The 45,733-nt window shown below is 58.1% G+C and carries 49 protein-coding genes; 35 read left to right on the forward strand and 14 right to left on the reverse strand.

The annotated features are described in order from the left end of the window. On the forward strand, window positions 1-270 hold a 270-nt coding region (locus AC1RMF_RS24250), incomplete at its 5' end, for a hypothetical protein (protein WP_493144929.1). A gap of 39 nt (window positions 271-309) precedes the next feature. Here the strand turns inward: AC1RMF_RS24250 and AC1RMF_RS24255 are convergent. Then, complete coding sequence (locus AC1RMF_RS24255; protein ID WP_493144931.1) at window positions 310-2,184, reverse strand: sensor domain-containing diguanylate cyclase; 1,875 nt, start codon at window positions 2,182-2,184, stop codon at window positions 310-312. 290 nt (window positions 2,185-2,474) lie between these two features. Here AC1RMF_RS24255 and AC1RMF_RS24260 point away from each other — a divergent pair, with 290 nt between their 5' ends. From AC1RMF_RS24260 to AC1RMF_RS24295, 8 genes are all read left to right on the forward strand, one after another. Then, on the forward strand, window positions 2,475-2,627 hold the full coding sequence (locus AC1RMF_RS24260) for a hypothetical protein (protein WP_493144933.1): 153 nt from the start codon (window positions 2,475-2,477) through the stop codon (window positions 2,625-2,627). 203 nt (window positions 2,628-2,830) lie between these two features. Next, entirely contained in the window at window positions 2,831-3,844 is a 1,014-nt protein-coding gene (gene hpaA, locus AC1RMF_RS24265) for a 4-hydroxyphenylacetate catabolism regulatory protein HpaA (RefSeq protein WP_493144935.1), read from the forward strand. A gap of 130 nt (window positions 3,845-3,974) precedes the next feature. Beyond that, the gene (locus AC1RMF_RS24270; protein WP_493144937.1) at window positions 3,975-4,235 is read left to right on the forward strand and encodes a phenol hydroxylase subunit; all 261 of its coding nucleotides are present in this window, start codon (window positions 3,975-3,977) and stop codon (window positions 4,233-4,235) included. A gap of 28 nt (window positions 4,236-4,263) precedes the next feature. Beyond that, complete coding sequence (locus AC1RMF_RS24275; protein WP_493144939.1) at window positions 4,264-5,256, forward strand: ferritin family protein; 993 nt, start codon at window positions 4,264-4,266, stop codon at window positions 5,254-5,256. Window positions 5,257-5,266: 10 nt separating this feature from the next. Then, window positions 5,267-5,539, forward strand: coding sequence for an MmoB/DmpM family protein (locus tag AC1RMF_RS24280; RefSeq protein WP_493144940.1), 273 nt, complete (start codon window positions 5,267-5,269; stop codon window positions 5,537-5,539). 24 nt (window positions 5,540-5,563) lie between these two features. Then, a complete protein-coding gene (locus tag AC1RMF_RS24285; RefSeq protein ID WP_493144941.1) occupies window positions 5,564-7,108 on the forward strand; it encodes a YHS domain-containing protein in 1,545 nt (514 codons plus the stop codon). 9 nt (window positions 7,109-7,117) lie between these two features. Then, window positions 7,118-7,477 (forward strand): phenol hydroxylase subunit P4, encoded by a 360-nt coding sequence (locus AC1RMF_RS24290; protein WP_493144942.1) that lies wholly within the window; start codon window positions 7,118-7,120, stop codon window positions 7,475-7,477. Window positions 7,478-7,494: 17 nt separating this feature from the next. Next, window positions 7,495-8,556, forward strand: a complete 1,062-nt coding sequence (locus AC1RMF_RS24295; RefSeq protein ID WP_493144944.1) for an NADH:ubiquinone reductase (Na(+)-transporting) subunit F — start codon at window positions 7,495-7,497, stop codon at window positions 8,554-8,556. Window positions 8,557-8,586: 30 nt separating this feature from the next. On the opposite strand, the gene hpaR is transcribed toward AC1RMF_RS24295, so the two are convergent. Then, window positions 8,587-9,072: a homoprotocatechuate degradation operon regulator HpaR gene (gene hpaR, locus AC1RMF_RS24300; protein WP_493144945.1), complete on the reverse strand. Its 486-nt coding sequence runs from the start codon at window positions 9,070-9,072 to the stop codon at window positions 8,587-8,589. Between the two features lie 255 nt (window positions 9,073-9,327). On the opposite strand from hpaR, the gene AC1RMF_RS24305 reads away from it, so the two are divergent. The 23 genes from AC1RMF_RS24305 (at window position 9,328) to AC1RMF_RS24415 (ending at window position 31,981) form a co-directional block, all read left to right on the forward strand. Continuing rightward, complete coding sequence (locus AC1RMF_RS24305; RefSeq protein WP_493144947.1) at window positions 9,328-10,362, forward strand: TRAP transporter substrate-binding protein; 1,035 nt, start codon at window positions 9,328-9,330, stop codon at window positions 10,360-10,362. 38 nt (window positions 10,363-10,400) lie between these two features. Further along, window positions 10,401-10,928, forward strand: a complete 528-nt coding sequence (locus AC1RMF_RS24310) for a TRAP transporter small permease (RefSeq protein WP_493144949.1) — start codon at window positions 10,401-10,403, stop codon at window positions 10,926-10,928. Then, window positions 10,925-12,256, forward strand: a complete 1,332-nt coding sequence (locus tag AC1RMF_RS24315; protein WP_493144950.1) for a TRAP transporter large permease — start codon at window positions 10,925-10,927, stop codon at window positions 12,254-12,256. Before AC1RMF_RS24310 ends, AC1RMF_RS24315 begins: the two co-directional genes overlap by 4 nt. A 34-nt stretch (window positions 12,257-12,290) precedes the next feature. Further along, window positions 12,291-12,938: a fumarylacetoacetate hydrolase family protein gene (locus AC1RMF_RS24320; RefSeq protein ID WP_493144952.1), complete on the forward strand. Its 648-nt coding sequence runs from the start codon at window positions 12,291-12,293 to the stop codon at window positions 12,936-12,938. Continuing rightward, window positions 12,935-13,684, forward strand: a complete 750-nt coding sequence (locus AC1RMF_RS24325; protein ID WP_493144954.1) for a fumarylacetoacetate hydrolase family protein — start codon at window positions 12,935-12,937, stop codon at window positions 13,682-13,684. Before AC1RMF_RS24320 ends, AC1RMF_RS24325 begins: the two co-directional genes overlap by 4 nt. Window positions 13,685-13,709: 25 nt before the next feature. Then, the gene (gene hpaE / locus AC1RMF_RS24330) at window positions 13,710-15,164 is read left to right on the forward strand and encodes a 5-carboxymethyl-2-hydroxymuconate semialdehyde dehydrogenase (protein WP_493144956.1); all 1,455 of its coding nucleotides are present in this window, start codon (window positions 13,710-13,712) and stop codon (window positions 15,162-15,164) included. Between the two features lie 23 nt (window positions 15,165-15,187). Continuing rightward, the gene (hpaD, locus tag AC1RMF_RS24335) at window positions 15,188-16,036 is read left to right on the forward strand and encodes a 3,4-dihydroxyphenylacetate 2,3-dioxygenase (RefSeq protein WP_493144958.1); all 849 of its coding nucleotides are present in this window, start codon (window positions 15,188-15,190) and stop codon (window positions 16,034-16,036) included. Window positions 16,037-16,098: 62 nt separating this feature from the next. Then, on the forward strand, window positions 16,099-16,995 hold the full coding sequence (hpaD, locus tag AC1RMF_RS24340) for a 3,4-dihydroxyphenylacetate 2,3-dioxygenase (protein WP_493144960.1): 897 nt from the start codon (window positions 16,099-16,101) through the stop codon (window positions 16,993-16,995). Between the two features lie 27 nt (window positions 16,996-17,022). After that, window positions 17,023-17,415, forward strand: a complete 393-nt coding sequence (locus AC1RMF_RS24345) for a 5-carboxymethyl-2-hydroxymuconate Delta-isomerase (protein WP_493144962.1) — start codon at window positions 17,023-17,025, stop codon at window positions 17,413-17,415. Between the two features lie 28 nt (window positions 17,416-17,443). Beyond that, complete coding sequence (gene hpaH, locus AC1RMF_RS24350; protein ID WP_493144964.1) at window positions 17,444-18,247, forward strand: 2-oxo-hept-4-ene-1,7-dioate hydratase; 804 nt, start codon at window positions 17,444-17,446, stop codon at window positions 18,245-18,247. 18 nt (window positions 18,248-18,265) lie between these two features. Next, window positions 18,266-19,063: an aldolase/citrate lyase family protein gene (locus AC1RMF_RS24355; RefSeq protein ID WP_493144965.1), complete on the forward strand. Its 798-nt coding sequence runs from the start codon at window positions 18,266-18,268 to the stop codon at window positions 19,061-19,063. Window positions 19,064-19,084: 21 nt separating this feature from the next. Further along, on the forward strand, window positions 19,085-20,539 hold the full coding sequence (locus tag AC1RMF_RS24360) for an NAD-dependent succinate-semialdehyde dehydrogenase (protein WP_493144967.1): 1,455 nt from the start codon (window positions 19,085-19,087) through the stop codon (window positions 20,537-20,539). An 8-nt stretch (window positions 20,540-20,547) separates the two neighbouring features. Further along, a complete protein-coding gene (locus AC1RMF_RS24365) occupies window positions 20,548-21,804 on the forward strand; it encodes an MFS transporter (RefSeq protein ID WP_493144969.1) in 1,257 nt (418 codons plus the stop codon). 227 nt (window positions 21,805-22,031) lie between these two features. Then, the gene (locus AC1RMF_RS24370) at window positions 22,032-23,630 is read left to right on the forward strand and encodes a GMC family oxidoreductase (protein WP_493144971.1); all 1,599 of its coding nucleotides are present in this window, start codon (window positions 22,032-22,034) and stop codon (window positions 23,628-23,630) included. A 29-nt stretch (window positions 23,631-23,659) separates the two neighbouring features. Next, window positions 23,660-25,162, forward strand: coding sequence for an aldehyde dehydrogenase family protein (locus AC1RMF_RS24375; protein ID WP_493144972.1), 1,503 nt, complete (start codon window positions 23,660-23,662; stop codon window positions 25,160-25,162). Between the two features lie 59 nt (window positions 25,163-25,221). Further along, complete coding sequence (locus AC1RMF_RS24380) at window positions 25,222-26,493, forward strand: ABC transporter substrate-binding protein (protein ID WP_493144974.1); 1,272 nt, start codon at window positions 25,222-25,224, stop codon at window positions 26,491-26,493. Window positions 26,494-26,526: 33 nt separating this feature from the next. Next, window positions 26,527-27,384, forward strand: coding sequence for a branched-chain amino acid ABC transporter permease (locus AC1RMF_RS24385; protein ID WP_493144976.1), 858 nt, complete (start codon window positions 26,527-26,529; stop codon window positions 27,382-27,384). Between the two features lie 27 nt (window positions 27,385-27,411). Then, window positions 27,412-28,500 carry a branched-chain amino acid ABC transporter permease gene (locus tag AC1RMF_RS24390; protein WP_493144978.1) on the forward strand — a complete coding sequence of 363 codons (1,089 nt, stop codon included), beginning with the start codon at window positions 27,412-27,414 and terminating at the stop codon, window positions 28,498-28,500. Beyond that, the gene (locus tag AC1RMF_RS24395) at window positions 28,493-29,197 is read left to right on the forward strand and encodes an ABC transporter ATP-binding protein (RefSeq protein ID WP_493144980.1); all 705 of its coding nucleotides are present in this window, start codon (window positions 28,493-28,495) and stop codon (window positions 29,195-29,197) included. The genes AC1RMF_RS24390 and AC1RMF_RS24395 overlap by 8 nt, the downstream gene beginning before the upstream one ends. Window positions 29,198-29,202: 5 nt before the next feature. Continuing rightward, window positions 29,203-29,940 carry an ABC transporter ATP-binding protein gene (locus AC1RMF_RS24400; protein ID WP_493144982.1) on the forward strand — a complete coding sequence of 246 codons (738 nt, stop codon included), beginning with the start codon at window positions 29,203-29,205 and terminating at the stop codon, window positions 29,938-29,940. A 30-nt stretch (window positions 29,941-29,970) separates the two neighbouring features. Next, window positions 29,971-30,765 carry an SDR family NAD(P)-dependent oxidoreductase gene (locus tag AC1RMF_RS24405; RefSeq protein ID WP_493144983.1) on the forward strand — a complete coding sequence of 265 codons (795 nt, stop codon included), beginning with the start codon at window positions 29,971-29,973 and terminating at the stop codon, window positions 30,763-30,765. 30 nt (window positions 30,766-30,795) lie between these two features. After that, entirely contained in the window at window positions 30,796-31,584 is a 789-nt protein-coding gene (locus AC1RMF_RS24410; protein WP_493144985.1) for a MoaF C-terminal domain-containing protein, read from the forward strand. Between the two features lie 7 nt (window positions 31,585-31,591). Next, window positions 31,592-31,981: a nuclear transport factor 2 family protein gene (locus AC1RMF_RS24415; RefSeq protein WP_493144986.1), complete on the forward strand. Its 390-nt coding sequence runs from the start codon at window positions 31,592-31,594 to the stop codon at window positions 31,979-31,981. A 50-nt stretch (window positions 31,982-32,031) separates the two neighbouring features. Here AC1RMF_RS24415 and AC1RMF_RS24420 read toward each other — a convergent pair whose 3' ends face one another. Next, complete coding sequence (locus AC1RMF_RS24420) at window positions 32,032-33,003, reverse strand: AraC-like ligand-binding domain-containing protein (protein WP_493144988.1); 972 nt, start codon at window positions 33,001-33,003, stop codon at window positions 32,032-32,034. A gap of 364 nt (window positions 33,004-33,367) precedes the next feature. On the opposite strand from AC1RMF_RS24420, the gene AC1RMF_RS24425 reads away from it, so the two are divergent. After that, window positions 33,368-34,453 carry a porin gene (locus AC1RMF_RS24425; RefSeq protein WP_493144990.1) on the forward strand — a complete coding sequence of 362 codons (1,086 nt, stop codon included), beginning with the start codon at window positions 33,368-33,370 and terminating at the stop codon, window positions 34,451-34,453. A 160-nt stretch (window positions 34,454-34,613) separates the two neighbouring features. On the opposite strand, the gene AC1RMF_RS24430 is transcribed toward AC1RMF_RS24425, so the two are convergent. From AC1RMF_RS24430 to AC1RMF_RS24480, 11 genes are all read right to left on the reverse strand, one after another. Next, entirely contained in the window at window positions 34,614-35,027 is a 414-nt protein-coding gene (locus tag AC1RMF_RS24430; protein ID WP_493144992.1) for a (R)-mandelonitrile lyase, read from the reverse strand. A gap of 37 nt (window positions 35,028-35,064) precedes the next feature. Next, window positions 35,065-36,486, reverse strand: a complete 1,422-nt coding sequence (locus tag AC1RMF_RS24435) for an MFS transporter (RefSeq protein WP_493144993.1) — start codon at window positions 36,484-36,486, stop codon at window positions 35,065-35,067. A 37-nt stretch (window positions 36,487-36,523) separates the two neighbouring features. Further along, window positions 36,524-37,504, reverse strand: coding sequence for an aldo/keto reductase (locus AC1RMF_RS24440; RefSeq protein WP_493144995.1), 981 nt, complete (start codon window positions 37,502-37,504; stop codon window positions 36,524-36,526). A gap of 82 nt (window positions 37,505-37,586) precedes the next feature. Next, window positions 37,587-38,348, reverse strand: a complete 762-nt coding sequence (locus AC1RMF_RS24445; RefSeq protein ID WP_493144996.1) for a carboxymuconolactone decarboxylase family protein — start codon at window positions 38,346-38,348, stop codon at window positions 37,587-37,589. Then, window positions 38,326-38,835, reverse strand: a complete 510-nt coding sequence (locus AC1RMF_RS24450) for a (R)-mandelonitrile lyase (RefSeq protein ID WP_493144998.1) — start codon at window positions 38,833-38,835, stop codon at window positions 38,326-38,328. The genes AC1RMF_RS24445 and AC1RMF_RS24450 overlap by 23 nt, the downstream gene beginning before the upstream one ends. After that, window positions 38,832-39,524 carry a DUF4405 domain-containing protein gene (locus AC1RMF_RS24455; protein WP_493145000.1) on the reverse strand — a complete coding sequence of 231 codons (693 nt, stop codon included), beginning with the start codon at window positions 39,522-39,524 and terminating at the stop codon, window positions 38,832-38,834. The genes AC1RMF_RS24450 and AC1RMF_RS24455 overlap by 4 nt, the downstream gene beginning before the upstream one ends. After that, window positions 39,521-39,979, reverse strand: a complete 459-nt coding sequence (locus tag AC1RMF_RS24460; RefSeq protein ID WP_493145001.1) for a cytochrome P460 family protein — start codon at window positions 39,977-39,979, stop codon at window positions 39,521-39,523. The genes AC1RMF_RS24455 and AC1RMF_RS24460 overlap by 4 nt, the downstream gene beginning before the upstream one ends. Window positions 39,980-40,074: 95 nt before the next feature. Then, entirely contained in the window at window positions 40,075-40,212 is a 138-nt protein-coding gene (locus AC1RMF_RS24465; RefSeq protein WP_493145002.1) for a hypothetical protein, read from the reverse strand. Beyond that, window positions 40,209-41,240, reverse strand: a complete 1,032-nt coding sequence (locus AC1RMF_RS24470) for an alpha/beta hydrolase (protein WP_493145003.1) — start codon at window positions 41,238-41,240, stop codon at window positions 40,209-40,211. The genes AC1RMF_RS24465 and AC1RMF_RS24470 overlap by 4 nt, the downstream gene beginning before the upstream one ends. A 33-nt stretch (window positions 41,241-41,273) precedes the next feature. Beyond that, window positions 41,274-42,476: an aldo/keto reductase gene (locus tag AC1RMF_RS24475; protein ID WP_493145005.1), complete on the reverse strand. Its 1,203-nt coding sequence runs from the start codon at window positions 42,474-42,476 to the stop codon at window positions 41,274-41,276. Window positions 42,477-42,514: 38 nt separating this feature from the next. Further along, on the reverse strand, window positions 42,515-43,366 hold the full coding sequence (locus tag AC1RMF_RS24480; RefSeq protein ID WP_493145007.1) for an aldo/keto reductase: 852 nt from the start codon (window positions 43,364-43,366) through the stop codon (window positions 42,515-42,517). A 124-nt stretch (window positions 43,367-43,490) separates the two neighbouring features. On the opposite strand from AC1RMF_RS24480, the gene AC1RMF_RS24485 reads away from it, so the two are divergent. Beyond that, window positions 43,491-44,480, forward strand: a complete 990-nt coding sequence (locus AC1RMF_RS24485; protein WP_493145009.1) for a LysR family transcriptional regulator — start codon at window positions 43,491-43,493, stop codon at window positions 44,478-44,480. Between the two features lie 764 nt (window positions 44,481-45,244). Then, window positions 45,245-45,451, forward strand: a complete 207-nt coding sequence (locus AC1RMF_RS24490; protein WP_493145011.1) for a hypothetical protein — start codon at window positions 45,245-45,247, stop codon at window positions 45,449-45,451. Window positions 45,452-45,733: the final 282 nt, after the last annotated feature.

A 45,733-nucleotide genomic window follows, 5' to 3' on the forward strand; every position in this document is an offset into this window, starting at 1 on the left:
TCTCGGCGGAAGGGGGGGCCGTACTTTTTCAACGCTATCAACGCCAAGCTGCTCGGGCCCCGTCACATATCGCGCGAGAATGAGCCGTCCAACGTTACAGCAAGCCAGACCACGGTTCTGAACCGGGCCAGGAACCCATTTGAAATGGAGCGCGAGCGTGAGGTACAGAAAGTGCATGGCCGCAACCGAGTTTGCAGCTACGACGCATTAGTTTCAAGTGGAGCCCTGATCGAATCTGGTACCAATATCGGCGATGTGGCGTTATTCTAGAATTTCCAATATTTCTAGTAGCTGCACTGCGTTTGGGCCTTATTTTCGATCAGACAAAACATGCTCTGTCGATTGATCTGAATGATAGACGCAGAATCTATTCTTGCCGCTATGTTTTGCCTCGTACATGGCCTGATCTGCGCACTTGACAAGCGCATCTGCGTTGGCATCAAGCTCTGGGTAAAGTGCTACACCGATGCTGGCACTTACATTGGTGGATATGCCGTTCTTTAAGTCCACCGGTTGCGAGAGTGCATTTAATAGCCTGTCGATAGCAACTTCTAAATGCTCGGCGTCACGCGGATCATTCAGCAGAATCACAAACTCATCCCCGCCCATGCGGGCTACTAGGTCGTTACTGCGAACGCATTCAGTCATGCGTCGTGCGGCTTCCCGCAACATTGTGTCTCCAGCTTTGTGACCAAATTGGTCGTTGATATTCTTGAAACCATCCAGGTCGATGTAGCAAACTGCCAACCCGCGCCCTGTGCGCTGCGCATCGCGCAGCGCATACTGTAGTGAATGACTCAATTGCGAACGATTGGCCAAGCCTGTCAAAGTATCATGCTGCGCCATGTGCTTCGCCCGTGTTTCACTCTCTTTGACAGCACTAATGTCAACCATCATCCACAGCGACTCGTCCTTAGGTAAGGATGCGCCACTTAAGGCAACCCATAGAGTGTTTCCATCTTTTCGCACCATTTGCAGCTGCGCTCGGTATTGGCCACTACCCCTCAATTGCCTATAACCTTGACCTACTTGCTCATATGACGCTTCATTGAGATAGAGCAGGCGTGAAGGTTTGCCCAACAACTCTTCGGATGTGTAGCCAAATAGCTCGCACAATGCTTGGTTATGCCACAGAATTGTGCGATTTTTTACCTTGGCCATGCTCACAAGCCCGCTTTGAAGCAGTGCCTCACGTTCAGCCGCCAAATGGGCACTCTCTTCTTTTGAGCGCAACTGAATTACCTGACGTTTGTAGGAAAGCACTGAGAGTCCCCCGCCCATTAACACCAATAGGACGGTCAAGCACGACATCTCCAAGGCCTGGGTGCGCCATGCTGCGAAGAAGTCCTCGGTATCGAGCCCCACCAATACGATCAATGGATAGCCTGGTACGCGCTCGTAGGCTGAAGCACGTTCAATACCGTCCAAGGCAGTTCTTGATACAAAGTATCCGATATTGGGATTGGTTGCCAGCGCCGCCGTAAGTTCTGCTGACACATTGTTGGTACCAACCCCCGCGTAGGAAGTCGGGTCCGCAGCTGTGAATCGTGCAATCAGCTGGAGGGATTCAGAGCGCAGAGTGACTGCGCCCTTGGGCCCCAGTTTGTAGTCGTCAAACATGTTTAGGAAGTGGTCTGTCGACAAATTGGCATACACGACGCCATCAAATTGACCGTTTGCCTTCACCCGGGCGCGCGCGAGAGCGACGCCCCACTTCTTGATAATTCTTCCTTGAATAGGTTCAGAGATGACAAGTCGATTGGGCTTATCGCGGGCTTGGCCGAAGTAGTCCCTGTCGGAAATGGAAACGGCAGGGGAAGTGCCACCGTTGAGCACAGTTCCATTTGCATCAGTGAACCGCAAGGTATCGACTTGCGGAATTTCGGCCAGCAGTTCCTTAGCGATGCGTGTTCCCAATGGAACGTCGAACTTGCCCATTTCTTCTAGATGCGCAAATTGCTGAGATGTGAAGAGCAGGGTGTTGTCGATTTGGCGTATCTCGGCAGAGACTCCGATGCTCAAGGTGTGCGCCAAGTTCTCGGCCGACTCTTGTGCACGTGCACTGTAAGCCTGCCGACTGGCCTGCAACGCAAGGACCATTGTTAGCAGCAAAATGCCAATCATGACCAAGTTGCCCAGAACAAGGACTATTGCGTAACGTCGCAGGTTGTTAGGGTTCAGCATGACGCGTAAGTACGAATTCTTGGCTCCCCGGACATCTCACGCCGTTGGGCGACGCTTTTTAGTCGTATTTTATGACTAAATTAATTGGATATTTTGTGGCGAAATTGTCGTCCGTTGAAAAGCAATATGTGAGAGCTAGATTTAAGTCGTTGCACTTTCTGTCTAGGTGCCAGTCTGCTGTTATTTCCAATCGCAAACTCAGTGCTCAAGAGTCCCGTTTGATAGAGGCAGTCCATGCTGTCTCCAGCGCCCAGGAGGCTGTCCGTGGTGTCTGCTGAACGCAGCACTGAATGCATACAAAGACGAGTAACCTCATCATCATTGCGGCCTTCGTACAGATGCATGACGACAAGGTGGCCGACCGCACAGCGCAGCTGGTTCTTGTGGATGAGCGTAACAATTGGACCGAACTGGGCAACCAAGTGCCAACCCAGCATTTGTAATGTCCGACTGGAGCTGCGTCTTTCGGCCAGTGATGAGTGAACCGTCCGGGAATTGATCGTCGCTCAGCGGCTCCATCCACTCAACGCTATTGCAGTCGACTATCGCAGCGAAGGTGAGGTTGGAAACGGCAGCGGACCGGGAATCTTGCTTGTCAAACTTCAATTTTGCTTTGGAGCCGCCGAGGGGTAAACTGAGCCACCGAATGGTGAAGGAGCAGCATAGAAAATTCGACCCGCTAAGGAACGCTCGCACTTGTGCAGTTCTCCCAATAGTCAAGAAACAGTTCAGAGCAAATACAACAATGGTTGCAACAAGAGTTCAAGCAATTCCGGACATCCATATTGGCCGCGTGTATGACAGGCGTGATCCGGAATCCGACATTCACTACGAAACCTTCGAGCGCCTGGCCCAGTTCTTTGGTCGAAACACACCAGCACATCGTCACTACTGCTTCTTCCAAGTGCACTTCCTGATGAGTGGAAGTATCCGTCTGAATCTGGATGGTCGTGTGTATAGCGGTAATGCCCCGTTGCTGATCTTCACCCCACCTACGCTTGCGCATGCCTTCCACTCGGATGATGACACCAACGGCCATGTCATCACTGTGCGCCAGGAGGTAGTGCGCGCTTGGTTCAAGGCCATGCCGGGCCAGCGGCCCGATACATTGCTGCGTGAAGCCACTTTTCTGGAACTGCACAGTCTGCCCGAAGGGCTTTTGCCTGACTTCAACGGACTGCTACAGATTGTTGGATTGCTACAGCAGGAGTCTGGTCGCAACCAGACTGGGCGTGATGCTGCTCTGTTGGCTCTGGGTCAAAGCTTCTTTATCATGATGGGTCGCCTTTTGAAGGCTGGAGCACCTGAGGGCGCTATGCGGCACGAGCGATCCGAGGATTTGCGCCTGTTCCTGACCTTTTGCGACATGGTGGAGGCCCATTTTCGGGAGCATTCCACGCTTTCTGAATACGCCAAGCGCTTGTCGGTTACCGAGGCACGGCTCAATGATATTTGTCGCCGCATGACCCAGCGCCCATCGAAGGAAGTAGTGCATGACCGTGTGCTGCAAGAAGCGCGGAGGTTACTGCGCTTCTCTGGCGTGCCTGTCAACGAAATCAGCTACCAACTGGGTTTTGCAGATCCGGCCTACTTTTCTCGCTTTTTCACCAAGCGTACCGGCATGCCACCTGGACAGTACCGCCAAACCAGCAACCCTTGAAGTTCAGGGCACGCTGCGAAAAGTACAAGACATTTTTCCAAATGTCCATTTGCTAACATCTTAGCGAATGATCTAATCATCCTCACAAATGCACTGCGTTCACGCAGAGCCATACCAGGAGTGAGGCAAATTGAATCCTAAACATTTCGACGTGACGCGCAAGTATGTGCGCGTCAAGGGTCGCATGCCCAATGGCTTTATTGAGTTTGACTTCGCTGTCGGCGAGCCCGAGCTGTTTGCCGAACTGGTCATGGCTCCGGCGGACTTTGAAACCTTTTGCCGTGACAACCAGGTGGAGAACCTGGATGCACCACTGCCATCAACGTCGGGCTCACCCCTTGCCGACTTTCAGTGGAGCCTGCATCAGGCTACCCACCAACGCTTCCGTTGAAGCGCATTTCCATTTCGAGGAGATATCTGTGCAAATTGACTTAAGAACCATCACCATCACACCTCTGCGCCAGACCTTTGGCCATCTGGCGCGCCGCATGGGAGCCGACAAACCTGCGTCGCGCTACATGGAAGCCACCATGGACCTGCAACCTGTGGAGAACTTTCACTTTCGCCCGACCTGGGAGCCGCAGTACGAAATCTTTGATGCCAGCCGTACACAAATCGTGATGAAAGACTGGTATGCGTTGAAGGACCCCCGCCAGTACTACTACGGTGCCTGGACACTGGCACGTGGGCGCATGCAAGAGAAGGCTGAGGGCGACTTTGAACTGGTGGATGAATTGGGCTTGGCCGCTAGCTATTCCTCCGAGGGCAAAGACCTGGCGCTCTCGGTGTTCCTGCCACTTCGCCATGTGGCATGGGGCTCCAACATTAACAAGGGCTATGTTTCGGCCTATGGCTACGGCATCGCTATTTCGCAGGCCGCTTGCTATGCCAGCATGGACCAACTGGGAGTGGCCCAGTACGTGACCCGTCTGGCCATGGCTTTTAACGATATAGACGCCCTCAGCATCGCCAAAGAAGCTTGGCTCAAAGGTGCGGCGTGGCAGGAGTTGCGCCACTTTGTGGAAGACCTGATGGTGGAAAAGGACTGGTTCGCACTGTTGGTGGCGCAGGACTTTGTTATCGAAGGCTTGCTGTACCCGCTGGTCTACGAGAGCTTTAACGACGCATTGAACAGTGCCCACGGCCCGGTGTTTTCCATGCTCACGCGCTTTCAGCGCGAGTGGTTTACCGAGACCAGCAAATGGGTGGATTCGGTGCTCAAAGTGGCTGCCGCAGAGAACCCTGAAAACAAGGCACTGCTCGCCGGCTGGATCAGGAGTTACCACGAGCGTGCCCTCAAGGCGTTGGCACCGATAGCCCGCCTGGCCTTTGCAGACCAAGCCGAATCCATGCTCGACGACGCAACCCTACAACTCAATGCCCGTGCTGCCAAAGCCGGCATCACCATTTAAAGGCCACAACATGGCTTCCAATGCATTCATTGCCTTTCAGAAAAACGAGGAATCCCGTTGCATCGTGGAGGCCATTGTTGAAGACAACCCCGAGGCAGTGGTCACGGACCAACCGGCCATGGTGAAGGTCGATGTGCCAGGACGCTTGGTCATCAAACGCAGCACCGTCGAAGAAAAGATGGGCCGCGAATTTGATCTGCAGGAACTGCAGCTGCACCTCATCACCATTTCGGGTCACCTCGACGAGACCGACAACGAATTCAGCCTCAGCTGGAATTCCTGAAATTCAAGAACAAGGAGCACACACATGGACATGAAAGTTGCCAAGAAGCTCGGCCTGAAAGAGCGCTACACCCTGATGACGCGCGACCTCGCGTGGAACACGACTTATCAGCGTATGGACAAGGTCTTTCCGCAAGTGGGATATGAGGGATTGAAGATCCATGACTGGGACAAATGGGAAGACCCGTTTCGCCTGACCATGGACGCTTACTGGAAATACCAGGCCGAAAAGGAGCGCAAGCTTTACGCAATTCTGGACGCCTTCAACCAGAACAACGGGCATCTGTCAGTGACCGATGCGCGCTACATGAATGTGCTCAAACTGTTCCTGGGATCCACTCCGCCCCTGGAACTGATGGCGGCGCGTGGCTTCTCAATGGTTGGGCGCCAGATGGTGGGTGCAGGTCCGCGCGTGGCCTGCCAGATGCAGGCGGTGGACGAGTACCGCCACTTTCAGACGCAAATCCATTCCATTTCGAATTACAACAAGTTCTACAACGGCATGGATGAGTTCGCCCACCAGCAGTCACGCATGTGGTACCTGTCGGATGGCAAATCCTTCTTCGATGACGCCATCACAGCCGGGCCGTTTGAGTTCATGGTGGCCATTGGCTTTGCGTTTGAATACGTGCTCACGAATATTCTATTTGTGCCCTTCATATCGGGTGCAGCTTACAACGGTGACATGGCTGCCATGACCGTGGGATTCTCGGCACAGTCCGACGAAGCCCGCCATATGACGCTGGGCCTGGAATGCATCAAGTTCATGCTGGAGCAGGACCCAGATAACCTGCCCATCGTGCAGCGCTGGATTGACAAGTGGACATGGCGCGGTACCCGAAAACTGGCCAGCATTGGAATGATGATGGACTACATGCTGCCCAAGCGCATCATGAGCTTCAAGGAAGCTTGGGAAATCTATTTCGAACAAAACGGTGCGGCGCTGTTTGGCGATCTAGAGCGCTATGGCATACAGATTCCCAAGTGCTTTGGTCAGACTATTGAAGAGAAAGAGCACGTTTCGCACCAATCCTGGATTGGCTTTTACATGAAGCCTGATGCCACGCCCTTCCACCTGACGGTACCGGAGCCGGACGAGCTCGACTGGTTGTCTGAGAAGTATCCCAATACATTTGACCAGTACTATCGCCCGACACTGGAATATTGGGCCAAGATGGAGAAGGAAGGCAAGCGCTTTAACAACAAGACGCAGCCTATGAACTGTCAGGTGTGCGTGAGCACGATCAAGTTCAACGAGCCGGGTGACCCGATGTCCACCTGTTTCCGTGAATCGACTTACTTAGGCGAAAAGTTTCACTTTTGCTCCGATCACTGCAAGGAGATCTTCGAGCACGAGCCGGAAAAGTACGTGCAGACTTACATCTCCTCGCACCAGGCGCTGCAAGGCAATTGTGTCAACGAAGGCGTGGACACCAATGCCCCTGATTTCAACACAGGCGCCCATATTGCTGACTGGTGGCGATTGGATCCGCGTGCTACCGGTGACTTCAAGGGCTCGGATGATCAGAAAAATTTTGCCGCTTGGCGCGCGCAAGCCACTAAGAACTAAGGAAACTCCATGACTGTTAAAGCCTTGGCGGAATACGCCTACGAATCCAGTGATGCACTCAAAAATTACAAAGGCAAGCAACTGCTGTACGTCAACTGGGAAATGCATCGTATGTTTTCACGCCCCTTCGTGCTGGCTCTGCCACCAGAAACATTGTTCTCGGTGATCATCGACAAATACATCACCGACTGTTACAGCTACCACCCTGACTTTGCCCATATCGACTGGAGCAAAGTGGTCTGGCAGAACTCCAACTCCGTGTTCTCACCTGACCCGGCCAAGAGTCTCAAGGACAACGGCATTGGCCACAAAGATCTAATCCGCTTCACCACGCCCGGTCTCAATGGCCTTGCGGGCAGCGGCTATTGAACCGCGGAATTGCGCATATGAGCTACGAACTGACGATAGAGCCGATGGGGCGCACCATTGAGGTGGGCGCGGGGCAGACCATCCTGGACGCCGCCCTGCGCGCGGGGTTGTTCTTACCCCATGCCTGTGGCCAGGGCTATTGCGGCACCTGCAAAATTAGCGTGACCGACGGCGAGATCGACCACGGTAATGCCTCCAGCTTTGCACTGATGGACTACGAGCGCGAGGAGGGCCAGTGCCTGGCCTGCTGCGCCAAACTGGAATGCGACACCGTTATCGAAGTCGAAGTCGAAACCGATGAAGATTCCAGAAACCTGCCGGTGCGTGACTACCAGGGCGTGGTGAGCCGCATGGAGAACCTGACACCCACCATCAAGGGGGTGTGGATCAGTCTCAATAATGCGGAGGTGCTCGATTTTCAGGCCGGCCAGTACATCAATCTGCAGTTGCCCGGCGAACTAGGTGTGCGTGCGTTCTCGCTGGCAAATGCGCCTTCCGGCGGTAGTGAGATTGAGCTCAATATTCGCATCGTGCCGGGTGGGGCAGGAACGGCTTGGATCCACAATGAGTTGAAAGTGGGTGATGCGATTGGTCTGAGCGGTCCCTATGGTCGATTCTATGTGCACAAAGCGGCCGATGTACCGTCGCTGTTTATGGCGGGTGGCTCGGGGCTGTCAAGTCCGCGTTCCATGCTGCTCGATTTGCTGGAGGGGGGTTCGACCCGGCCGATCACCTTAGTCTACGGTGCACGCAACCAGCAAGAGCTGTATTACCACCAGGAGTTCATGGATCTGGCGGCAAAGCATTCGCAATTCAGCTATGTACCGGCGCTGTCGGACGAACCCGCCAGCAGTGACTGGTCAGGCTTCCGAGGCTTTGTCCATGAAGCTGCAAAGCAAAGGTTCAACAACGACTTCCGTGGCAACAAGGCCTATCTGTGTGGACCACCGGTAATGATCGAAGCCTGCATCAAAACCCTGATGCAGGGGCGCCTGTTTGAGCGCGACATCTACACCGAGAAATTCTTTTCGGCTGCTGACGCGCAGCAGGTACGCAGTCCATTGTTCAAGCGTGTGTAAAGGTAGCAGGCGGGCGGTTGACGCGAGGCCCTACATACCCTTCTTGGTCCACTCTTTCTTCTTGGGAAGTGGTACCTGGGGAATGGCCTCATCTTCCACCAACAGCACCCGGTCCATCACGTCATACAGTTCGTTGATCAGCTCAGAACCAAAGGAGTTTTCGATGACCTTGTACTGGGCAGTAATCAGTGGCCCCAACTCTGCCACCAGTCGTTCACCTTTTGGTGTGAGGCACACCGTCACACGGCGCTGGTCGGTCTCGAACCGGGTACGCGTCACCAGGTCGCTTTCTTCCATGCGCGACAGTACTCCGGCCAGGCTGGGACTCAGGATATGGCACATCTCGCAAATTTGGCGCGGTTCTAGCTGCCTCATCTCTCCAAGAGTGCGCAAGATGCGCCATTGCTGCTCCGTCAGTCCGAAGTGAGAAATGATGGGCCGAAAGTGGCTTAGCAATTTTTCGCGGGCTTTGAGGATCAGTTGTGGCAGGTTTCTGTACGCGATTTTTCGGGTCACAGGCGGCTCCCAGAGCGGGTTGGTGATGGGCCTAACCGGCTACCGGTCACGACCCTGCGGAATCTGCCCAAATCATAACAGTTGAATGACTAACATGTTAATGAACGAAACTCCTGAAGCCTAACAAACATAGGGTAAACCCCACAAAAAAAGACGCATTTCCCCAGTTGACTCACTAATATGTTAGCAATATGATCGCTAGCATGTTAGTGAAATAACGTTCACCTATTACCCACAACAATGCAGGAGACAAACATGCAGTACCGTGCTTACGCCGTAGTCGCAACGCTGGCCCTTTCCTTGTCCGCAGAAGCGCAAGAAGTGACGCTCAAAGTGGCGCACTTTCTGCCTGCCGGCGTGCCTACGCAGCAGCGCGTATTGCAGCCCTTCTGCGATAGCTTGAAGAAAGACTCCAACGGTCGCATCGCCTGCCAGTTCTACCCGGCCATGCAACTGGGCGGAACGCCGGCTCAGCTGGTGGATCAGGTCAAGAACGGAGTGGCCGATATCGTCTGGACGGCGCCGGGCTATTCCACCGGTCGCTTCCCCATCATTGAAACCTTTGAATTGCCCTTCCTGGTGTCGGACGCCACTTCGGGCAGTCGTGCCGTGTGGAAGTTCTACCAACAGTACGCACAGCCGGAATTCGCTGCCTACAAAGTCCTGGCCTTTCATGTGGACGGTGGCCAAGCAGTGCACGCCGGTTCGCGTGAGGTGAAGGTGGCGGCCGACTGGAAGGGCTTGAAGTTGCGTGCCTCTACGCGCCTAGGTGCCAAGACCGTGACTGCTCTGGGCGCAACACCTGTTGGCATGCCACCTTCGCAGCTGACAGAGTCCATTTCCAAAGGGGTGGTCGACGGTGCCATGGGTGCCTGGGAGTTGGTAGTTCCGCTCAAGCTTGATGAGGTCACCAAGTTCCACTCTCAGCCGCCTGCCGGACAGCCCTTCCCGTCAGCTACGGTGTTGATGGTTCTGATGAACAAGCAGAAATATGACGCGCTGGCGCCTGACCTCAAGGCATTGATTGATAAGTACAGCGGCTCGGTCATGAGTGAGAAGCTCGGACAGGTGTTTGACGAGGAAAATAAGAACGCCCACAAAAAGGTGCTCACTGGTGGGGCCAAGGTCACCGACTTCAGTGCCGCTGAAATGGATGCGATGCGCAAGCTCACACAGCCGGTGGAGGATGAGTGGGTACAGCAGGTTGCCGCACGCAATGTCGACGGCAAGAAGTTGGCTGCATCCGCGCGCGAACTCGCAGCCCAGGAACTGGCCGGAATGAAAAAGTAGTCTGAATCGACATCAGAACCAAAGAAGCGAGACTAGCCATGAGTCAGCCATCGAGTGATTCGCATGTTGTACATGGGCGCGGCCCCACGCGCATGCTGCTCGCCGTCACCAAGGGCTTTGCCCTGGCCGGCGGCGCCCTGTTTATCGGAATGATTGTTTTGTCCGTCATCTCCATTGTAGGGCGCAAATTGTGGAGTGCACCCATCAATGGCGATCTGGAAATTCTGCAGATGGGAACTGGTGTCGCAGCAGCAGCATTTTTTCCCTATTGCACATTAATGGGCGAACATCTTCGCGTCGAATTTTTCACGGCCAAGCTCTCGGTTCGGGCGCATTCGGTGCTTGATGGAGTGGCAAATTTACTGCTCACCGTAGCTATGGCCCTGTTGACCTGGCGCACCAGCATCCAGGCCTTCGAAATCCATGAGGCCGGTGAAGTGTCACTAATGCGCAATATCCCGATCTGGATTCCTGTGCTCTGTCTGGTGCCCAGTCTGGCACTTACCACAGCGTGTGGTGTGAATCGCACGATCCATCATTTCTTGGCAAAGGGAGACCGTTCATGAGCGGCATTACCGTCGGCCTGCTGGGCTTCGGCTTCATGCTGGTCATGCTGGCCCTGCGGGTGCACATCGGCATTGCCATGTTCACTGCGGGAGCGGCCATTTATCTGGTGATCAATGGGGGCAATGTCAATGCACTGTTGTTTACCCTGAACGACTTGGCCTATGCGCGCCTGTCCAATTACAACCTGTCAGTCATACCGCTGTGCATGTTGATGGGGCAGTTTGCAACCCACGGAGGGCTGTCACGCTCACTGTTCCGTGCGGCTGGAACCCTGATTGGGCATTGGCGCGGCGGGCTGGCGATGTCGGGTTCCCTGGCCTGTATTGGCTTTGGCGCGATCAGTGGATCCTCGCTGGCCACGGCCGCCACTATGGGCCAGGTCGCATTGCCCGAACTGATGTCCAAGGGCTACTCGGGGCGCCTGGCCACGGCCACACTGGCCGCCAGTGGCACCCTGGGCATCCTGGTTCCACCTTCCGTGCCCTTGGTCATCTATGCTGTGCTCACGCAGGAGTCAATTGGCAAGCTCTTCGCTGCGGCAGTGGTTCCCGGCATCATTGCCTTGCTGGGATACCTGGTGGTGATCCGTATCGTCGTCACGCGCAACCCGGAAGCAGGGCCTGCTGGTGAAAAGGCCAGCTGGCGTGAGCGCCTCATTGCTCAGTTCAAAGTGCTACCGGTAGTTGGCCTGTTCCTGGTGATTGTGGTGGGCATCTATGGTGGATGGGCCAGCCCGACTGAAGCCACATCGATTGGCGCTGCCGGTTGCGGCCTTATTGCCTTCTTCTTTGGTGGCCTGCGTGGCAAGCAATTGGTGACCAGTATTTACCGCACAGCTATTGCGACGGCCATGATTTTCCTGGTGCTGGCTGGTGCCGATTTGCTTAACTCTGCATTGGCGATTTCGCAGATGCCTGTGGAACTTTCCGAATGGGTCAAAAACAGTGGGCTTTCCCCTGTATTGATTCTGTTCGCTGTGCTGGGCATCTACATCTTGTTGGGCTGCGTGATGGACTCTCTGGCCATGCTGTTTCTGACGATCCCGATCTTCTATCCCATGATCATGGGTCTGGATTTCTGGGGCATGGCGTTGGCAGACAAGTCTGTCTGGTTTGGCATCCTAGTGTTGATGGTGGTGGAAATAGGCTTGGTTCATCCGCCCGTTGGTATGAACCTTTACATCATCAACAAGCTGGCCAAAAATGTGCCGATGTCGGAAACCGCCTGGGGTGTTCTGCCCTTCCTGGCTTCTGACTTCCTGCGCATCCTGCTGTTGGTCTTTGTTCCCGCCCTTCCGCTATGGCTGGTTCACATGCAGCACACCTGATCCCTTTGTAAGAAACCACCGTAATTACAAAATCATGACCTCAATTGCACCTTCTGCAGCTGTCTATGGCGTCATCCTGAATGATCGTCAGTCGCTGCAAGCCGTAGGTAATCTGGAAGATGCCCCTTACAAAGGGGCACCCAAGGCACCTGTGCTGTACATCAAACCTGCAAGCACGCGCGTACCCTCAGGCAGTGTTGTGCGATTGCCGCAAGGCGCGCATAGCGTGGAAGTCAGCGCCACCATTGGCCTGGTGATGGGCAAGGATGCGACCCGCTGCACATCTGCAAACGCAACGGAGGTGATCGCTGGACTGGTGCTGGCCTCGGACTTGAGCCTGCCTCACAGCAGCTACTACCGCCCAGCGATTCGGGAAAAGTGTTTTGACGGAGCTTTGCCGTTGTCCGATGTGCAACCCCTGCTGGCACTGAGCACTCTGGAACTTCGAACCGAGATCGATGGCAAGTTGGTGCAGGTGCGCTCTATGAACGACCTGATTCGTTCACCGATTGAATTGCTGGTGGAGGTCACTTCTTTTATGACATTGCGCAAGGGTGATGTGTTATTGCTCGGGGTTACCTACAAAGCTCCTCAAGCTGCCGCTGGAAGTCGTGTGCGCATCAGCTGCGAGGGCTTGGGAACTTTGGAATGTTCAATTGTCGAAGCTGGAGCCCAAGAATGAAACACGGTCGCATTCTTTACCAAGGCGCAGTGCATGCCGTCACAGCCAACGCACTCGGTCAAGCCTGTTTGCCGGACGGACATCAATTGGCAGAAGGCAGCTTTACTTGGTTACCACCCGTCGAGGTCGGAACCGTGTTTGCACTGGGTTTGAACTATGCCGACCACGCTAAGGAACTGGCCTTCAAGGCCCCGGAAATTCCGTTGGTGTTTCTCAAAGGCCCGAACACCATCGTGGGTCACCAGGCCAAGAGTTGGCGCCCAGCGGACGCCACTTATATGCATTACGAATGCGAGTTGGCCGTGGTGATTGGCAAGAGCGGCTACCAACTCAGCAAGGCGCAGGCAATGGACATAGTGGCTGGCTATACCGTTGCAAACGACTATGCCATCCGCGATTACTTGGAAAACTACTACCGGCCCAATCTGCGCGTTAAGAACCGCGATGCCTGCACGCCTTTAGGCCCCTGGCTGGTGGACCGTGACGATGTTGCCGACCCAATGCAGCTGACGCTCACCACCCGTGTGAATGGCAAGACCACGCAGCAGGGCACGACCGCCGACATGATTTTTGATATTGCCACGCTGATCGAGTACCTAACGTCCTTCATGACACTTAATCCAGGCGACGTGATCCTGACTGGTACGCCCGAAGGCCTTGCCGACGTGAAAGCCGGCGACCTGATCGAAACCGAAATTGAAGGCGTGTGTTGCTTGCTCAACAGCATCGTCGCAGAACCTATTTAACAAACTCGCTCGCAAAGGAATAACCATGATTCACCACATCATCAACGGCAAGAAAGTTGATAGCCGCGAAACCTTTGAAACCATCAATCCTGCAACTGGTGAGGTGCTGGACACCGTCGCAGCGGGTGGCGCTGAAGAAGTCAATGCAGCCGTGGCCGCTGCCAAGGCGGCATTTCCCGGCTGGTCCACCACGCCCGTCAAAGAGCGCGCACGCCTGGTGCGCAAGCTGGGCGATCTGATCGCACAAAACGTAGCCGAAATTGCCGACATGGAAACCGCCGACTGCGGTCAGGTCACCAATCAGACCAAACGTGTGCTGATTCCCCGCGCCTCAGACAACTTCTATTACTTTGCCGAACTGGCCCAGCACCAGCATGGTGAAACCTACGACTCCGACACCGGTCACTTGAACTACACGCTGTGGCAACCGGTCGGCGTATGCGCGCTCATTTCGCCTTGGAATGTGCCCTTCATGACCGCCACCTGGAAGACTGCGCCTTGCCTGGCCCTGGGCAATACCGCAGTGATGAAGATGTCGGAGTTGTCACCTCTGACTGCCAATCGCCTGGGTGAACTGGCGCTGGAAGCTGGCATTCCACCAGGCGTGTTCAACGTGGTTCACGGTTATGGAAACACCACGGGCGAGCCCTTGGTCGCACACCCCGACGTGCGTTCCATTTCCTTCACAGGCTCTACCGTCACCGGCAACCGTATCGTCAAGTCGGCTGGCCTGAAAAAGTTCTCAATGGAGCTGGGTGGCAAGTCACCCTTTGTCATCTTCAACGATGCTGATTATGAGCGTGCCCTGGACGCCGCCATTTTCATGATCTTCTCCAACAATGGTGAGCGTTGCACAGCGGGCTCACGCATCATTGTGCAAGATGGCATCTACGACAAGTTCGTGGCCGACTTCGTGCAACGTGCTGCCCGTCTGAAGGTCGGTGACCCCATGGACCCCGCCACGATCATCGGCCCGATGATCAGTAAGGGCCATATGGACAAGGTCAACAAGTACATTGAAATAGGCAAGAAGGAAGGCGCGATTGTGGCCTTTGGCGGTGGAACACCAATTGTGGAAGAACGCTTCAAGAACGGCTTCTGGGTGCAGCCCACGGTATTTGCCGATGTGGACAACAAGATGACCATTGCCCAGGACGAAATCTTCGGCCCGGTCCCCTGCATCATCCGCTTCAAGACCGAGGAAGAGGCGATTCGCATCGCCAATGACACACCCTATGGTTTGTCGTCGTACCTGTGGACCGAGAACAGCAGCCGTGTGATGCGCATGGCAAAGGCCATCGAGGCAGGCATGACCTTTGTGAATAGCCAGAACGTACGCGACCTGCGCCAACCGTTTGGCGGCACCAAGGCATCAGGAACTGGCCGCGAAGGCAATCACTACAGCTACGACGTGTTCTGCGAAGCCAAGAATGTGGCCGTCTCCTATGGCAGCCACCACATCCCGCGCTGGGGCGTTTGATTTACAAATTCAGGAGACAAAAAATGGGAAAACTCGTACTCGCTGCCAAGATCACCCACGTTCCTTCCATGTATCTGTCAGAGCAGGATGGCCCGCACAAGGGCTGCCGCCAGGCAGCCATTGATGGCCACAAGGAAATCGCCCGCCGCTGCCGTGAACTGAACGTTGACACCATCGTTGTCTTCGATACGCACTGGCTGGTGAACTCAGGCTATCACGTCAATTGCGCGCCTTCCTGGGAAGGCATTTACACCAGCAATGAACTGCCGCACTTCATTAAAAACCTGCCCTTTGCCTACCAGGGCAACCCGGAGCTTGGTAAGTCCATCGCCGCACAGGCCACGGCTGCCGGCGTGCTGACCCGCGCCCACGACGCCACCAGCCTGGCGCTGGAATACGGCACCCTGGTGCCCATGCGCTACATGAACGAAGACAAGCGCTTCAAGGTGGTCTCGGTGTCGGCGCTGTGCACTGTGCACAACCTGCCCGACTCGGTGGAACTCGGCCGCGCCGTGCGCCGCGCCATCGAAGAAGACTTCGAGGGCAACGTAGCCGTGCTGGCCAGCGGTTCGCTGTCGCACCGCTTTGCCCAGAACGGTGTGTCTGATCAGTTCCTGCACAAGGTTTGGGACCCGTTTCTGGAAACCGTGGACCACCATGTGGTGGATCTGTGGAAGAAGGGTGACTGGAAGACCTTCTGCGGCATGTTGCCGGAGTACGCGGTCAAGTGCCACGGCGAGGGCAACATGCATGACACCGCCATGTTGCTCGGTCTTCTCGGTTGGGATAGCTACCAGGGCAAGGTCGAAGTAGTTACCCCGTATTTCGGGTCTTCGGGAACTGGCCAGATTAACGCGATCTTCCCGGTTTGAGGGTTCGCCTATTTACCGGACGAATGCAGTCAACTAAACACATTAGTTCAGGAGAGTAATTCATGGGTGAAATCGTCATGGCCGTAAAGGCCACGCATATTCCTTCTATGTTGATTTCGGAGCGACCTGGTCCTGCCCACGGCTGTCGCCAAGCAGCCATTGACGCTGAACTTGAAATCGGCCGGCGTGCCGTGGAACTTGGTGTTGATACCTTTGTAGTGCTAGACACCCACTGGCTGGTCAATGCCGGATACCACCTCAACAACAATGCCGTGCACAAAGGCACGTACACCAGCCACGAGTTTCCGCACTTCATTCAGGACTTGCCCTACGAGTTTCCGGGTGATCCCGAGCTAGGGCGCTTGATTGCGCAAGAGGCCACCGGAATGGGCGTCAAGACGTTGGCCCATGAAGTGGCTTCGCTGGATTTGGAGTACGGCACCATCATGCCAATGCGTTACATGAATCCGCAGGGCAAGCTCAAGGTTGTGTCGATCGCTGGATGGAGCACTTTTGGCTCATTGGAGGAGTCTCGCATCGTCGGTCAGGCACTGGCCAAGGCCATTGCGCGCAGCAACAGCAAGGTTGCAATCATTGCCAGCGGCTCTTTGTCACACCAAATCTGGGAGAACCGCCTGGTTGAACAGGGCTTTAATTCCATCAGCCGCGAATTCAACAAGCAGGTCGATCTGCGCGTACTGCAATTGTGGGAAGCCGGTGAGTGGGATGTGTTCTTGCGCATGTTGCCCGAGTACGCCCAGTACTGCACGGGGGAAGGTCGGATGCACGACACCGCGATGCTTTTTGGAGCCTTGGGCTGGGACAAGTTCCAGGGCAAGGCGGAGATTGTTTGCCCCTATTTTGAAAGCTCGGGAACCGGCCAGGTTGTGGTCAATTTGCCGGTCGCTGGAATCCCGCTGGAGTCACGAGGTATCGGTGCCGGCATGCCGGTGACCTGATTTATCACCCTTACCAAGGACCAGTCCATGCCCCATCTCGTCTACGAATACACCGACAACCTGGACACGGCCGAGGCCGACATCAAGGGTTTGCTGCAGAAATCCTGCAAAGTACTGATCGCCCAAGGCGGCGTGTTTCCCATTGGCGGAATCCGCGTTCGCGCCCATCGCCTGAGCGACTATTGCATTGCCGACGGTAGCCACCCTGATGACGCATTTGTACATGCATCGCTCAAGGTGGGGGCAGGACGCAGCGAGGCCGAAAAGAAGAAGGCCTGCGACGAGCTGTTTGCCATGATCACCGAACACTTTGCTTCCACTTTCATGCAACGCGGCCTGGCCTTGTCCATGGAATTCTCCGAATTCAGCGAAGCCGGTACCTGGAAGAAAAACAACATCCATGCCCGCTACAAAAAGTAGGCCTCTTTCCTCACACACCACACTACCTATGCTTAGCCAAGAAACCATTGCCGCTGCGGCGCGCCGTCTGCACCAGGCCGAAAAGAGCTGCCAGCAAATCCGCCAGTTGTCACTGGACCATCCTGAGATCACCATTCCAGACGCCTATTCCATTCAAAAGGAATGGATTGGTCTCAAGTTGGCCGAAGGTCGCAAGATCGTTGGCCACAAGATTGGCCTGACCTCGCGCGCCATGCAAATGTCCTCGCAGATCAATGAGCCCGATTACGGCACCTTGCTCGACGACATGGTGTTTCCCGATGGTGCCGAAATACCGCACAGCCGTTTCATCGTGCCCATGATCGAGGTGGAACTGGCCTTTATTCTGAAAGACCGCTTGGAAGGTGAAAACGTTAGCATGCTCGATGTGCTGTCTGCCACCGAATACGTGCTGCCAGCACTGGAACTCATCGATGCCCGCTCGCAGCGCATCGATCCAGAAAGCAAGCGCCCGCGCAAGGTGATGGACACCATTTCTGACAACGCGGCCAATGCCGGCATCATCATGGGCGGCCGCCCCATCAAGCCCATGGACGTCGATCTGCGCTGGATCTCGGCGCTGCTCTACCGCAATGGCGTGATCGAGGAAACCGGCGTTGCCGCTGGCGTTCTCAACCACCCGGCCAACGGCATTGCCTGGCTGGCCAAGCGCTTTGCGCCTCACGGCATTGCACTGGAACCGGGCCAGATCATCCTGGCCGGCTCCTTCACCCGCCCGGTATCGGCCAGCGTAGGCGACACCTTCCATGTGGACTACGGCACCATGGGCAATATCACCTGCCGTTTTGTCTGAAGCCACGAGAGAAACACCATGCAGATGCCTAAGAATGACTTCAAGCGCGCTCTGGCCGCAGGCGAGACACAGATCGGCCTGTTCCTTGGCCTGGCCAATGCGTACACCGCCGAGGTGGTGGCCACTGCTGGCTTCGACTGGCTATTGATTGATGGCGAGCACGGCCCCAACGACCTGCGTTCCATCCTGGAGCAATTACAGGCTCTGGCGCCATACCCGTCCCGCACGGTGGTGCGCACCGTGGACCACGACACGGCCCGCATCAAGCAGCTCCTGGATGCCGGAGTGCAGACGCTGATGGTGCCCATGGTGGAGAGCGCAGCCGACGCAAAAGCGTTGGTGCGCGCCATGCGCTACCCACCCCATGGCATACGCGGTGTGGGAACGGCCATGGCCCGTGCGGCGCGCTGGAATGGCGTGAAGGACTACTTCGGACAAGCCGATGGAGAGATGTGCCTGATTGTGCAAATCGAGTCGACGAGCGGGCTAGAGGCACTTGACGACCTGCTTACGGTGGAAGGTGTGAATGGCGTCTTCATCGGCCCGTCGGACCTGGCTGCCTCCATGGGCCATCTGGGCAAGCCCGGTCACCCGGACGTGCTGGCGGCCGTGGAGGGCGCAATCCGAAAAATTGACGCCGCCGGCAAGGCCGCAGGCGTGTTCTCGGCTGACCCCGCGGTGGCCGCCAAGTACCAGCAGATGGGTGCGAACTTTCTACTGGTGGGTGTGGACGCTCTTTTGTTACGCAATGCCGCTGTGGCACTTGCCGACACCTTCAAGAATGCGCCTGCGGCAATGTCCGGCGCAGCCTACTAACCACTTCACGAAAGACAGCCCATGCTGGCACTCAAAGACCCTACCCTGCTGCGGCAGGCCTGCTACATAGACGGCGCCTGGGTGGCTGCCGATAGTGGCGAAACAATTGCAGTCACAAACCCTGCTACCGGTGCGGTCATCGCCAAGGTGCCCTACTGCGGCGCGGCGGAGACCGAGCGCGCTGTTGTTGCCGCCGACAAGGCCCTTACGACTTGGCGCGAAACCACGGCGGCCGAACGCAGCCGCATTCTGCGGCGGTGGTTTGACCTGATGCTGGCCAACCAGGAAGATCTGGGCCAGCTCATGACGGCCGAGCAAGGCAAACCCTTGGCCGAGTCCCGTGGTGAAATTGCCTATGCCGCCGCCTACGTGGAATGGTTTGCTGAAGAGGCCAAGCGCGCCTATGGCGAGGTGATTCCATCGCCCTTCAAGGACCGGCAGCTCGTGGTGGTGAAAGAGCCGGTGGGCGTATGCGCTGCCATTACGCCCTGGAACTTCCCCTCAGCCATGATTACCCGCAAGGTGGCACCCGCTCTGGCAGCGGGTTGCACCATCATCCTGAAGCCGGCTGAGCAAACACCATTGTCGGCATTGGCATTGGCTGAACTTGCCGAGCGCGCCGGCGTGCCGCCTGGTGCCTTTAGCGTGGTCACCGGCAAGGCCAGCACCATAGGTGGTGTGCTCACGGCCAGCCCCATTGTGCGCAAGCTGACCTTTACCGGCTCCACGCCCATAGGCCAACTGCTCATGCAGCAGTGTGCTGGCACCGTCAAGAAAATGTCGCTAGAGCTGGGTGGCAATGCGCCTTTCATCGTCTTTGACGATGCCGATATTGACGCGGCCGTGTCAGGAGCCATCGCCTCCAAATACCGCAACGCTGGACAGACCTGTGTCTGCAGCAACCGATTCTTGGTGCAGGACGCTGTGTACGACGCCTTCGCTGCAAAGTTGGCTACAGCAGTTGCCAGCCTCAAGGTGGGCAAGGGTACGGAGGAGGGTGTGACGCAGGGTCCGCTGATTGATGAAGCCGCAATCACCAAGGTCGAGGAACTGGTGAAGGACGCCGTGGACAAGGGTGCAAGGGTTGTCACCGGCGGCGCACGCCATGCGCTAGGCGGCACTTGGTACCAGCCCACCATTCTGGCTGACGTGACACCTGCAATGGCCGTTGCCAAGGACGAAATCTTTGGTCCAGTGGCACCCTTGTTTCGCTTCACCACCGAGGCCGAGGCAGTGCATATGGCCAACGATACCGAATTCGGATTGGCCGCCTATTTTTATTCCAAGGACCACGGCCGCGTATGGCGTGTATCCCGGCAACTGGAATATGGCATGGTGGGCGTTAATACCGGCATGATTTCAACCGAGGTCGCACCCTTTGGCGGCGTCAAGTCCTCCGGCATTGGCCGCGAAGGCTCTAGCCAAGGCCTGGGTGAATATATGGAAACCAAGTACCTGGCGCTGGGCGGCTTGTAGGAGAGCGATTGAGTACAACAAGCGGCCCGCAGAGGCCGCAACTGCCACCTGCGCTGCGCGCCCTGGCGCATCGCAATTTTCGCCTCTACTTCAGTGGCCAGGCGGTATCCATTCTGGGGTCCTGGATCCAGCAGGTGGCGCTCTCGTGGCTGGTGTATCGGCTGACCGGATCGGCCGCACTGTTGGGTATCACCGCCTTTTGCAGTCTGATTCCGCAGCTCTTGGTCGGGCCGCTTGCAGGGGCTTGGATCGACAAGCAGGACAAGAAGAAATGGTTGATAGCCGTGCAATCACTGCTTGCCGTGCAGGCCTTTGTGATGGCTGCGCTGTGCTGGTTGCAGTGGATCACGCCGGGTTTCATCCTGGCCATGGCGGTGTGCCTGGGAGTGGTCAACAGCTTTGACACACCGCTGCGCCAGTCGCTGATTGGCAGCTTTGTGAACCAGCGCGAGGATCTGCCCAATGCACTGGCACTCAACGCCATGCTGTTCAATTCCGGCCGCTTCCTGGGGCCACCGATTGCCGGCCTGCTGCTCGGGTTGACTTCAGAGTCCTTTTGCTTTGCGCTCAACGGATGCTCCTTTCTGGCGCTCATCACTACGCTGCACATGGTGCATGGCGATGTACCAACGCGCGCAAAAGGCACGGTTGGCGAAGTGTTCAAGGAAGGTCTGGTCTATGCCTGGCAGACCTGGACAGTGCGCATCCTCATCCTGACCCTGATTGCCGTCAACCTCACGGCTTCAAGCTATGCGGTTTTGCTTCCCATCTTCGCCCGTGAGGTGTTCGCCGGTGACGCCAAGACCCTGGGCTGGTTGTGGGGTGCGGCCGGTTGCGGAGCCTTTGTCTCCACGCTCTACCTCACCACGCGCTCGCACAGCCAGTTGCTCAACAGCATCGTCGCCGGCGTGGTCATTAGCGCTGTCTCGCTGCTGCTGTTTGCCAGCACTTCCTGGTTGGCGCTGGCGCTGTGCGCCATGGCCGGGCTGGGCTTCGGCATCTCGGTGTGCAATGTGGGCATCAACATGGTGCTTCAAAGCACTTCGCCCGAGCGTCTGCGCGGCCGTGTGGTGTCGTTTTTCACTTCGGCGCGTTTTGGTTTTGACGCACTGGGCGGTTTGCTGGCCGGCCTTGTAGCGGCCGGTCTGGGTGTGCAGCGCACGCTGTGGGTATCGGGTGCAGTGCTACTGATATTTGCCGGCTTCTTGCTGACCCGGCGGCGCCAACTCCATGCCCAAACGTGGGCGAAAAACAGAGCGAATTGATTAGCGGGCATCTTTGTGCTCCGTCGAAGCCAATGTGGCTAAAAACCCAGGAGCGCGCAGATCACAATGGCAGTCGACTGTTGTGGCAGCTTGAACAGGTCGTTCAAATTTGGCGGATCTACTCCACAGCGCACTCATATTTGAACCTTGGCGCATGGCCTTGCAAAACGCTATGTGCTACTGAAGCCTCGCACCAGAATGAAAGACACAAAAGTGCAGAGGCGACAATGGAAACAAACCAAACTTACGACAGCATCGTGATCGGTGCCGGTTCGGCCGGTTGCGTCATCACGCGCCGGTTGGTGGATGCCGGACAAAAGGTCTTGCTGCTGGAGGCCGGGCCGGCCGACAACTCCCAATTTATCCACATGCCGGCGACCTTTGTGCGTGTCATCGGCACGGAGCGCACCTGGGTCTACGAGAGCACGGCGCAGAAGCACGCCAACGGCCGCAAGATGTATGTGCCCCAGGGCAAAACCTTGGGCGGCGGCAGCTCGGTCAATGCCATGGTCTATATACGCGGTCAGCACCAGGACTATGACGACTGGGCGACGCAGGGCTGTAGCGGCTGGGACTGGGCCTCGGTGCTGCCCTGGTTCAAGAAGGCCGAAGCCAACCAGTTGCTCTCTGGCCCCCTGCATGGCACAGATGGCCCGCTGTCGGTCAGCGAAACGCGGCACCGTCACCCGTTAAGCGAAGCCTTCATCAAGGCCGCACAGGAAACGGGCCTCGCCCACAACGCCGACTTCAACGGTCACCACCAGGCAGGTGTGGGTTTTTACCAAACCACCACCCGCAATGGCGAGCGCGCCAGCACGGCCGTGACCTACCTGGACCCGGTGCGCGGCAAGCCGGGTCTGACCATAGAGACTGGCGCCCTGGTGCAGAATATCACGCTGCAAGGCAAGCGCGCCACCGGTGTGGTCTGGCGCAATGCCAGCGGCAATCTGGTGCAGGCAACGGCCAAACGCGAAGTGGTGCTGGCCGCTGGTGCCTTGGCCTCACCCAAGCTCCTGATGCTGTCGGGTATAGGCCCGGGCCAGCAGTTGCAGGCGTTTGGCATTCCTGTGGTGAAAGACCTGAGCGGTGTAGGGCGCAATTTCCAAGATCACCTCGAGGTCAGCGTGTATGGCCGATGCAAGGAGCCGATCAGCCTGGCCGGCAATGACACGGGTCTGCGCGCTTTGCGCCATGGGCTGCAGTGGAAGCTAACCCGCACCGGCTTGCTCACCTCCAACGTAGTGGAATCCGGAGGTTTTGTCGACACTACGGGCGCCGGTCGACCCGACATCCAGTTCCACGTGCTGCCGGTACTGGTGGGCGATGTGGACCGTGAGCCCCTGCCTGGTCACGGCATCTCCATCAACCCCTGCTTTTTGCGCCCCAAGTCGCGTGGCAAGTTGGAGCTGGCCAGTACCGATGCCAGCGTGGCTGCGCGCTTTGACGGTGGTTTCTTGAGCGAGCAGGACGATGTGGACACGCTGGTACGCGGCGTGCAGATGGCGCGCAAGATCATCCGTGCACCCTCGCTGTCCCGACTTATCGGCGAAGAACTGGCGCCTTCCGCAAAGTTGGACATGTCACGCGACGAGTTGGAGTCCTATGTGCGCAGCCGTGCCAAGACCGTCTACCACCCCGCCGGCACCTGCCGCATGGGAGCGGCCGCCGACCCTGCCACTGTGGTCACACCCGACCTCAAGGTGCAAGGCATAGAGGGTCTGCGCATATGCGACGCCTCGGTGATGCCGAATCTGGTCAGCGGCAACACCAATGCGCCTGTCGTGATGATCGCCGAACGCTGCGCGAGCTTCATGCTTGGCCAATAAGACAACCAGAGACAAGCAAGGAACACACAATGACGCCCGTTCAATACAGCACTGAACAACTCCAGCGCACCGGTTTTCTGTCGCGCACCCAAAGGGGCAATTTCATCAACGGCCAAGAGTTGCCACCGCACAGCGGCAAGTACATCGCTGTGGTAGACCCGGCCAGTGAGCTCGAAGTATCCCAGGCCCCCGACAGCGACAGTGCCGATGTCAATGCCGCCGTGGCCTCGGCCCGCTCTGCCTTTGAGGACTCGGAGTGGTCGCGCCTGCGCCCGGCCGACCGCGAGCGCCTGCTTTTCAAGCTATCGCTGCTGATCGAGCAAAACGGCGATGAGCTCAGTGCACTTGAGACACTGCAAAGCGGCAAATTGCAAGGCATTGCCCGCGCAGTTGATGTGGGTTCTGGCGCCGAATTTGTACGCTACATGGCGGGCTGGGCGACCAAAATTGAAGGCCAGACGCTGCAGCCCTCTATCGGTTTTCCACCCGGTGTTCAGTACCACACCTGGACCCGGCGTGAACCGGTCGGCGTGGTTGCAGCCATCGTGCCCTGGAACTTTCCGCTTGCAATTGCCCTGTGGAAGGTGGCGCCCGCGCTGGCCACCGGCTGCACCGTAGTGCTCAAGCCATCGCCCGAAACACCGCTGACAGCTTTGCGCTTGGCCGAGTTGGCCATTGAGGCTGGCTTTCCGCCTGGCGTGCTCAATGTGCTGTGCGGTGCGGGTGAGACCGGTGCCGCGTTAGTGGCACATTCCGGCATCAACAAAATCAGCTTTACCGGTTCCACCGCCACCGGACAGGCCATAGCTCGTTCGGCCGTGGACAACCTCACGCGCACTACGCTGGAGCTGGGAGGCAAATCACCCTTGATCATTCTGGAAGATGCGGATGTGGAGCAAGCCGCGTTTGGTGCGGCCATGGGGATCTTCTTCAACCAGGGGCAGGTCTGCACCGCAGGCTCGCGCATCTACGTGCAGCGCAAGACCTTTGATGCGGTAACCCATCAGATTGCTCGCATTGCCGAAGGCATGAAGATTGGCTCCGGCTTTGATCCCAGCGTCCAGTTGGGCCCTGTGGTGTCCAAGCGTCATTTTGAGCGTGTCATGGGTTATCTGGACAGTGCGCGCGCGGAAGGCGCCACAGCACTGACAGGCGGTGCGCGCAGCGGTAGTTCCGGCTACTTTGTGCAGCCCACAGTGCTGGTGAATGCCGAGGCAGGGATGCGCGTGGTGCGTGAAGAGGTCTTCGGCCCGGTAGCCGTAGCCATGCCCTTTGACAACGTCGAGGAGGTGGTGCAACTTGCCAACGCCAGCCCCTTTGGCCTTGCCGCCAGCATCTGGTCCAACAACCTGTCGCAGGTGCACCGTCTTATCCCTCGGCTGCAGGCTGGCACGGTCTGGGTCAACTGCCACAACATGTTGGACAACAACCTCCCGCTGGGCGGCTACAAAAAGTCCGGCACCGGCAAGGACCTTGGTCGCGCCGCAGTCGAAAGCTATACCGAATTGAAGAGCGTTTGCATGGCCGTGTGAGCCTGACCGTTCGCACTAAGCCAATCCCTTTTTAAACCAAGCATCAGGAGACAAGAAAGATGAAATCACGCACCTCAATCCGCATGTCACATATCGCAGCCGCCATTGTTGTACTCGGTGCAACATTGGGCGCGACCAGCGCCTTTGCCCAGGGCAAGCCCGCATGCGGCATGAACAACGGCAAAAAGGCCACAGGCGAGCCCATCGCCATTGGCGCCGTGGTCGGCAAGACGGGTCCCGACGACTTCAGCGCATCGGCGCTGGCATCGGCCGCCTACTTTCGCTGCGTAAATGAAAACGGCGGCATCAACGGCCGACCCATCAACTACATCATGGCCGATGACCAGTGGAATCCCGAAACGGCTTCCCAGGTCGCAGCCAAGCTAGTGCGCGACAACAAAGTCGTGGCCATGGCTGGCAGTTCCAGCTTCGTGGAGTGTGGTGCCAATGCCAAGCTCTATGCGCAGGAAGATGTGATGGTCATTGCCGGGACCGGCGTGCCGCGCGAATGCTTCTTCAGCAAGAACTACGCGCCCGTGAACACGGGTCCGCGCGTTTCCGCAACACTGGTGGGTGCGTACGCTGCACAGGCCTACAAGGCCAAGAAAATGGTTTGCGTCATCCCCAATATTCCAAGTCTGGGCAACTGGGCATGCGAAGGCATCAAGGGCTGGGGTAAGGAACATGGAGTGGACGTGGAAACGATCACCATCGATCCGGGTTCTGCCGACGCCACCTCGGTCATGCTGCAAGCAGCGTCCAAGAAGCCGGAGGTCATCTTGCTCAACGTGCCCAAGGGCATCATGGTGCCCATGCTGGCAGCTGCCGAGCAACAAGGCCTGAACAAGAAGATCCACTTTGTCACCACCGCGCCTGGCTATAACGCCGACGTGCCCAAGGCCATTGGCGCAGCCTGGAACAACGCCTTTGATGTGCACCTGGAATTCATGCCGGTGGAGTCTGCTGGCCCCGACAACAGCAACTGGAAACTGGTCATGAATGCCTTTGCTGACAAGGACGCGCCGCGTGACTCTTTCTCGCAAGGCGGCTACCTGGCTGCACGCATTGTTACCGACACCTTGCTGAAGCTGGACCCGAAGAAGCTAGATCGCGCCAGCGTCAGTGCAGCTCTTCGCAAGGTTGTCGGTTTCAAGAGCGACATGCTGTGCAAGCCCTTCTATGTGGGTGATGGCGCCCGCCATAACGGTAACACCAGTGGCCCTATCGCCCAGGTCAGTGGTAATGGCTTCAAACAGATCGCAGCCTGTGCTACTGCGCAGGAACCCGAACTGGCTGACATCCGTGCCGATGAAAAGAAACTGGGTATGTAAGCGGCGTGCCCCTGTCCATCCATTCTTGCAATCATGAGTGAGCTGCTGCCATTTCTTATCTCCGGTCTGGGCATTGGATCGGTCTATGCACTGTCCGGCGTGGGATTGGTGGTGTTGTACCGTGCCTCGGGCGTGCTGAACTTTGCCTTCGGTGCGTTGGGGGCCATCGGCGCCTATGTGGCTTGGTCGGTGTTGGACGCCGGCCTGCCCATGTGGATGGCTTGGGGCGCGTCGGTTGCCGCCGCCATGGGACTCTCGCTGTTGTATGGCTGGTTAATCGCACCGCTGCTGGCGGTGCGCGACTCAACCATCCGCAGCATTGGTACCCTGGGCCTGGCGCTGTTGCTGATGGGTTTTACTGAATGGTACTGGGGCTCCAACCCGCGACGACTGATTCTGCCCAGCGATGCCTGGGGACTGGACATCGGCGATGTGCGCTTCACGGGGACGCGCATTATCAGTCTGGTGGTGGCAATTGCCATGATGGGCGCCATAGCTCTGCTGCTGGCACGCACACGCATCGGCCTGAAGATGCGTGCACTTGCCAATGACCGGTCCCTGAGCGCCATTCTGGGCATTTATGTGTTGCGTGTGGATACCGCGGCCTGGCTGCTTTCGGGCGCCTTTGCTGGCGTCTGCGGTCTGCTGTTAGCCAATATCGTGCGCCTGCAGGCGACGCTGCTGACCTTTCTGGTCATTCCCGCTTTTGCCGCCGCCATTCTGGGGCGGCTGAGTTCTCTGCCGGCCACAGTGGTCGCTGGCATTGTGATCGGCGTGATCGAGGCCACGGCCATCTTGATTCCGGGCTTTGCGCCATTTCGCACCTCTGTTCCATTTTTGCTGGCCCTGCTGGCCATCATCTTGTTTCCCAACACGCAGCGCCTTGCCTGAGCTGTTTCAAAAAGCACATTGCCTGCCATGTCGAATAACTCTAACCCACCGCCGCTCAAGGCGGAACTGGCAGCACGCTTGCGCGCTCTGCACTCCAGTCGCACCCGCAACATCAAGCTGATGCTGCTGGTATTGCTGGTGGTCGCCGTGATGCTGCCCCAACTTGCCAATGGCTACTGGATCAAGACCCTGATCTCAGTCGTGGCCATTGCTGCCGCCGTCAGCGGTGCCTCGCTCTTGTATGGTCAGTTGGGTCTGGTCAGCCTGTGCCAGTATGCGCTGGTCGGCGCGGGTGGCTGGATTGCACTGCGCCTTTCACATGGCCTGCATCTGCCGTTTGAATTATGTGTACTAGCCGCAGGCATCTTTGCCAGTGTCACAGGCATGGTGGCCGGTCTGCCGGCCCTGCGCATGAAGGGTTTGTATCTGGCACTGGTAACGCTGATGATGGCTGGTGGCTACCAGGTGCTGATCAGTGCTTGGGGCTTCCCGGACGGTGGTGAGGGCTGGCTGGGTCGGGCGCAGGGAACGGATCGCTTGTTGATGGCGCGCCCGCCCTTTGCCGAGTCCGATAGCATGTATCTCGCTTATGCCATCGTTTGGCTGGCCGCGGTGCTGCTGCTGGTGGAACTGCATAAGTTGAGTAAGCCAGGTCGCGCCTGGGCACTGATACGCCGCGGCGAGGCTGCGGCTAATGCAGCCGGTGTGGACGTATTGCGCTACCAGACCTGGGCCTTCGGTCTGGCGGGCTTTTGCGCGGGTGTCGGCGGTGCCTTACTTGCCGGTGGCGTGGGTCAGCTCGATGGCAGGGCCTTTGGCGCAAGTGAATCCGTGATGCTGTTTGCCCTGGCTGTGGTGGGCGGTGTCTACCACTGGTTAGGCGTGTTGCTGGCCGGTCTGTTGCTGCGCGCCGTACCCGCCTTGCTCACCGACTATGGTGTGAACGGCTACCTGGCCACCATGTTCTTTGGTGCTTCGTTGCTGCACGCCTTGACCACAGCACAGCGCGGAATTGCCGGGCAATTGCTGGACGGGTTGGCAGCCCTCAAGCGCCGTCTGAACGCCGACAAGACCAGCACTACCACCAAGACCACTGGGGAACTGCGCCATGATTGATATTGAGAATGTCACGGTGCAGTTTGGTGGCCTCAAGGCGATTGACAGCCTGACAGTGAAACTGAACGAGCCAGTGTGTGGCCTGATTGGGCCAAATGGTGCGGGAAAGACGACGCTGGTCAATGTGTTCAGCGGCTTCGCACGCGCCAAGACCGGCCGCGTGGAGGTGGACGGCCAATCCATTCTGGGGCTGTCTCCTGTGGGCCGAGTGCGCGCAGGCATACGTCGCAGCTTCCAGACCGAACAGGTTGTGGAAGACCTGACGGTGTGGGACAACGTGCTTGCCATTCTGGAGCAGGTAGATACCGACAAACGGCATTACCCGGCCAAGGTCGCGGCGGTGCTGGAGTACACCCAGCTCGACACCATCTGCAATGCACTGGGTTCACAAATCAATCTCTTTCAGCGCCGCAAGTTGGAATTGGCCAAGGCCTTGGTTGGAGCGCCCAAGCTGCTGCTGCTGGATGAGCCGGGTGCAGGCATCAACGAGCAGGAGGCCGAACAACTGCGGGCGCTCATCCTGGGCATCCACAAATTCTGTGGCGCCCAGGTGCTGCTGATTGACCACGATGTGGAACTGATCAAAGGCACTTGCACACAGACACTTGTGCTGGACTTTGGCCAACTGTTGGCGGTCGGACCCACGCTGCAAGTATTGAACGCGCCAGAAGTGCGCAGTGCCTATTTGGGAACATGATGGTGATGACTCCAACCAACCAAGCGCCAGCCGACCTGGCACTGCTCGATGTGCAGGGCGTCGTATTGCACCGCGGCGGCAAAGAAGTGCTGCACGGCGTTTCCCTGAGCATTCGCCAGGGCGAGGTGACGGCCCTCGTGGGTGCCAATGGCGCTGGCAAATCCAGTTTGGTAATGGCTATTGCAGGTGACATTCCGTTGACTTCGGGTCACATCAAATTGGACGCCAAAGACCAACGTGGCCTTCGCCCCGAGCGCGTGCGCGCCAACGGCGTGGCAGTGGTGCCAGAGGGGCACAGGGTGTTGGGCGACCTGAGTGTTCTGGACAACCTCCGGGTGGCGGCAAGCCTCATGCCCCTGAAAGCCGTTCCGAGGGCGATTGAGGAAGTGCTGGTCATCTTTCCTGAGCTGGAAGCCAAGCTACAGGCGGCCGGGCGCTCACTGTCCGGCGGTCAGAAGCAGATGGTCTGCATGGCGCAGGCGCTCTTGGCCAAGCCGCGATTCCTAGTGATTGACGAACTCTCGTTGGGCCTGGCACCCATGGTGGTGAAGCGCCTGGCCGAAGTGATTGTGACTGTGGCCAAGCAAGGCGTGGGCGTGCTGCTGATTGAGCAGTTCACTTCGCTGGCGCTGTCCATGTCGCAGCACGCCCACGTGATGGTGCGGGGCAAGATTGCCTGGAGTGGCGCCTCTGCCGAACTCGCCGCCCATCCGGACATCTTGCATAGCAGCTATCTGGCCTGAGGGCCGCAACCGATTTAAAAGGAACTAGCGATGGAACAGGACTTCGATGGAAAAGTGGCCTTCATTACGGGAGGCGGTACCGGCATAGGCGCGGCAGTTGCTCGTGACTTTGTCCGTCGCGGTGGGCAGGTGGTGCTCATGGGACGCAGAAAGCAGCCGCTGATGGATGTGGCAGGTCCTTTGAGCGGATTGGTAGTGGAAGGAGACGCAGCGAATGCGGCCGATGTACAGGCTGCGTTGGCCCAAACGCTGGATAAGTTTGGTGGGGTGGATGTGCTGGTGGCCAATGCCGGAGGACACGGCATTGGTGAGCTGATGCAAACCAGCGATGAATCCTGGCGCATGGCCACCCACTTGAACCTGGATACAGCCTTCGTGTGCGCCCGCGAACTGATGCCCAGCTTGGTCGCGCGCCGGGGCAATATCGTCATCCTGTCCTCACTGGCCGGTCACTTTGCCGGCCCGGCTGTAGTGGGCTATGTGACCATGAAGCATGCGCTGATTGGCCTGACCCGATCGCTGGCGCGCGACTATGGCCGGCAGGGCGTGCGCACCAATGCGGTCTGCCCGGGTTGGGTACGCACAGCCATGGCGGATGAGCAAATGCAGGTGCTGGCCGGCATGCGAGGTCTGGTAGACCCAGACAGCGCCTATGCGCTGGTCACCAAAGACATTCCTTTGGGCCGGCCTGCGCAGCCCGAAGAGGTGTCCGATGCCGTCCTGTATTTGGCCTCGCGCCGTGCCAGTATGGTTAACGGAACCTGGCTGATGGTCGACGGCGGCGCCTCTGCGGTGGACCTGCCCACCATTGCCTTTGCATCCTGATTCTTTTTCCCATCACCGGAAAGCACACCTATGACTGAAGAGAAAAAACCCGCCGATTGGAAGACCTATGACGAGTTCGCGGCAGGCATCGCGACCAACCGACTACCCGCAAGTGAAGCCCTGGTGGGAAGCACGCTGACGGTTCAACTGCCCGGGCGCACGTTCACGCTTGCTTTTGAGACGCTGCATCGGGTGCAATTCAACGATCCAGTTTTGGGCAATAGCTCGGATTGGTACGAGGCCATTGAGGTGGCACCGTTCACGTACTTTGTGGACATCACCTTTGCCAAGCGCCTGCTGCATGCCACCACCCTGATCCTCAATACCGTCACGCGGCGCGTGCTATCAATTGAATGTGAGGTTCGTACGGCCGAGGTGGCTCAGGCTGAACCGCGTGTGGCGCAAACCTTTACGGTGGGGCGGCTCGAAGGCGGGGAGGTCAGTGCAGCCTTGCCACACGAAACCCGCGATCTGATTGGTCTACGCACCTGGCAGACCTACAGTCCCAACCACACCTATGAGCACACTTATCTGAATTCGCAGCGCTACTGCTGGCAATGCCTGGTGGGCGTGCAAAAAGGCCACGGAGATGTGGACATGGCCAGCTATTACAAATTTGCTGAAGACCAGTACATTTTCACTTTCCGCGAGTTTCTGATTCCAGTGGCCTCGGTCTTTTTCTTCAACTTTGCGACGGGCCGGTCCACCGGCAAGTTTCTGGGCCTCACCGGTACCGGTGAAGTGGCCAATAGCCCAGCAGGTGCCTTTATGCAAAAGGCATCCCAGACCACCTACGCTTCTGCAATCACACCCATCTAGGAACTCCATGAGCCCCAACTTCGAAATCATCAAAGCCCACTACGCTGCCTCCGACCGCAAGGATATAGACGGCATGATGGCGCACGTTTCACCCAGCGTGGAGTGGACCGAAATGGCCGGCTTCCCGTGTGCCGGTACCTGGGTCGGACCTCAGGCGGTGATTGAAAATGTGTTCATGGCCTTGGGTGCAGCCTGGGATAATTTCGGCTTCGAACTGGAAAGCCTGATCGACGGCAATGATGCGATCATAGGCATTGGCACTTACAGCGGAACCTTCCGCGCCACGGGCAAATCCATGCAAGCGCGCGTAGTGCACGTATGGCGTCTGAAAGGCGGGCAGGTGGTGAAGTTTGAGCAATTTACCGATACCTTGTTGGTAGGCAACGCCATGCGTTGATCGGCGACTTGAAGCCGGGCAGGCCGCACATGCCTGCTGCGGCGCTCAGTTCAATGTGCGCTTTGCGCGCAGTGGGAATTTTTCTTTCGCAACTCGGACGGTGCGTAGCCGTATTCGCTCTTGAACAGCTTGCAGAAATGCGCATTGCTGTTGAAACCGCAGGCCACTGAGACCTGGGCAATGGTGTTTGAAGCGTGCGAGGGAGAGAGCAGGCAACGGTGTGCCATTTCCAGGCGCGACTTCCAAATGTAGCGCTCCACCGACAGGCTTTCGTCTTCAAAAGCGAGGTGAATGTACCGCTTGGAACAGCGCATGGCGTTGGCGATGCGGTCCAGATTGAGGTCGCTACAGGTGAGGTGCTGCTGTATGAATTGCCGAACGCGTGACTTCAAGATGGCGTGGGGCAGCACACGCTCCTTCAAGTTGCCTTGGTGCCGGCCCAGGGTGTAGGTCAGCAGCCCCAGAATGCTTTCACTGATGGCATGGCCAGAATCATCGGGCAAGGAGGGCAGTTGCTCCGACAGCGACTTCAGCACCGAGCCCAGCATCGCAGACAAGCCAGCGCCATCATTGCGTGGGGCCTCGCAGGAATGAAGCTCAGGCACTCTCAGGCCGCTCAGGCGGCTGCGTGGAATCTTGACCACCATTAAAGAGGCGGGCTCATAATTGTGGATGGAATATTGCGTCCGCGGGTCGTAGAGGCTCCAGTCGCCCGGGTTCAAATCAAAGCGGCGTTCTGCTATTTCCAGCCTCGCGTGGCCCTTGAGCTGCAACATGAGTTTGTAGCTGTCATCCAGCGTGTCATGCATGGGGCGATGGATTCTACGTACGCGATGCGAGGGCGCTTCGATGCGATAGATCTGGACTGCGCCCAGATTGTAGACGTCGAGCTGGGCTTCGACCGCACTCAGTTCCATGGCATCAACTTCCAGGTCGCCGAAGTACTGGTGGTTGATATCCGCCCAGTGCTCCGCCCGCTCCGAGCGCGGTGTGCAAAAAGTATCGAGGTGAAGGTATTTCATGGCGTCTCCAACAAGGGATTTGGGCGCTGCAAACCAGTGCTCGAAAGTATATTCACTTCGATATTAGTAAATGATGGAATTTATTCAGGGATTACCCTTGGTGCCGAATAGGGCCATGGGTGCCGCAGCGATGGGTCTGTGAATCTTCTCCATCGCTTGTTTCGGCTCCTAAGTACTCTGCGAGTGCACTAACTTTTTCCTCAGCGCGCACAGGCAAGTAATTCACTTCGATGTGAGTAATGGTCATCGCAGAATTACGAGACAAAACAAAGAGGAGACACTTCAGAAGCGGCAAATATCAACGATCTACCGATCACCTGCGGGGTGAATACCCAATTCAAAAATACAAGTTATCGAGGAACAAATGAAACATACATTCAAGACAAGTGCACTGATGTTGGCCGCGATGGCCATGACCTTGGCTGTCAACGCCCGAGCCGAAGGCATCGGCTTTTATGCCCTGCTGGATGGCGGTCTGGCGCAAACTTCCATATCCGGTGGTGCCGCTCCCATCAACGGAAAAACCGAATTCATTAGCGGTGGCAGTGTGCCTAATTTTTTTGGCATCAAGGGTGACCGGGATTTGGGCGAAGGATACACCGGCGGCTTCGCACTGGAGCAGGGCTTTCTGCTGCAGTCTCCCAATAATCCCAACGGACCCGCTGGCCCGTTTGCCGCCAACTCCCAGTTTGCCTTTGGTGACAAGGATGGCTTGTTCAACCGCCTGGCGAACCTGTATCTGACTGGCGCCGCGGGGACTTTCCGCATAGGCATACAGCCCAACCAGGCTTTCAGTACGGTAGTCGCATTTGATCCGCGCGGTGGATCGAACTTCGGTAGCGCGCTTCCTGCTGTTGTCACCGCGGGCGGCTTGACCACGGATGATTTTGGTTCATTGTCCTACACCACCCCAGCCTACAGCGGCTTGACTGCATCACTGCAATATAAACCGCAAAACTCTGACGCCTACTCCGGCACTCGTTTAACCGTCAACTATGCGGGCGAGGGCATGAGTGCGGCCATTTCCGGCTACACCAACAGCAGCAGCGCGAACGGTGATTCAAATGGCTTTGTATTGGGAGTAGGCAAGCAACTGGGTGACTTCAACCTAAAGCTTGTGGCCGCAGATCAAACCACCGCAACGTACAAGGACCTGATGACAGTAGGTCTGGGTGGCGCATACCAGGCAACGCCTAAGACTACGCTGGATGCGGGCTTCTACACATCTAAAAAGGACAGCTATGACGTCAGCACGGCAGCTGTCGGTGCGCAATACAAATTGCTGAAGGACCTGACCTTCTATGCACAGTATGCCTCAGTGAAGAACAGCGGCACGGCAACGGCCGTGTTCAATTTCACTCCGCCCAATGACACCAATTTCCAGGGCATTATTGGTGCCGGGCAAACCGCCCAGACCATCAGCTTAGGATTCATCTACGCATTCTTTTAAACTGGCGGAAGTGGGGAGCGCGCTGGGGAGGTGCGCTCTTTCAGTTCGGTCCTTTCACTCCTGTCCGCGTGCCTCGCACGGTTGCTCCACTGCGTGCACACCGGTCAGTGTGGCCAGCCAGAGCGTATGGCGCACCCGATTCTGGCCGTAATGCGGTTTCTCAGCCCGTGATGAGCGGACCGCCCTGGTACTGTTCGTCGCTCACCGGCTCCATCCACTCAACGCTCTTGCCGTCGATCATCTCTGTGACAGCGAGATGGGACATCGCCGTAGTCAGTGAAGCGCCATGCCAGTGGCGCCTCTGGCAGGGGCACCAAACAACGTCGCCTGCACGAATTTCGGTGCGCGAACCGCCCTCGCATTGGGTCCAGCCAGTGCCTGACAACACCACCAGGGTTTGACCGGCAGGATGGGTATGCCAGTGCGTGCGGGCGCCAGCTTCGAAGGTGACGATGGCGCCGACGGACCTGCCATCCCCTTCGGCTTGAAAGTGGTTGTCGATCCGGACCGAACCGGTGAAATAGCTTGCGGGGCCTTTGGCAGATGGCGTTGTCCCATTGCGGGTGATTTTCATGGATAGTTTCCTTTGCGTGAATGTGTAGAGTGCTGTCTCAGCCCGCCAGTCCCGCACGCGGCGAAGTTGGCCTGTGCGGGCGGACGATGAAAAAAAGTACCAGCGCCAGGGCGCCGGTCAGCATGACCGTGCTCGCAGTGAAGGTATGGGCTATGTGCCGTGCCAGTCCCGCCGCAGAGCCCGCTTCGACCGGGCCTCCCCATGCAAACACCACAACCAGAATGCTTAAGCCCAGCGAGCCTCCCAGCTGGTGGGCCATGTTGACAAGGCCGGAGGCTGCGCCCGCGTCTTCGCTGGCAACACCCTGGACGGCGGACACGGTGAGTGGTGCAAGCGATAACCCCTGGCCGATGCCAATCAGCAGCATGGGCAAGGCGATAGCTGTGGTGTACGCGGACCGATCGCTCAGGCAGGCCATCCAGGCCAGGCCAGCAATGCAAAGGCACAAGCCAAATGCCAGCACCCTGGCGTTGCCAAACCTGCGGCTCACGCGGGGCACCGCGATGGCCGCCACAAAGTTGGGAATCGTCACCGGCAGAAACGCGAGGCCGGCGTGCAGCGGCTTATAGAGCAAAACGCCCTGGAGAAATTGCGTGGTGAAAAACCAGAAGCCCACCATGCCGCCCAGAAACAACATGCGGGCGGCATAGGCTGCGTTGCGTTCGCGGTTGCTGAACAGGTGCAGCGGCAGAATGGGTTGCAGCGCACGCGACTCATGGAGCACAAAGTACAGCAGCAGTGCCAGACCGGCTGCAACCGACAGGACGGTGACCGGATCGGTCCAGCCGGATTCCGCAGAACGCACAATGCCAAATACTAGGGCGCCCATGCCCAGCGTGGAACTCACTGCTGCGGCCACATCCAGCCGGCCTGACTTCAGGGGCGTCTCCACCAGCCAGCGCCTGGCACCCAGGATCAGCGCCATGCCAATCGGCAAATTGATGAAGAAGCCGACGCGCCAGGAAATCATCTCGGCGACCAGGCCGCCCAGCACCAGACCCAGGCTTGCGCCCACACCGGCGGCAGCCGCATACAGCGAGAGAGCTCGGGTGCGCGCATGGCCCTCGGCAAAATGGATGGAGAGCAGGGCCAGGGTGGATGGTGCAAGAATCGCAGCCCCCACACCCTGAACGGCGCGGCCCAGTAGCAGCCAGGCGGGCGAGGGCGCCAGGCCAATCGCCATGGAGGCGGCCGTAAACAACGCCAGCCCGGCCACAAACATGCGCCGGCGTCCTAGAATGTCACCGGCACGTGCACCCAGCAAGAGGAAGCCGCCAAAGGTCAGCGTGTAGGCGTTCTGCACCCAGGACAGTGCTGCGTGCGAGAAGCCCAGCTCGGCCTGGATATTGGGCAAGCCCGTCAGCACGATGGAGATGTCGACCACCAGCATCAGGTAGCTGGTGACGATGATGGCCAGGATGGCGGCCTGCCGTGTTGCCTGGGTATTCTTCATGCGCATCCCTCGCCAGGGCCGTCGCACAGATTGAGCGCAGGTTTCATCGGTTGACCATCTTTTGCATCGCAGCCGTATAGCGGGCACCCTGAACAGGAATCGCGGCCACCGCGGCGTTGATGCGGGCCACTTCATCGGCCGTCAGCGGGACGGCAGCGGCAGCGCAGTTTTCCTCCAGCCGATGCAATTTGGTGGTGCCCGGAATCGGAACAATCCAGGGCTTTTGCGCCAGCAGCCAGGCCAGTGCGATCTGGGCCCGGGTGGCCTGCTTGCTGTCGGCCATTACGCCCAGCAGTTCGACGATGGCCAGATTGGCCTGGCGCGCCGCCGCTTCGAAACGGGGTAGTTGCTTGCGATAGTCACCGTCTGCGAACTCGGTGCTCGCAGTGATGGCGCCGGTCAGAAAGCCTTTGCCCAGCGGCGCGAAGGGCACAAAACCAATGCCCAGTGCTTCCAGCGTTGGCAACACGCTCTGCTCCGGCTCGCGCCACCAGAGCGAGTATTCGCTCTGCAGTGCCGACACGGCTTGCACCGCATGGGCGCGGCGAATGGCATCCGCTCCGGCTTCGGACAGACCAAAGTATTTCACCTTGCCCTGACGGATCAGTTCCCCGACCGCGCCGGCCACTTCTTCCATGGGTACCGCCGGATCAACCCGGTGCTGGTAGAGCAGGTCGATATGGTCGGTGCGCAGGCGCTTCAGCGACTGCTCGACCACCAGCCGGATGCGTTCCGGGCGGCTGTCGAGCCCAAGCGCCGGGCTGCCATCCTTGAAGCCAAACTTGGTGGCAATCACCACCTGGTCGCGCACCGGTGCCAGCGCCTCGCCAACCAGTTCCTCATTGAACTGGCCATAGGCTTCGGCGGTATCGAAGAACGTGACGCCGCGCTCCACGGCAGAGCGGATGAGCGCAATTCCCGCCGTCTTTTCTGTGGCCGGGCCGAAACCAAAGCTCAGGCCCATGCAGCCCAGGCCCAGGGCCGAAACTTCCAGTCCGTTGCTTCCCAGTTTGCGTTTTTCCATGCTTCTTCTCCGTTGCTGTTGCTGTGTGTTTTCCTGTTCCTGCCGGGCCTAAGCCTGCCAATTGCCCTTGTGCCGGCGCCCGCTACTGCGGCAGCGCTGCAGCGGCGCGCTTTGCCGCCAGCGCATCGCCACGCTCTGCCAGCACTTCGGTCAATTGGCGCAACTGCGCGGCCGTCAGGCCCACCCGCAGGCTGGCTGCCATATGCGAGCGCAGCTGCGGTTCCGCGCCTGGCGTTGCGGCCAGTGCGCCGACCGTGGCCAGTTCGCGGCTTTGCCAGTCCAGGTTGTCGCGCTCAAAAATATCGCCGAACAAATGGACCTGCAGATACTGGTTGATAACCGGCGCGAAGTCGAACAAGGGGCCCTGAACCGGCGCCCCGGAAATCTTGGTTTGGTTGGCTTTGCCCGCCGCGAGCAAGGCGTCCCCGGTAGGAATGGCACGGCCGGGTTCGCACCCCGGCGTGTCCTGAATGCCGCGCTGCCTGCGCGCCTCCAACACCTTCATCAGCTCACCCAGCGCGTTGAGGCTGCGCGGAAAGCCCACGTAGGCATAGAGCTGCACCAGAATTTCCCTGGCCTCGCCGATGCTCAGGCCCGCGTCCAGTCCCTCCTGCAGGGCTCGGTTGAGCCCGGCCATGTCGCTGGCCGCCATGCAGCTGGCGATCAGCGGGATGGCCTGCTGCCTGGGGGAAAGCGTCTCGGAGTGATTTTGTGCGTTCATATGGGGTGCTTCCGGCGGGGTCTGATCGGCGTGAGCGGGCAAGGACAGCAGTCCCATACCCAGCAGCAGGGCAACGCTTGCCGCGCGGACCGAGCTGTGCTTAACGTGCGTTGTATTGTTCATCGCTTACTTTCTCCAACCAGGTTACAGATTGGCCATCGACTGCGCGGCCCACAGCCAGATGGGTCATTGCGGAGTCTGGCGCTGCGCCATGCCAATGCTTGACGCCGGGCGGGCACCACACGACATCACCCGCGTGTATGACTTGCACGTGCTTGCCCCACTCTTGTGTCAGTCCCATGCCAGAAGTCACCACCAACCGTTGCCCAGCCGGATGCGTATGCCATGCGGTGCGCGCGCCGGGATCGAAAGTCACATAAGCGCCTGAGGCATCGATGGCGTCATTGGGGGAGAACAGGGCGTCGACCCGCGCAAGCCCGCTAAAGTGTTCTGGTGACCCGTAACTTGTTGCTTGGTCGCCTGCGCGCGTGATGTGCTGGATTGGGGTGGGTGATGCAGCCGGTGCGCCGGCCGGGACTTGCGGGTCGGCAGCAGTGGCAACGGCAGTGAGAGCGCACAGGGTGATTCCCACAAAGAACGATGGTTTCATACCTTGCTCCCGACCCGTATGCGCTGGCCGCGCTGTGTACACCACACGGTGTAGTAGCTGGCAACTGCATAGAGCCCTGCGATGGCGAGGCAATGCAGGAAGAACCCCACGGACGATTCTCCAAAATCCCACCAATCGGGGGTGGGCTGAAGGAGCAGTTTGGCACCGATACCAAGCTCAAATGAGCTGCGAATGCCCTGAACCGCAATGGCAAGAGAGGCCAGTCGCAGTACCCATGTGCGCGTTGAACTTGTGTAATGGATGCCGAATGCACGGCGCACGACGCCCATAAGCATGCTCCAACGCATGCCCACATGGCTTGCAACGATGATGATTCCCCACCAGGCCGCCAGCGCGTGGATTTGCTTCGCGCGAGAGGAGTTGTCCAGCTCCAGTGCGGCGAAAAGAAAGTTGGACACCATCACACTTGTCACCAGCAAGGTCAGCATAACGCCCACCAGGCACAGTACAACAGCCCGGTGCATGGCACTGCGCGCGTCAGATGGCCTGCGCACCAGGCCTGTGTACCAGCGCCGGTTGAATACGTTGTGCACCATCAGCAGCACCAGCATGCCGGCCCCTGTGAGCTCGTGAAAGATGTTGCCCTGCCAGTAGTAGGGCAGGGCCAGCAGCAACAGGACAGCTGCCGCAAGAATGATGCCCAGGCGGGTTGCAAGATGGGCACTCATTTGGCGGGCGGCATCGCAGGGTCATAGCTGCGCAGTTCGCTCAGGGTATAGAGGAACTCATCGCCCTTGCGCTGCTCATGGCAGGACTGGCAGCGCGCTGTATTCTCACTTGGATTGATGGACTTCTGATCCGTGAGGAACCACTGGAACTGCCAGTCGTCGGTTCGCCGACGCGCATCGTAGTCCTGACCCCAACCGGCGCCCTTTTGCATCACGAAGTAGCGCGAAGGCTTGCCGTCACGGTAGTCGACCAGCACGAAGTGGGTGCCGGTCGGGATGGGCTGTCCCTTGCGTGCGGCATTCATTGCCTCGCGTGTGGTCAACATGGTTTCCACCGAGTTGCCACGCCGTACCGTGGTGTAGTGGATCAGCTTGTCCAGTTCCGGGAAGGTCACGCGGTTGGTCTCTGCCAGTGCTTCTGCACCCAGCAAGGCCGCGCCGACGGTGCATGCCACCCATGCTGCGACGCAAAGGCGGATGGTTGGTTTTTTGCGAAGGTTTCGTGCCATAGCGTTGGATAAGAAAAGAGGCATGTGCATCCTTGGTGCGTTCAGGGCTGCGCGGCCAGACGCCACCAATGGCCGCGCGGCGCGGGCGCAAGCAGGTCCGAGCGCTCGCCCATCATGGGCGTGCTCAGCGACAAGTGGTTGGTGCCAGCCAAGCGCGTGATCTGTTCCATCGGGTTCATGGCGTGGTGGTGAAGCGTTGCCAGAAGCGGGTGGCATCCTCTACCCAGCCCTCGGCCGTGGTGCCGGCGCCGGTACCGAAGCCGTGGCCCAGGCCGGAGTACTTGTGGTACTCCACCCTGGTGTCGGCCTGGCGCAGGGTGGCGACGCGCCGCTCCATGGTTGCTGGCGGGGCAATGCCGTCCTGCGCACCTACGACAACAAACGTGGGCGGTTCATCCGACACGGTATCGGAGTGGCCGGTGTAGGCCATCACCACGGTGGCGGGCCTGGGCAGTGGTTTGCCGCCAAACGCAGCGACCCCGTGCGAGCCGATGGAAGCGGCCATGCGGGCCCCGGCCGAACTGCCCCATAACGAATAGCCTTGCGTGGCGACATCCAGCCGGCTGGCGTTGTCGAAGATGTAGGTGACGGCAGCAGCCATGTCCTGTGTTGCGACTGCTGCGCCCAAGCCGGCCCGGTATTTCAATACAAAGGCGTTAAAGCCCAGCTGGTTAATGTCTTGCGCATAGGGAAAGCCTTCATGCACCGAGGCGACATAGGCAAAGCCGCCACCCGGGGCAATGAGGGCAAATGGCGCACCCGGTTTGCCCCGAAAGAAAAACAAGCCTGCATTCCTTTTGGAAGGCTCCAGGCGCTTTTGTTCCTCGGTATATATATCGAAAAACACAGCCTCGCCTTGGCCGACATCGTTCACCAACCGGTTCAAGCCGCTAACGACCACCTCGGGAAGCACATGGCTGTGGTACGGCAACAGCGCACCGATATCGCTCAGCGGCATCTGTGCATCGTAGGCACGGTCATCCCAGGGCAGCAGCAAACGGGAGAAGCCGGTAAAGGCCGGATGGCTCAGCAGTTCTGACAGGCGGCTGGCGGTGCCCAATGGACTGGTTTGGGCCCTGGATGCCTGCTGCGTTGCGGTGTTTTTTGGCACGGGAGCATGTGCCTGCGCATCGCTGTTGCCGGCCTCGGCCAGCAGGGCCGTGGAGGACAGCAACAGCGACAGGCCGGCCGATTGCAGCGCATGCATTTGGAACTTCCTTCGCGCCATCTGCCTTGCTGCTCAGTGCTTGAGCGGCGCCTCCACCCCGGACATCGCCATCACAGCCGGCGGCAGGCGCGCGCCCTGGATTGTGACGGCCACCACATCGGCATTCAGTTGCTTGAGTTCATCTGGCGTGAGGCGGATCGCGGCAGCACCCAGGTTTTCTTCCATGTGGGCGATCTTGGTGGTGCCCGGAATGGGCACGATCCAGGGCTTTTGTGCCAGCAGCCAGGCCAGAGCCAGTTGGGCCGGCGTGGCGCTCTTTCGCTCGGCCCAGTTCTTGACCACATTGACCAAGGCCATGTTTGCCGGCAGGGCCTCGGGCGCAAAGCGCGGCACCGTGGCGCGGAAGTCCATATCGGGACTGGTCTCAAAGCGGCTGTCGGCCTTCACCGTGCCGGTGAGAAAGCCCATGCCCAGCGGGCTCCAGCAAACAAAGCCAATGCCCAACTCTTCACAGACGGGCAGCACCTGGGCCTCCGGCCCGCGCCACAGCATGGAGTATTCGTTCTGGATCACAGCCAGTGGAAGTTCGGCGTGGGCGCGGCGAATCGTTTGCACGCCCGGTTCGGACAAGCCGTAGTGCAAAACTTTGCCCTGTACAACCAGATCTTTGACGGCACCGGCCACGTCTTCAATCGGCACCTGCGGATCGACCCGGTGCTGGATCAGCACATCGATGCGGTCGGTGCGCAGACGGCGCAATTGGGCCTCGACCACCTGTTTGATGTGCTCGGGCCGGCTGTTCTGGACGCCCAGGCGTTTGCCTGTCTTCAGGTCGATATCAAAGCCGAACTTGGTTTCCAGCACCACTTTGTCGCGCAGGCCTTGCAGCGCCTCTCCCACTATCTCTTCGGAGAGAAAGGGACCATAGGCTTCGGCTGTGTCGATCAGCGTGACACCACGCTCCACCGCTCTGCGAATCAGCGCGACGGCGGCCTGGCGGTCAAAGCCGCTGTGGTAGGCGTCGAGCACCGCTCCTGGTACCGAACCGGGATGCCATTGGCAACCCAGGCCAACCGGGAAGACCTCAAACGGCCCCAGTTTGCGCCGCTGGCCTGCCGTGCGTTCGCGCGGAGCACCCGCAACAGGGGCGGCGGCCTGGCTGGCGCAGGCGGACAGCAGCCAAGGTGTTAGGCCCAGGCTGGCGGCTGTGGCCAGCAGTTGGCGGCGTTGCAGGCCTTGGGACGCATGCGATGTGCGGGTATCTTGCTTGGACATGGTGATCACTCCGGGTCGGAAACAGGCTGTGCGGCCAATCAGGTGGGAATGCGGCGTTCGCTCATCCACTTCACCATGGCCGGATCGCGGTGTGAGAAGAAACTGCTGGTGTTGGTATCCAATGTGGCAATGCGCTCCATCTCGGTGGCGTCGAGTTGGAAATCAAACACGGCCAGGTTCTCCGCCATCCGCTCCTTGCGCACCGTCTTGGCCAGTGCTGCGACACCGCGCTGGATCAGCCAGCGCAGCACCACCTGGCCCACCGACTTGCCATGGCGCGCGCCGATGGACACCAGCACCTCGTTCTGGAACAAGTTGTTGCGGCCTTCGGCAAACGGTGCCCAAGCCTGCGCCTGCACACCCAATTCCTGCATGAAGGGCACGCTCTCCAGTTGCTGTTGGAACGGGTTCACCTCCACCTGGTTCACGGCCGGGGTGATCTCGTTAAACACCTTGATGTCCATGAGCCGGTCCGGGTGAAAGTTGCTCACGCCAATGGCGCGCAGCTTGCCCTGTTTGTGGGCCAGCTCCATGGCGCGCCAGGCGCCGTGCACATCGCCATAGGGCTGGTGGATCAGGTATAGGTCGAGGTAGTCGAGCTGCAGGCGCTTGAGCGATTTGTCGATCGCTTGCTGTGTGCGGTCAAAGCCGACGTCCTGAACCCATAGCTTGGTGGTAACAAACAGTTCCTCGCGGGCCACGCCGGCAGCGCGCAGGCCTTTGCCCACGGCCTCTTCGTTCATGTAGGAGGCGGCGGTATCGATCAGGCGATAGCCGGTCTGGATGGCATCGATGACGCTGCGCTCGCACTCCTGTGCATCCGGGATCTGGAAGACACCAAAGCCGAGTATGGGCATTTTGCTGCCGGTGTTCAAAGTGACATGTTCCATGGAAAGCTCCTAAGCGGTTCGTATGGGCCAGACTGTAAGCAGTCCAATCCCATCTGAATAGCTGCAAAAGCATTGTTGGATTAGCATCCAAAAAGGGATAATGCGCAGCAGGAGAACACCATCCATGGCCATCAATGAACTGCGTTCTGTCTCCACCTTTATCAAGGCAGCCGAGCTGGGTAGCCTGCGCCGGGCCGCGCAGGATCTGGATATCAGCCCCCAGGCCGCCAGCAAAGCGTTGGCGCAACTGGAAAAGCATCTGGCTGTGCGACTGTTCCATCGCACTACCCGCGTCATGTCCCTGACCGATGCAGGCCAACGCCTGCTGGAAGAGGTGCAGCCGGCCCTGTTCGGGGTGCAGCGCGCGCTGGCAAGGGCCAGAACCACCAGCGATGAGTTTGCCGGGCCACTGCGCATCGCCGGGCCGCGCACCACCTTTCAACCCATTCTTTGGTCGCTGATCGAGGAATTCTGCGAGCGCTATCCCGGCATCCAACCCGATGTGCTGCTGGAGGACCGCGTGGGCAACTGGGTGGAAGACCGGGTTGATGTGGGCTTTCGCCTGGGGCCTTCGGCGGATGAGGGCGTGATTGCGCGCCGGCTGTTTCCGTTGCAGTTGGTGATTTGTGGCGCTCCGGCGTATTTCGCGCGCCATGGCGTGCCGGATTCGCTGGCGGCGTTGTCCGGCCACCGCTGCAGCGTATTTCGCCATCCGGCCACCGGCAAACTCGCGCCCTGGCATGTGATGCTGGACGGACATCTGGTGGAGCAACCGGTGGTGCCGGCCATCATCAGCAACGACGAGGTGCTGGAGTTGCATGCGGTGGTGGCAGGCAAGGTACTGGGGCAACTGGCCGGGGCGAGCGCTGCTCCCTATATCCGAAGCGGCCAGCTCGTGCCCATTCTGTTGAACCACATGCCTGACATTGCCAGCTACTTCGTGTACTTCGGCAGCAGGAAATCGCAGCCGGCACGTGCGCGGGCCTTTGTCGATCTGGCTGTGGAACGCCTTACCAACTGCCCGCAGTACACGCTCAGCAGCAAGGAACTAGTCCGCGCCAAAAGCCAGCTGCCTAGCCTGATGCTGTCGCTCAAGAGCCAGGCTAAACAGTAGCCCTTGATTGAAACGGCCACCTTGGATCTGGCTGATCGCAAATTTCGATACCCGAACACGCTTCGGTGGAGTCTGCTGTCTGCACATTCCACTATGGGTGACTGTTATGTGGATTTCATGGGAATCGTCTCCTGTGAGGTGCCGCACCCTAATAATGGACCTGCACTTACTTCTTATGCTTAACATAACCGGTGCTTGTATCAACTGCATTTGTTACAGCCAAGTTGTAATGTCCGGTTCTAGCCAAATAGAAATGTCTGATTTGGCTCCGTGCCTCATGCTGTGAAGCTCCCTGCCGGCTAAGACACGCAGGGTAGGTCCTACGTGAGTCAGTTTTGAATGGAAATTACTGTTCTAAGTGGATCAGTTCTCGACCCATTCAACAAAAAGACCTACGAAATGAGCCTTGGTACCACTTAAAAGATGCGTTTGGGGGGTAGAGCCAAAAAGGTCGAAAAACGCAACCAGGCCCATTTAAACCGTTTTTGGTTGAAAAAAGTGCATGAAATTGGCCAAAGGTAAAGGCCTGCGTCAGAAGTGGTGGAAATGTAATGCGCGTTTTATGCCATATGGGTATCTAGGAGTCCAAATGATGAACTTGGTCGCAAGAAATACATATTCAGATGGCGGGAATCAACCGAATTGAAATACGGTCGATTGATGGAGGTTTCTCAAGGGATGAGGTCAGATAGCCAGCCGGGTGGTGGCGCTCATATAAGGCCCAAGGAGTCAAGAATGTAGGTGAGATTTCCAGGCGTACAGGCATGGCTAGCAACACCATGAAAAAGTACCTGTGTTCGTATGAACCAGAGCTGGCCTACGCAAAGCGGATCAGCTCAAGCAAGCTCGCCCCCTGTGCTGAAAAGCTGTCTACTTGGCTGGCAGTAGAGATTACAAAACCACGCGAACAGCGGCGCAATTTAAAGCAGATCTACACACAGTTCGGCAAACTTGACGTAAACGTGTTTTGATAAAGCACTCAATAGGGACTTCTTTGGCGAGAACAGATCATCCCAATATTGGAAAAACCATAATTTGTTGCAATAGGCCATGTATAGCGGGCTCACGTCATAAAAATAATTTCTGCCAAACAGATAAGCTAGTTTTTCTTGAAGCTACCAATGGAAAAATCATGGCAACACAGAAGAAATCACAAGCAAATGACAAAAAAAATAAAGGAATCAACAAAGGAGGAGCCGAAAACAGCGGACCTTATAAAGAAGTAGCGGTCGTTGGATCAGGAAAGGAATTAA

The organism is Rhodoferax sp. GW822-FHT04A08 (genome assembly GCF_058801025.1).

Bases quoted from the DNA above. Each gene is read 5' to 3' on its own strand.
- AC1RMF_RS24485 (WP_493145009.1), top strand. From the start codon at position 43,491: ATGGCCATCAATGAACTGCGTTCTGTCTCCACCTTTATCAAGGCAGCC.
- AC1RMF_RS24395 (WP_493144980.1), top strand. From the start codon at position 28,493: ATGATTGATATTGAGAATGTCACGGTGCAGTTTGGTGGCCTCAAGGCG.
- AC1RMF_RS24440 (WP_493144995.1), bottom strand. From the start codon at position 37,504: ATGGAAAAACGCAAACTGGGAAGCAACGGACTGGAAGTTTCGGCCCTG.
- AC1RMF_RS24285 (WP_493144941.1), top strand. From the start codon at position 5,564: ATGGACATGAAAGTTGCCAAGAAGCTCGGCCTGAAAGAGCGCTACACC.
- AC1RMF_RS24325 (WP_493144954.1), top strand. From the start codon at position 12,935: ATGAAACACGGTCGCATTCTTTACCAAGGCGCAGTGCATGCCGTCACA.
- AC1RMF_RS24360 (WP_493144967.1), top strand. From the start codon at position 19,085: ATGCTGGCACTCAAAGACCCTACCCTGCTGCGGCAGGCCTGCTACATA.
- AC1RMF_RS24345 (WP_493144962.1), top strand. From the start codon at position 17,023: ATGCCCCATCTCGTCTACGAATACACCGACAACCTGGACACGGCCGAG.
- AC1RMF_RS24405 (WP_493144983.1), top strand. From the start codon at position 29,971: ATGGAACAGGACTTCGATGGAAAAGTGGCCTTCATTACGGGAGGCGGT.
- AC1RMF_RS24455 (WP_493145000.1), bottom strand. From the start codon at position 39,524: ATGAGTGCCCATCTTGCAACCCGCCTGGGCATCATTCTTGCGGCAGCT.
- AC1RMF_RS24310 (WP_493144949.1), top strand. From the start codon at position 10,401: ATGAGTCAGCCATCGAGTGATTCGCATGTTGTACATGGGCGCGGCCCC.
- hpaH (WP_493144964.1), top strand. From the start codon at position 17,444: ATGCTTAGCCAAGAAACCATTGCCGCTGCGGCGCGCCGTCTGCACCAG.
- hpaD (WP_493144960.1), top strand. From the start codon at position 16,099: ATGGGTGAAATCGTCATGGCCGTAAAGGCCACGCATATTCCTTCTATG.
- AC1RMF_RS24450 (WP_493144998.1), bottom strand. From the start codon at position 38,835: ATGAAACCATCGTTCTTTGTGGGAATCACCCTGTGCGCTCTCACTGCC.
- AC1RMF_RS24415 (WP_493144986.1), top strand. From the start codon at position 31,592: ATGAGCCCCAACTTCGAAATCATCAAAGCCCACTACGCTGCCTCCGAC.
- AC1RMF_RS24255 (WP_493144931.1), bottom strand. From the start codon at position 2,184: ATGCTGAACCCTAACAACCTGCGACGTTACGCAATAGTCCTTGTTCTG.
- AC1RMF_RS24290 (WP_493144942.1), top strand. From the start codon at position 7,118: ATGACTGTTAAAGCCTTGGCGGAATACGCCTACGAATCCAGTGATGCA.
- AC1RMF_RS24465 (WP_493145002.1), bottom strand. From the start codon at position 40,212: ATGAACCCGATGGAACAGATCACGCGCTTGGCTGGCACCAACCACTTG.
- AC1RMF_RS24400 (WP_493144982.1), top strand. From the start codon at position 29,203: ATGACTCCAACCAACCAAGCGCCAGCCGACCTGGCACTGCTCGATGTG.
- hpaE (WP_493144956.1), top strand. From the start codon at position 13,710: ATGATTCACCACATCATCAACGGCAAGAAAGTTGATAGCCGCGAAACC.
- AC1RMF_RS24260 (WP_493144933.1), top strand. From the start codon at position 2,475: ATGCATACAAAGACGAGTAACCTCATCATCATTGCGGCCTTCGTACAG.
- AC1RMF_RS24390 (WP_493144978.1), top strand. From the start codon at position 27,412: ATGTCGAATAACTCTAACCCACCGCCGCTCAAGGCGGAACTGGCAGCA.
- AC1RMF_RS24320 (WP_493144952.1), top strand. From the start codon at position 12,291: ATGACCTCAATTGCACCTTCTGCAGCTGTCTATGGCGTCATCCTGAAT.
- AC1RMF_RS24385 (WP_493144976.1), top strand. From the start codon at position 26,527: ATGAGTGAGCTGCTGCCATTTCTTATCTCCGGTCTGGGCATTGGATCG.
- AC1RMF_RS24470 (WP_493145003.1), bottom strand. From the start codon at position 41,240: ATGCATGCGCTGCAATCGGCCGGCCTGTCGCTGTTGCTGTCCTCCACG.
- hpaD (WP_493144958.1), top strand. From the start codon at position 15,188: ATGGGAAAACTCGTACTCGCTGCCAAGATCACCCACGTTCCTTCCATG.
- AC1RMF_RS24490 (WP_493145011.1), top strand. From the start codon at position 45,245: ATGGCTAGCAACACCATGAAAAAGTACCTGTGTTCGTATGAACCAGAG.
- AC1RMF_RS24305 (WP_493144947.1), top strand. From the start codon at position 9,328: ATGCAGTACCGTGCTTACGCCGTAGTCGCAACGCTGGCCCTTTCCTTG.
- AC1RMF_RS24430 (WP_493144992.1), bottom strand. From the start codon at position 35,027: ATGAAAATCACCCGCAATGGGACAACGCCATCTGCCAAAGGCCCCGCA.
- AC1RMF_RS24375 (WP_493144972.1), top strand. From the start codon at position 23,660: ATGACGCCCGTTCAATACAGCACTGAACAACTCCAGCGCACCGGTTTT.
- AC1RMF_RS24480 (WP_493145007.1), bottom strand. From the start codon at position 43,366: ATGGAACATGTCACTTTGAACACCGGCAGCAAAATGCCCATACTCGGC.
- hpaA (WP_493144935.1), top strand. From the start codon at position 2,831: ATGGTGAAGGAGCAGCATAGAAAATTCGACCCGCTAAGGAACGCTCGC.
- AC1RMF_RS24355 (WP_493144965.1), top strand. From the start codon at position 18,266: ATGCAGATGCCTAAGAATGACTTCAAGCGCGCTCTGGCCGCAGGCGAG.
- AC1RMF_RS24410 (WP_493144985.1), top strand. From the start codon at position 30,796: ATGACTGAAGAGAAAAAACCCGCCGATTGGAAGACCTATGACGAGTTC.
- AC1RMF_RS24475 (WP_493145005.1), bottom strand. From the start codon at position 42,476: ATGTCCAAGCAAGATACCCGCACATCGCATGCGTCCCAAGGCCTGCAA.
- AC1RMF_RS24425 (WP_493144990.1), top strand. From the start codon at position 33,368: ATGAAACATACATTCAAGACAAGTGCACTGATGTTGGCCGCGATGGCC.
- AC1RMF_RS24315 (WP_493144950.1), top strand. From the start codon at position 10,925: ATGAGCGGCATTACCGTCGGCCTGCTGGGCTTCGGCTTCATGCTGGTC.
- AC1RMF_RS24370 (WP_493144971.1), top strand. From the start codon at position 22,032: ATGGAAACAAACCAAACTTACGACAGCATCGTGATCGGTGCCGGTTCG.
- AC1RMF_RS24445 (WP_493144996.1), bottom strand. From the start codon at position 38,348: ATGAACAATACAACGCACGTTAAGCACAGCTCGGTCCGCGCGGCAAGC.
- AC1RMF_RS24420 (WP_493144988.1), bottom strand. From the start codon at position 33,003: ATGAAATACCTTCACCTCGATACTTTTTGCACACCGCGCTCGGAGCGG.
- AC1RMF_RS24435 (WP_493144993.1), bottom strand. From the start codon at position 36,486: ATGCGCATGAAGAATACCCAGGCAACACGGCAGGCCGCCATCCTGGCC.
- AC1RMF_RS24380 (WP_493144974.1), top strand. From the start codon at position 25,222: ATGAAATCACGCACCTCAATCCGCATGTCACATATCGCAGCCGCCATT.
- AC1RMF_RS24280 (WP_493144940.1), top strand. From the start codon at position 5,267: ATGGCTTCCAATGCATTCATTGCCTTTCAGAAAAACGAGGAATCCCGT.
- AC1RMF_RS24295 (WP_493144944.1), top strand. From the start codon at position 7,495: ATGAGCTACGAACTGACGATAGAGCCGATGGGGCGCACCATTGAGGTG.